Raw genomic sequence first — 55202 nt, 5'->3', positions numbered from 1 at the left:
TCTTCCGCTCCGACGAGGCGATGAAGAAATATATCTCCGGCGTCATCCTCTACGAAGAGACGCTGTTCCAGAAGGCTGCAGACGGCACGCCTTTCGTCGACATCATCCGCGCTGCCGGCTCCATTCCTGGCATCAAGGTCGATACTGGCGCCAAGCCGATGGCCAACTATCCTGGCGAAACCATCACCGAAGGCCTCGATGGGCTCGGCGAGCGCCTCGCCCGCTATTATGAGGCCGGCGCCCGTTTCGCCAAGTGGCGCGGCGTCATCGCCATCTCGTCGTCGCTGCCGACCCGCGGCTCCGTCCGCGCCAACGCTCAGGCGCTCGCCCGTTATGCCGCACTCTGCCAGGAGGCCAAGATCGTGCCGATCGTCGAGCCGGAATGCCTGATGGACGGCAAGCCGGGCGACCACACGATTGACCGCTGCGCCGAAGTCACCGAATCCACGCTCCGCATCGTTTTTGAGGAACTGGCCGATGCCCGCGTCAGCCTCGAAGGCATGATCCTGAAGCCGAACATGGTCATCGACGGCAAGAACGCCCGCAAGGCCTCGGTCGCGGAAGTGGCCGAGCGTACCGTGCAGGTGCTGAAGCGCACGGTTCCTTCAGCGGTTCCCGGCATCGCCTTCCTCTCCGGCGGCCAGTCGACCGAAGAGGCGAGCGCACACCTTTCCGCCATCAACGCAACCGCCGACTTGCCCTGGTTGGTCACCTTCTCCTACGGCCGCGCCCTGCAAGACAGCGCGCTCAAGGCCTGGAACGGCAAGCCTGAGAACGTCGCCGCCGGCCAGCGCGAATTCACCCACCGCGCCGAGATGAACAGCCTCGCCGCCAAGGGCAGCTGGAAGAAGGACCTAGAAAAGGCCGCCTGATTTTTGCGCTTAAGATTGCGCGGGGGCGGCAACCGCAACGTTGCGGCCCCTGCCCCACCCTCTCTTTCTCCCTTCCTGTGCTCGTCACGGGAATGGAGAGACGCCGCCCTTCCCATACGACGGATCGCCAGCAAGGGTACGCAAGAAATCAGCTCGACGCGAGATTGCCCCCTCATTGTCACGGCGACAAGAAACCGCTTCGTCCAGTCAAAAACCGTGATTATTCATAGCGGCAGCCGCAACAGGAGCCGCCATGGACACCCTCTCCTACGTCACCCTCGATGTCTTCACCTCCACCCGTTTCGAGGGCAACCCGCTTGCCGTGATCTCCGATGCGCGGGGTCTGAGCGATGCGGCGATGCAGAGGATCGCCACCGAGTTCAACTATTCCGAGGTGACCTTCGTCCTGCCGCCTGAAGACCCCGAGAACTCCGCCCGGGTGCGCATCTTCACCCCGACGATGGAAATACCCTTTGCCGGCCATCCGAATGTCGGCACCGCTTATGTGCTCGGCCAGCAGGCGGAGATCTTCGGCAAGCCGGTCGGCGAGAAGCTGCGCTTCGAGGAAGAAGCCGGAATCGTCGAGGTCAGCCTCAAACGCAGCGGCGGAAAGGTCGCGGCAACAGCCATCCGCGCGCCACAGCCGCTGGCGATCGGCGATGCCATTGCCGAGGAAACCATCGCCCGCTGCATTGGGCTCGAGCCCGGCGCCGTCGTTAAGACCAGCCACGTGCCGGTCTTTGCCTCGGTCGGCCTGAATTTCGCCATTGCCGAACTGAGCGGACTTGAAGCACTGGCCGCCGCCCGCCCGAACCTTGCCGGTTTCCAGGCGGCCGCCGGTCGGCAGACGACGAGCGGCCACGACTTCTCGCTCTTCCTCTATGTCAGGACACCCGAAGATCCCTGGGAGGTCCGCGCCCGCATGTTCGCGCCGCTCGACAACGTGCCCGAAGATCCAGCGACCGGCAGCGCTTCGGCCGCACTCGGCGCCTATCTCGTCTCGCTTGCGCCGGACTCCGACATGGACGTCCGCATCACCATCGAACAGGGCGTCGAAATGGGTCGCCGCAGCATCATCGCACTCGATGTCGCGAAATCTGGCGGCATCGTCACCGATGTCGTCATCTCGGGAAGCTGCGTTTCCGTCATGCGCGGAGAAATTATCTTGCAGGCCTGACGATTGCTCCTGCATCTAGGATTACATCAGGAAATCGCGCGATAGCAGCGCCAATGCCCAGACCGCGAAAGCGATCAGCGCGATCTTCCAGAAATCCATCCGCCGCCTGAGGCCGGGAAGCCCGAGCGGCTTGATCACCTGTATCGCCATGGCAAGGATGAGCAGCAAGGCTATCAGCTTTGTCATGCTTTATTTTTTCCGTTTTTCGGAATGTCACAGGACGGACATTTTTCCGCGCGAACAAGAGGATCTCGACACGCCGTAAAGAAATTCCGGGGCACAATCAATCATCTTGAGGCTGGGCCGACTGAGGTCGTGCCTTATGTCCATTGCAAATCGCTTAAGACCGAGTCTGGGGAAATGAAGAGAAATCTGCTGTCCGTCGCCGCGCTGCTGTTTGGCACACTCTTCCTTTTCATGGGCAATGGTCTGCAGGGCATCCTGCTTCCCGTGCGCGGCAATCTCGAAGGCTACGCCACGACGACGCTCGGCCTGCTCGGTACGTCCTGGGCGGGGGGCTTCGTCATCGGCTGCCTGGTGGCGCCGAAACTGGTGCGCCGCGTCGGCCACGTGCGCGCCTTCTCCGGCTTCATTTCGATCATCGCCATTATCGCGCTGGTCAGCGGCATTATCATCGATCCGATCTGGTGGGTGATCTTGCGCGCCGTCACCGGCTTCTCCACCGCCGGCACCTCGATGATCATCGAAAGCTGGCTGAACGAGCGCGCCAGTAACGAGAGCCGCGGCGCGATCTTCTCGCTCTACATCGGCATCACGCTGCTCGGTGTCGTCGGCGGCCAGATGATGATCCCGCTCGAGGATGTGCGCACGCCGGTGCTGTTCATGATCTGCGGCATTTTCTATTGCATCGCCATGCTGCCGACGACGCTTTCGACCGCCGCTTCGCCGCAGCCGCTGAAGGCGGTACGCCTCGACCTGCCGGCGCTTTACCGCAATTCGCCGGTCTCCTGCCTCGGCATCCTGCTCGTCGGCATCGCCAATGGCGCCTATGGTACGCTCGGCGCCGTCTTCGGCGCCGGCGCCGGCCTCTCCGACACCAGCATCGCCGTCATGATGAGCGCCACCATCTTCGCCGGCGCCATGATGCAGCTGCCCGCCGGCCGGCTTTCCGATCGCATCGACCGGCGCTATGTGCTCGCCGCGATGTCGGCGATCGCCGCCCTTGCCGGCTTGCTGATCTTTTTGCTCCACCCGACGTCGCCCGCCCTGCTGATTGGGCTCGTTGTCCTTTACGGCGCGGTGGCCAATACGCTCTATCCGATCGCTGTCGCCCACGCGAACGACTTCGCGGCGTCGGAAGATTTCGTGAAGGTCTCCGGCGGTCTGCTGCTGCTCTACGGCATCGGCACGGTGATCGGCCCGACGATCGGCGGCCCCGTCATGTCGGTGATCACCCCGCATGCGCTTTTCCTCGTCACTGCCATCTCCCACGTGCTGATCACCGTTTACGCCATCATCCGGAGCCGCATCCGCGCCGCCGTTCCGGCCAGCGACCGCGACGCCTATACGACGATTCCGACCGGCACCTCGCCGATGCTGACGCCGCAAAGCATGTCGCTTGCCGATCGCGGCCCCAAACCTCCCGAAACTGGCAAATCTCCTGAAACCGGGAAGTCTCCCGAAAGCGGCGATCCTGCTGTAAAGTTCGGCTAGCAGTTCCAGGAAAAGCGCGAAGGGTTTTCCCGGGAATTGCTCCAGACAGCAAACGGAGGACGAACCATGAGCTTTATCGATGACGACCGGCCGCAAAAGAAGACCGCCCACGAAATCGGCGCCGATCTCGCCATGCTTTCGGTGGACGAGCTGAAGGCTCGGGTGGAATTGCTGAAGACGGAGATCGCCCGTCTCGAAGCCGAGGCCACCCGCAAGGCCTCCGGACGGCAGGCGGCGGAAAATTTCTTCCGCTCGTGATCCGATAAACCCCAGAAAACGAGGCGATAGGCGGACAAAATCAGCCGGCCCTAAGTCTTACTTCGGCACAATGTTAATAATATATTAAGCTTTATAAGATATTACTGTACTCATCCAGATTTTCTCTGGATTTCAGACAGTTTTCCAAGCGGTGAATTGGTCTGATTTTTCTCCCTGTTTTACCTTGAGAGCCGCTTTTGCGGCTCTTCTTTTTCCCATGGCCGGCGCATTTCCACGAAACTGTGGAGATTAACCCTTTCTTAAGAAACGGCTTGCGCATTTGGGCTAATGATACCATCTTAAAGTCATAAAGACCGGCACAGGAAACTTTTCCGTCTGTGCCGGCGTTACCTGAATTATAAGTAGCTGCGTGCAACAGGGACTCTTGCGATGTCGGAAGTTGGATTGAACACGATCAGTTTTGCGGGCCGCGCCGCGGCATCCTCGCAGTTCAAGGCACTTTATGCGGAAGGCATGTCGCTGGTCGAAGAAACTGCCGCCTATCTCGACGGCCAGGGCCGCGCCGCTTCAAAGGTTCTGCCACGGATGGCCTCGGTTCTCTACGCCGCGGAATCGATGCGTCTCACCACTCGCTTGATGCAGATGGCCTCCTGGCTGCTGTTGCAGCGCGCCGTCAACAATGGCGAAATGTCTCGGGACCAGGTGCTGGCAGAGAAGAACAAGGTTCGCCTCGACGGCTTCAACGTTGACCGCGCCGCGCCCGGCTGGAGCGACTTGCCGGAATCCTTCCGCGACCTCGTCGAACGCTCGCTGCGTCTGCAGAACCGCATTGCTTTGCTCGACCGCGAGATCTACCGCCCGTCCGAAGCCGTGATCGTTCACGACAATCAGAACAGCGTCCAGGCCCAGCTTTCCCTGCTGCAGACTGCCTTCGGCAACAACTGACCGGATCTGCGAGAATTCCATACAAACCGGCTGCGTCCGACGCGGCCGGTTTTCTTTTGCCTGAACGCCGGCTTCCCGAACACGCAAAAAAGCCCGGCAAAACCGGGCTCTTTTCGAATTCCGTCAGCAGAAGCGATTAGAGGCCGAGGCCGCCGAAACGCTTGTTGAACTTGGAGACGCGGCCGCCGCGGTCCATGAGCTGCTGGTTGCCGCCGGTCCACGCCGGGTGCGACTTGGAATCGATTTCGAGGTTCATAACAGCGCCTTCCGAACCCCAAGTCGAGCGGGTTTCGTATTCGGTGCCATCGGTCATGACCACCTTGATCATGTGATAGTCGGGATGGATGCCTGCCTTCATAACAATCTTCCTGCGATACCGGAGTTCAATTTGCCGCATGCAGTTGCGGCCACCGAACCGATTGAATAAATGAAGCCGCAGTCGTGATGGCTACGGCTTCCCATTAGGATGGCGTGCCTATACATGAAGGGCGCCTAGATAACAAGAGCCAACAGCCCGCATTGCGCGGGTTCTGAAGGTGATCGGAGACGATTTGGCAGAGCAGCAGGCACAGGCTGAGGAAAACAAAAGGCGGTCGCTACGGCCGCTCGGCAGGCTGACGCCCTACGTCATGCGTTATCGCGGCCTGGTGGCCGGTGCGCTGACGTCGCTGGCGCTTGCCGCCATCACCTCGCTGGCGCTGCCGCTCGCCGTACGTCGTATGATCGATCACGGCTTCACCCAGTCCGACGGTCGCTTCATCAACAGCTACTTCGCCATGCTGATGATCATGGCTGTCGTTCTCGCGGTCGCAAGCGCACTGCGCTATTATTTCGTCATCACCATCGGCGAGCGCATTGTCGCCGATCTCCGCCGCGATGTCTTTTCTCATGTGACGCGGCTGTCGCCTTCGTTCTTCGACGTCAACCAGTCCGGCGAGATCGTCTCGCGCCTGACCGCCGATACGACGCAGATCAAATCCGCCGTCGGCGCCACGGCCTCGGTGGCGCTCAGAAACCTCATCCTCTGTATCGGCGCGATGGGCATGATGATCGTCACCTCGCCGAAGCTTTCGAGCCTCGTCATCGGGGCGATTCCGCTGATCGTCTTCCCGCTCGTCGCCTTCGGCCGCTCGGTACGCAAACGCTCCCGCGCCGCCCAGGACACGCTTGCCGATGCCTCCGCCTTTGCCAACGAGACGATCGCCGCGACCCGCACCGTCCAGGCCTTCAACGGCGAGGATGCCGCAGCTACGCGTTACGGTGCCGCCGTCGAATCCGCCTATGAAGCGGCCCGCGCCGCCATCCGCTCGCGCGCACTGCTAACCGGGATCGCCATCACGCTGATCTTCGGCAGCGTCGTCGCCGTGCTCTGGGTCGGCGCCCACAACGTGCTTGCCGGCACGCTTTCGGCTGGCACGCTCGGCCAGTTCCTGCTCTATGCGGTCATCTCAGCCGGTTCGCTGGGCGCGCTGTCGGAAGTCTGGGGTGAACTCTCGCAGGCCGCCGGTGCCGCCGACCGGCTAACCGAGCTTCTCGACGAAGTCTCGCCGATCGCTGCCCCCGCCCATCCGCAAGCTCTTCCTTCGCCCAGCCTTGGCCGTGTCGAATTTTCCAACGTGCATTTTGCCTATCCCTCGCGCCCCGGCAGGTCGGCGCTGCATGGCTTGAGCTTCGCTGTTGCACCGGGCGAGACCGTTGCCATCGTTGGGCCTTCCGGTGCCGGCAAGAGCACCGTTTTTTCGCTGCTGTTGCGCTTCTACGATCCGCAGCAGGGCAGCGTGACGATCGATGGTGTCGACGCGCAGATGACGACCCCCGACGAGTTGCGCCGTCGCATTGCCATCGTGCCGCAGGATGTCACCATCTTTGCCGCCTCGATCCACGACAACATCGCCTTCGGCCGTCCCGGAGCCTCGCGTGACGAGGTCCGTGCCGCAGCCCTTGCCGCCCAGGCCGACGAGTTCATCACCCGGCTGGATCAGGGTTATGAGACCGAGGTCGGCGAACGCGGCGTGACGCTCTCCGGCGGCCAGCGCCAACGCATCGCCATCGCTCGTGCCATCCTGAAGAACGCGCCCGTGCTGCTGCTCGACGAGGCAACCTCCGCGCTTGACGCCGAAAGCGAGACACTGGTGCAAAAGGCGCTCGACGGCCTTGTCGACGGCCGCACGACGCTCGTCATCGCCCATCGCCTCGCAACCGTGTTGAATGCTGACCGCATCCTCGTCATGGATCAGGGTCGCGTCGTTGAGGAGGGCACGCATCAGAGCCTGATCCGCCACGGCGGCATCTATGCACGGCTGGCGCGGCTGCAATTCGACGCCGCCAACGAGGATGTGCTCGCCGCGGCGAAATAGGCCGCCATGCGCTTCTCCGCCGATAGCGACTAAAGTCTGACCTCTCACGCGCCTGCCCGCGGTTGTCATTCGCGTCTCCTGCCCTACCCTCTTCATGCCCCGGGGTGGGGATATCGCTGTTGAAATTCTTGGGAGAAGATAGGAATGGCGCCTTTCGATATGACGCGACGTGCGGGCCTTGCGCTCGGGTTCGGTCTGCTTGCGGCCTTTGCATCAGGCGCGTCTGCCGCGGCTGCGGATTTTCCCGACCGGGCGATCACCATGGTCGTGCCCTTCGCGGCCGGCGGCTCGACCGATGTGGTTGCCCGCATCGTCGCACAGAAGATGTCGGAGGATCTCGGCCAGCAGGTGATCGTCCAGAACGTCGCCGGCGCCGGCGGCAATCTCGGCGCTGGCAACGTCGCCCGCGCAGAACCCGACGGCTACACCATTCTGATGGGCACCGTCGCGACCCACGCGCTCAATCCCCTGATCCTCAAATCGACTCCCTATGATCCCGAGAAGGATTTCGCGCCGGTCTCGCTGCTTGTCGTCGTGCCGAACGTGCTGGTCGTCAATCCGGAATTGCCGGCAAAGACCGTGCAGGAGCTGATCGCACTGCTGAAGGCCGAGCCCGACAAATACAGCTATGCCTCGTCGGGCAACGGCACGCCGCTGCATCTGTCCGGCGAACTGTTCAAGTCCATGGCTGGCGTCAGCATGCAGCATATTCCCTATAAGGGCGCCGGCCCGGCCTTGAACGACGTGATCGGCAATCAGGTGCCGATCATGTTCGACAACCTGCCCTCGTCATCGAGCCATATCAAGGCCGGCACTCTACGGGCGCTGGCGGTGACCACGGCCAAACGCGCGCCCTCCTTCCCCGATGTGCCGACGGTCGCCGAGTCAGGCATACCGGGTTATGAGACCTACACCTGGAATGCGCTTTTCGCCCCGGCCAAGACGCCGAACGAGGTTGTGACGCGCCTCAACGCCTCGGCCAAAAAGGCGCTCGCCGACCCCGCCGTTGCCGAACGGATGAAGGAATTCAGCGCCACCATCGTCGGCTCGACGCCGGATGAACTCGCCGCCCATGTCAAGGCCGAGCTCGCCAAATGGGGCCCAGTGGTCAAAGGCGCAAACATCCAGATGGAATGACGTCGGCGGCTGCAGAACGCTCTAAGCAGCCAATTCTAATTAAGGCAGTGGAAAAGCTCGCCATTTTGATCTAGCCTCCCTGACGCTGATGGTTGCAATTCAGCGTTTCGGGAGACATCCATGTATAAATTCGAAGTTTATAAGGATAAAGCCGGCGAGTTCCGCTTCCGCTTCAAGGCATCGAACGGGGAAACCATGTTCCTTTCCGAGGGCTACAAGGCGAAGGCGTCCGCCATGAGTGCCATCGAATCGATCAAGAAGAACACGCCCAGCGCCGACGTCGTCGACCAGACGAAGGCCGAAGCCTGAGCAGAAGCAGCGGCGGCGCAAAACGCCGCCCTGCCCCTCCGCGCGATAAGCCGGCGCCTCGAGCCCGGCCTGTTTGCCTGTGGCTCGCGCCATTTTTCTTTTTTGCAGAATTGTTGAAAACCATGTCGAAATGACCGCTGGTCTGGCCTCATTGTCTCGGAACGGCTGAACCGCTCCACCGGGCGTCACGACCTACGGGATATTCCCCTGTCGCGATGCCCGGATCAACGCCACAACGAGATCAGGAGTTTCCCATGCAATATGCTCTCATCATCCGCGAAGCCCCCGAAGATTTCGCCCGTCGCAACGATCCCGCCTATCGCGACGGCTGGGTCGCCTACAGCAAGGCGCTTGCCCAAGCAGGAATCATGACCGGCGGCGCTGGATTGACAGCGCCCGAGACCGGCACGGTCATACGCCGCAAAGGCGAGGATCACGACGTTCAGGACGGTCCCTATCCGGAAGGTAAGGAACAGCTCGGTGGCTTTTATCTGATCGACGTTCCCGACATCGACACCGCACTCGAATGGGCGACCCGCGTGCCGATCTCCGACAAGGGTTCGGTCGAAGTGCGCCCGCGCCTGCAGATGTGAGTCTGCGATGCCGCCCGATGCCGGACGCGCCGCCGAACAGGTGGCGCGTCAGTCCTACGGCAAGCTGATCGCCTTCCTTGCCGCCCACTCGCGTGATGTGCCGGCGGCGGAAGACGCATTGTCGGAAGCGCTGGCTTCGGCTCTTCGCGTCTGGCCCGAGCGGGGCGTACCCGACAAGCCGGAAGCCTGGCTGCTGGTGGCCGCACGTCGCAACCTGACTCAGGCGGCCCGTCACCGCACCGTCGCGGCCAACGCGCAAACGACGATAAGGGTCGCCTTCGAGGAGGCGGAGGAACGCATGAACGAGACCGGCCACGCCCTCTTTCCCGACGAGCGGCTGAAGCTGCTCTTCGTCTGCACTCATCCTGCCATCGACAGCTCCGTGCATACGGCGCTGATGCTGCAGACCGTTCTCGGTATCGAGGCGAAAACCATCGCACGAGCATTCGTTGTTTCACCGGAGGCGATGAGCCAGCGGCTGGTGCGGGCCAAAGTGAAGATCCGCGATGCCGGCATTCCCTTCGACGTTCCCGCTCGCCACGCCCTTCCGAAGCGGCTCGCTGCCGTACTTTCGGCGATCTACGCCGCCTACGGCCTCGGGTGGGACGGTCTCGACGGCGAGGAAGAGCGCCATTCGCTTGCCGGCGAAGCGATCTGGCTCGGCCGCGCGCTGCTGGCGGTGTTGCCCGATGAACCGGAAGCGATGGGCCTCCTGTCGCTGATGCTTCACTGCGAAGCTCGCCGCAGCGCCCGGCGCGACTTTAATGGCCGCTATGTACCGCTGGACGAGCAGGATACGGCGGCCTGGAACGTGAACATGATCACCGAGGCGGATGCACTGCTGCGAAAGGCCGGAGATTTCGACCGTTTCGGTCCTTTTCAGTGCCAGGCTGCGATCCAATCCGTGCATGCGGCGCGCCGGCTTTCGGGAACGACCGACTGGCAGGCGTTGACGACACTCTACGCGGCGCTGGTGACGATGAAACCCACGCTCGGCGCACGCGTCGCCCAAGCGGCAGTGCTCGGCAGGGCATTGAGCGCCTCCGCCGGCCTGGAGCAACTCGACAGGCTCGATCCGCGCGATACCGCGGCCTATCAACCCTATTGGGCCGTACGGGCCTTTCTTCTGGCACGAGCAGGAGACGATGCCGCAGCAGTCGACGCCTATTTGACCGCAATCGGTCTCAGTGACAGCTCCGCCGTGCGTGACTTTCTCACCGCCCGGCTGAACGAAGCGCGGCGAGCCACGCCGGGCTGATCATTTCTCGGTCAGCTTCAGCTCGATGCGGCGGTTGGTGGAGCGTGCATCCGGCGTGTCGCCGGGCGCAATCGGCTGGAACTCGCCGAAGCCGGCGGCAACCAGCCGGTCGGCTGGCACACCCTGTGCAATCAGGAACTTGACAACCGAAATCGCGCGCGCCGAGGAGAGTTCCCAATTGTCGCGATAGCGGCCGGTCCCGGCAAGCGGCACATTGTCGGTATGGCCGTCGACGCGCAGCACCCAGTTGATCTCCGGTGGAATCTCCTTGGAGAGATCGAGAAGGGCGGCCGCGAGTTTGCCCATTTCGGTCTGCCCCTCGGGGTTGAGATCAGCGCCGCCCGAGGGAAACAGCACTTCCGATTGGAAGACGAACCGGTCGCCGACGATGCGGATATTCTCGCGGTCCGAAAGGATCTCGCGCAGGCGGCCGAAGAAGTCGGAACGGTAACGGTTCAGCTCCTGCACGCGGGCGGCGAGCGCAACGTTGAGGCGGCTGCCGAGATCGGCGATCTTGGTCTGCGAGACCCGGTCTTTCTCCTCCGAAGCCTGAAGGGCTGCTTCGACGGCGGCGATCTGGCTGCGAAGTGCTGCAATCTGCTGGTTCAAGAGTTCGACCTGGCTCAGCGCCCGCTCGCTCACCTGCTTCTGCTCGTCGAGCTCCTGTGTCATCGAGCCGATCTTCTTCTGTGCTACGTCCTGGCCGCCGGACCCGGCATTCAGCAATGCTTGCAGCCGCGAACGATCGCCCTCGGCACTGGCGAGCGAAGCCTGCAGATTGGCAACCGAATCCTGGAGGTCCTGATTGCTGCCCTTTTCAAGCGCAAGAAGCTGCGTCAACTCGTTGATCTGGCTGTTGAGGCGACTGAGCACCTCATCACGTCCGGTGATCTCGCGGCTGAGGATGAACTGCCCGACGACGAAGACCGTCAGCACGAACATGATCGAGATGAGCAGCGTCGACAGCGCATCGACGAAGCCCGGCCAATAATCCACCGTGCGTTCACGGCGCCGGTTGCGGGCAAGAGCCATGGCTTACTTGCCCTCGCTCTTTTCTGCCTGGCTGGCGCGTTCGCGCATGCGCTCGCCCCGGTCGCTGGCGCGCTCCTGCGTGCCGATGCGTTCGGCAAGCCGGTCGAGCGTGCGGCGCATCGCCTTGGCCTCGTCCTGCTGTGCCTCGATCCAGTCGCGCAGCATCTGCTGCTCGTTGCGCATGTTCTTGACCAGGCCCTGAATACCTTCGGCAAGGCTGGCCATGGCGGCGACGGAGCGCTGGCTGCCGGCGCCGCCTTCTTCGGAGACCTTGCGCAGATGTTCGGAGAGAGCGCGCATGTCGTCCGAGGAAGCGCCTGCAACGGCGTCGAGGGCCGGCGCCAGATCGGACCCGACATCGGTGACCGAGGACAGCCAGTTTTCCAGCTCCATGTAGAAACGGTTCTGCGCGCGGCCGGCCTGAAGATCGAGGAAGCCGAGAATGAGCGAACCGGAAAGGCCGAGCAGCGAGGAGGAGAAAGCCTGACCCATGCCCGAAAGCGGCGTGGAAAGCCCTTCCTTCAGCGCTGAGAGCACATCCCCCGTCCCGTTCGAGCCGGCATCGAGCGACTGGATGACCATGCTGATCGAACCGATCGTGCCGATCAGGCCCCAGAAGGTACCGAGCAGACCGAGGAAGACAAGGAGACCGATGAGATAGCGCGAGACGTCGCGCGATTCGTCGAGGCGGCTGGCAACCGAATCGAGGATCGAGCGCAGCGCCGTCGTCGAAAGCGCGACCGAGGACTTGCGGCTGCCGATCAGCGCCCGCATCGGCGCGAGCAGCCGCGGATTGCGGTTGACCTTGTCGGCGCTGCCGGCGGCGCGGAACGAATTGAACCAGCGCACTTCGGGGCGAAGCGCCAGCACATGGCTGAAAACAAGAATGATTCCGACTGCGAGAACGCCGACGATCAGGCCGTTAAGGCCCGGATTGTGCATGAAGGCGGTTTGCGTCTGCCGGAAGAGGATGGCAGCGATAAAGCCGACGATGACGAGGAAAAGCAGCATCGTCCAGAGGAAGGGCATGGGGCTCGAAAGCCTGTAGGCATAACCGCCGGCCGTCTTTTCGGTGGAGCCGATCTCCGCCACATTCACATTTTCCATAGGGTCCGCTGCCTCCGGAGTCATTACGCGCGGAGACTAGAGCAACATTGTGCCGAATTGAAGTATGCCGAGGCGAAAACCGTGACTTTACAACAGCCGGATTTTCACTCGCCTATTTGGCGGGAATCGGTCGCTTGACGACTTCGATCAGCGCCTTGTGGATGGCTTCGTTGCCGGCGACGATCGCGCCGCTCTCCAGAATGGCCGTCCCGCCGTCCCAATCGGTGGCGAACCCGCCGGCTTCGCGGATGAGCAGGATGCCGGCTGCCATGTCCCACGGCGCAAGCTCGGCTTCCCAGAAACCGTCGAAACGTCCGGCGGCGACATAGGCGAGATCGAGCGTCGGCGATCCCAAGCGGCGGATGCCCGCCACCTCGCCCATCACGTGGCGAAGCTCGACCAGGAACTTGCCGTGATTGCGCTTGCCGAGCGCCGGCACGCCGCAGCCGATGACGCAATCCGAAAGCGCGCGGCGCGCGGCGACCCGCAGACGCCGGTCGTTGAGGAAGGCGCCGCCGCCGCGCTCGGCGGTATAGAGCTCATCGGTCGCCGGATTGAAGATGACGGCGGCAACAATTTCGCCATTGCGTTCGAGCGCGATCGAAACGGCGAAGGCCGGGATGCCGTGCAGGAAATTCGTCGTGCCGTCGAGCGGGTCGACGATCCAGCGATGCGCGCCGTCCGTGCCTTTGATCTCCTCGCTTTCCTCCCCGAGGAAGCCATAGGTCGGGCGCGCCTTGAGCAGCTCTTCCCTGACGATCTTTTCGGCCTTGCGGTCGGCGGTGGAAACGAAATCGCCCGGTCCCTTGACGGAAACCTGCAGGTTCTGCACTTCGCCGAAATCACGCCCCAGCGATTTTCCTGCCTTGAGGGCAGCCTGAACCATGACATTGAGAAGAGCTGAACGGGCCATCGGCGCAATTTTCCTTGGGACTGATACGAGGTGCGCGCTGCCAGGGGCGGGAAGTGTCCCTGAACATGCATGACAGGCAGCGCTGCATAGATTGGCGGCCTCAAGACCACAAAATCGGGTAAATTTCAAGGGGACGCGCGCATGGCTGCCCTGCAGCGCCGGAAACCGCCGGCAGCGGTGGGTTCCCGTGAAGCCGATCTTAGAACTTCTGCTGCGTCATCAGCACTTCGCGAGCGATCTGATCGAGCGGCAGGACGGTCGACGCCGCCCTTGGCGATCGCCTCCTTTAAAAGCAGTAGGTTAAGCACTATTCACCAGCTACGAGGTTCGGACGGCGCGCCATCCACATGTTTCGTTAATCACAACGCTGACGAGTCTGGCGCGTTTACCGGGCGTTTCCACCCTGCTCGTAGAAATAGAGTCTGATAAGCATGGGCTTTAAGAAAAGGTATAGATGTTGGCACACGCTCCGGTAACACCGACCGCTGCAGCCTACACATCCGGACGGGACATCAGCCTGACTCTGGAATCCGCCCGCAGCAAGGTCGAGGAACGTTTTCGCGAAGGCAGCACCGTGCTGCTTTCGATGATGGATGTTCTCAACCGCCTGTTGAATTCTCTCGAGAGCGTCAGCATGGCGCTCGACAATACGGAGTCGAGCGATACCAGCGCCGATCTCCGCGCCACGGTGGAAAGCCTGACGGCGATCACCGAGGCAAACCGCCAGCAGGCGCTCGTCTCGCTGGCGCAGACGGGCAGAGAGCTGCGCAAGCACGTCTCCGACATGCAGGAGACGATGCGTTATCTCAGAACCTTCGCCGTCACCGTGAAGATCACCGGCGCCGGTCTTGCCGAATTCGCCGGCTTCGCACAGGAGATCCTCGAGCGGATTTATTCCGGCACCGATGAGGTCAACCGGTTCGCCACGCATCTCGACAGCCTCGACAAGGAGGTCAAACTTGCCGCCTCCTTCGGCGCCAGCGTCTCCAAGGGTTACGCCGATACAGTTCCGGCCGTCGCCGCAGCCCTGCGCGACGATGCCGCCAAGATCGCCGAACACCGCAAAGATCTCGGCGTCATCGCCCGCGAGGTCGGCGCGATTGCCCGAGGCGTCCAGAGCAAGGTCGCCTCGACGCTGTCTGCCCTGCAGATCGGCGACATCACCCGTCAGCGCATCGAGCACGTGCAGGCCACCCTTGCGCAACTTGAGGATTTTTTCGCCGGCGAAGAGGGCGGGAAGTTCGATGCCAGCGCGCGCAAGCGCCTGCAGAATGTCGTGCACCATCTGACCGCGGCGCAGATGAGCGACATGTGCGCCAATTTCCACCGGGATTCAGAGAATGTCGTCAAGACGATCGCCAGTTTCGACCACGACATGCGGGAGATCCTCAAGCTGCGCGACCAGATGAGCGGTGAGAGCAGCGAAGCCGGCGGCAACTTCATGCGCGCGCTGGAATCCAGCGTCTCGGCCGCTCACGAAATCGTCAAGCAAGTCGACGTGGCAAGCCGGCAGGCCGACCAGGTGAGCCAGTCGACATCAGGCACGGCGGCTAAGCTCTCCGAGTCGATCGCCAACATCCGCGCCGTCAAGACCGACATCCATTATATGGCTTTGAATACCAACCTGCGCTGCAGCCGCCTTGGCGAGGAAGGCAGGTCGATCAACGTCGTCACCGCCGAGCTGCGCATCTTCGCGGGCAAGCTCGACGATTCCGCCGACGCCATCGTCAGCGGCCTCCCGGCGCTCGAAGCCGCAGCCGGGAACGTCGCCCCGGCCGCTGATACCGGGGCCGGCGGCCTTGGAGAGAGCCTGACGTCGGCCGTCGGCAACATCCGCTCCGCAGCCAATGTGATGGAAAACGAGCTCAAGATTCTCGCCGAAAACGGCCGCGAGGTCGCCACCAAGATCAGCCTGCTGATCGGCAAGCTCGACTTCCAGCGCGATCTCGGCGACGTCCTTGCCCGCTGCGCCGACCTGCTCGAAGCCGTTGCCGGCAGTGAGATCGCCGATATCTCCGATCTCACGGACGTGATCGCGCCGCTCGACCGCCAGATCTTCAAGCACTACACCATGGCCCAGGAGCGCAATATCCATCGCGACATCATTCCGGCGAGAGAAGAAAGCACCCCGGCGCCCGCCGAGACCGTCAAAGCCGAAAACGACGAGGATCTTTTCGCCGACGCGCTTTTCTAAAGCGCGTCGTATGAATCACGTTTTATGCGACGCGCTTTGGAGCAATTTCAGCAAATTTGCGCCCGCTATCGCCGGCGGAATTTGTTGGCAGCCTCGATCGCCGCTTTCTGCTGATCGTCTTCGATGCCGAGATAGAAATCCTCGAGCGACGGATCGGCGAGCCCCGCGCGGCGCGACAGGACGTACCACTTCGCCGCCTCGACCGGGTCGGGCGCCGTGCCGATGGCATTGATATAAAGGTGGGCGAGCTTGTTCTGTGCGACGACGTTGCCGCCATTGGCCGCAAGTTTCAGCCATTCGAAGCCCTTGACGTAATCCTTCGGCCCACCGACGCCGTTGACGAGCCAGATGCCGAGATCGAGCTGGGCCGTGTCGAAACCGGCGCGCGCCGCACGTGCCATCCATTCGCGGGCAAGCTGCTTCTTTTCTTCAGGCAGGTCCTTGAGCGTCGCATAGATCTGCGCCACGGCATATTGCGAATCGGCAATGCCTTGCTCGGCCGATTTCTCGTAGAATGGCAGCGCGAGCCTCAGTCCCTTTTCGCCGGGATTGTCGGCGATGAGAAGCTGCGCCCAGTTAAATTCCGCCGAAGGATTGCCGGCCTCGGCCGCCTTGCGCATGTAGTCGTCGGCCTTGGCCTTATCGCGCGGCACGCCCTGGCCTTCCATCAGGATCAGCGCATATTTAAACATTGCCACTGCATCGCCGCCTTCGGCCGCCTTGCCGTACCAGAAGGCAGCATTCTTCACGTCCTTCTTGACACCAAGCCCCTGCGAGAGGATTTCGCCGATCAGTGTCTGCGCCGCCGCATCGCCAAGCTGGGCACGCGGCAGCGCCTTGTCCATTGCCGTCAGGTAATAACCGCGCTGGAAGGCGCCGTAAGCCTCGTCGACAGGTCCCTTGTAGTCCTTCTCCGGCGGCAGGTCCGGCAGCTTCGCACCCATGCGATCGAACACGCCGACACCATCGGAGGGCCGCACATCAGGGCCGGAGGGCCGGTCGGTGCGGAAGGTCGAAGCCGGCGCCGAGCCCGGCTGGCTGATGACACTGTCGGTGGCCTGAGCCAAGACGACACCCGGCCCGGCCGCAGCGGAGGCGGCCATGCTGGCAAGGATCAATTTCAACAGGCGGGCGGTCAGGATCGGCATGAGCGCGATTTCAATCCTCAAACCGTGGCGCTTTTTCGTCAAGCAAGGCGTTGACTTCAGCAACGATAGACGGCGCCCGGCTGGGCTCGCCGAAGACCGCCAGCCGCAGCGCCACGAACTCCGCGCCGGTCTCGGCGACGGCAAGCGCCGAAGCCGGATCGGTGCCGCCCATGACGATGCAGGGAATCTCGATCATCGAGGCCCACCATTCGCCGAGCGCAAGGTTCTTCGGATGCGCCTCCGGCTTGATATCGCCGTCGAGCTTGCCGAAGAAGATATAGTCCGGCCTGGCTTCGCCGATCTCAAGAGCCTTGTGCCGGTCAGCTGCGTTGCCGCCACCGACGATCAGCTTCGGCGCATGTTTTTCGATTGCTTCCGAAAGTGCCTCGGCATTGCCGGAAAGGTGCAGGCCGTCGGCCTTTGCCCGTCCCGCCACGCGGCTGTCGCCCGCAATCAGCGCGGCGGCCCCGGCATCCTGGATTAGGGGCACCAGCTTCTCGGCATGTTTCTGGAAGGTGCCGTCGTCGAGGCCGTATTGCGGCACGATCACCGATGCGACATCGCCGCCCTTCAGCGCGTCGGCAACGATGCTTGCCCGTTCATCGGCATCGGCAATCTCGGGTGCGATGAGCACAAGGCGGCAGCGGTTTTCCGGTTCGGTCATGAGGTCTTTCCGTTTCCTGCGAATTCCCCTTCGAAAGGAGGGATGCGCACTCGTTTTGTGTGAGTAGTTCCGTTAGACGAGGCTGGCAAGAGGAGGATGCCGAAAGCATGCCGCAGGATTTGTCATTCTACTACGCCGCCGTGCCCGCCGTTCTGCTGGTGGGCCTCGCGAAGGGCGGCATGGGCGACGCTTTGTCGCTGATCGGCCTGCCCTTCCTCGCCCTCGTCGTCTCGCCTGTCGAGGCGGCGGCGATCCTGCTGCCGATCCTGGTCTTCATGGACATGATCTCGCTCGTCATTTGGCGCCGACATGGCGACGGGGCGACGCTGAAAATCATGCTGCCGGGCGCAGTCTTCGGCATCGCGCTCGGCTGGGCGACCGCCGCGCTCGTTCCGGGCAACATGCTGCGCATCGTCATCGGGGCTGTGACCATCCTCTTCTGCCTGCGCTATTTTTGGAACAATTACGGCCCGGGCGCCGGCAAGGTTGTCCCGCCGCGCGGCCAGCGGCCGAAGGTCGCCGGCCTTTGGAGTACATTTTCCGGCTACGGCAGCTTTGTCGCCCATGCAGGAGGCGCCCCCTTCCAGATCTATGCCCTGCCGCTCAAGCTGCAACCACGCGATTATACCGGCACCAGCGTGCGCTTTTTCGCGATTCTCAACGCCATCAAGCTCATCCCCTACTTCGCGCTCGGCCAGCTCGACACCCAGAATCTCGCGACCTCCGCGACGCTTCTACCCTTCGCCCCGCTCGCCACCCTTGCCGGCGCCTGGTGCGTGCGCCGCATGAAGCCGGCGGTCTTCTATCCCTTCATGTATGCGATGGCCCTGATCGCGGCCTTGCTGATCGTGCGCGAGGGTCTTGGCTGGTAAGGCCGCAGCAGTACGCTGCAATGCACAATTTCCTTGCTGGAACGCCCGGTTTGACGTAGCTTTCCCGTTATGTCGAACACGGACCCTTTCTCTGCGATTGCCGATCCGAACCGGCGTTTTCTGCTGGAGGAATTGCGTCGTGCGCCGCGGACCGTCAACGAACTGGCCGAGGGCCTGCCGATCAGCCGCCCCGCCGTGTCGCAACACCTGAAGGCGCTGCTCGACAGCAATCTCGTCTCGGTGACCTCGGACGGCACGAAACGCATCTACACGGTCAACAACCGCGGTTTCGACAAGCTCAATTTATGGCTGGATCAGTTCTGGGCTTGAAGCGGGCTCACATTTCAGCACCGCCCATCATATGCATGCGACTTGAAGCGCGGCACACGCAAAAGCGCCAGCCGCAATGCCGCTGGCATCGGGCTGGCGCAATTCTGGTGTAAAATCACCGGGTCTTGCTGATTTTAGGCGGAATGGATGGATTTACCTTTTCTTTCGCAAGATGATCGACCGGCGACCCTTGGGAAGATCAGTGGACGGACGACTTGAGACGCATAATCTCGTCCTTGATGCGCAGCTTGCGGCGCTTGCATTCGGCAATTTCCGTATCGGAGATAGAGGGAGCTGTTCTGAGCGCGTGCAACTCCTCCTCGAGAGCAACATGCTTTTTCTGGAGTGATTCAAGATGAGCTTGAACTGTCATTTGACCCTTCCTTCCTCTTACCCTCCCCGGCCAACATCGTCGGGGATCAAGGTGTCAACGCGGCGGACTGTGACATATTTTTGACGGCTTGTCGAAGGCCAAAAGATGAAGACAGGATGGCAATTTCATGATCAAGACTAACTAGCCGTTACCCGTATTTGGTGATAGGAGCTTGCGGAAATCATCGGCAGATCGGACAAGGTCCGAGGACGATAACGGGGAATGCATATGGCCGATCAGGAACAGGCGGAAATCAGGCTCACCGTGGCGCGGCTGCGCCAAGAGCACGAGGATTTCGACGCCGCGATCAACGCCATGATCCAGATCGGATGCGATGCTCTGCGGATTCAGCGCATGAAGAAGAAGAAGCTCGTCATCAAGGACAGGCTTTCGAAGCTGGAAGATCAGATCATCCCTGACATCATCGCCTGAGGGGATAGCAACAATGATGACAGACAGACCATCCGTCGCCATCATCATGGGCAGCCAGTCCGACTGGGAGACCATGAAGAACGCCGCCGACACGCTGGAGGCGCTGGAGATCCCGTATGATGCGCGCATCATTTCGGCGCATCGCACAGTCGACCGGCTGGTCAATTTTGCCAAGGGTGCGCGGGCGGAGGGCTTCAAGGTCATCATCGCCGGCGCCGGCGGCGCCGCCCACCTGCCGGGTATGACCGCATCGATGACACCGCTGCCGGTTTTTGGCGTGCCGGTCCAGTCCAAAACCATGTCCGGCCAGGACAGCCTTCTTTCCATCGTGCAGATGCCGGCCGGCATTCCAGTCGGAACGCTCGCCATCGGTAAGGCCGGCGCGGTCAACGCCGCCCTTCTCGCCGCCGCCGTCCTCGCCCTTTCCGACGAAGAAATCGCCGACCGGCTCGACGAGTGGCGCGAGCGCCAGAGTGCTGCCGTCGCCGAATACCCGATGGACGACCTATGACGGCAAAGACCATCGGCATCATCGGCGGCGGCCAGCTCGGCCGCATGCTGGCCATTGCTGCCGCCAGGTTGAACTTTCGCACGGTCATTCTCGAGCCGCAGGCGGACTGCCCGGCGGCCCAACTCGCCAACCGGCAGATTACCGCCGCCTATGACGACCCGATGGCCCTGGTCGAGCTGGCGGATATCTGCGATGTCGTCACCTACGAATTCGAGAACGTGCCCGTCACAGCCGCCGAGACGCTCGCGGCAAGCGTGCCGGTCTATCCGCCGCCGAAGGCGCTAGAGGCCGCCCAGGACCGCCTCGTCGAAAAGCGCTTTCTCAATGGCTGCGGCATATCAACCGCCCGCTTCCACGCGGTCGACAGCCAGGCCGATCTCGAACTGGCGCTTGAGGATTTCGGCGGCCAGGGCGTGCTGAAGACGCGCCGCCTCGGTTATGACGGCAAGGGCCAGAAGGTTTTCCGCTCAGTGGCCGACAGCGCTGATGGCGCCTATGCCGCGCTCGGCGCCGTGCCGCTCATCCTCGAAAGTTTTGTCGCCTTCGAGCGCGAGGTCTCGATCATCGCCGCCCGCGCCACCGACGGTACGGTCGTCTGCTTCGACCCCGCCGCGAATGTCCATCGCAACGGCATCCTCCACACCTCGACGGTTCCCGCCGCAATCTCCGCGCAGACAGCCGAAGCCGCACGCCGATCGGCCGAAACGATCCTCGCCGCATTGAACTATGTCGGCGTTATCGGCATCGAGTTTTTCGTGCTTGCCGATGGCAGCCTGATTGCCAACGAGATGGCGCCGCGTGTCCACAACTCCGGCCACTGGACGGAGGCCGCCTGCGTCGTCAGCCAGTTCGAGCAGCATATCCGTGCCGTCGCCGGCCTGTCGCTCGGCAATGCAGATCGCCATTCCGACTGCGTCCTGCAGAACCTGATCGGCGACGATATCCTGGCCGTTCCCGACTGGCTGCGGCGCCCGGATACGCTCGTTCATCTCTACGGCAAGACCGAATGGCGCCCCGGCCGGAAGATGGGCCATGTCACCACCTTGACGCCGAAATCGTCGATTTCCAACTGAGAAAACACCGCTGCGCCTTGGGAAAAACACCGTCATGCGGTTGACATGGTGGAGGTGACGGGGTATCTGCTCCCCCACCTAAAGAGCGCGCCCCGATGGCGCGCTTTTGATTGTTAAAGATACGGGCGAATGTGAATTCCCCCATAGAGATCGCGGATCAGAAAAATGAAGATCAAGAATTCGCTCAAGTCGCTCAAGGCTCGTCACCGTGACAACCGTCTGGTTCGCCGCAAGGGCCGCATCTACATCATCAACAAGCTGAACCCGCGCTTCAAGGCCCGTCAGGGCTGATTTCGCGCGTCCGGATCGCCTTGCCGCGCCATTTGCGCCGGCAGATATATCCGGGGGGTCGCTGCGGTGATCACGTCAAATTTGTTTGATCTTCGGCGTTGGCGGGCTAATATGTCCGCCATGCGCTTTTTTGCTTTGACGTCAGCGGCGCTGCCGCTCGCCCTCATCTTGTTCACTTCGACCTTTCCGGCCACTGCGGCGGAAAAGGACCGTATCGTCGAGCAGGCGGACGTCAACTCTTCACCGAAACAGCACCTCGACCAGCTCTTTGCCCAGCTGAAACGGGAGCGCGACCCCGACAAGGCCAGCGGCATCGCCAATGAGATCCGCATGGAATGGAACGATTCCGGCAGCGCCACCGTCAACCTGCTGATGCAGTGGGCCGACAAGGCGATCGAGGAAAAGCGCAATCCCGCCGCCCTCGATTTTCTCGACGAGGCGATTGCGCTGAAGCCGGATTATGCCGAAAGCTGGAACCGCCGCGCGACGCTGAACTTCGTCATGGGCAATTATCGCAAGTCGATGTCCGACATCGAACGTGTGCTCGATCTCGAGCCGCGCCATTTCGGCGCGCTCTCCGGGATGGCGGCGATCCTCAGCAACTCCGGCAACGACCAGCTGACCTTGAAGGCTTGGGAGCGTTTTCTCGACGTCTATCCCGCCGAGCGCACCGCGCAGGAACAGGCCAACACGCTTGCGGAAAGACTCGCCGGCAACCGCACTTGATCTCGGCGCGCCCGAGCTTGACGCTCCGCCGCACCGCGCAAATTTAGAGGAAAACGGCGCGGTTCTTCACCCGCCCCTCGTAAGAATCGCCACAACACGCCCATAAAGCTCATGCTTGCCGAAGTTTCCGCTCTTGTCGCCCCGCTCGCCGCCGCCATCGGATACACCTCCTACAAGGCGCGGCAATTCGAACAGACCTATCCGAATATCGGCGAACTGACGGATGTCGGCGGTTACCGCATGAACGCCGTCCACGTCGAGCGTCCGGAACAGGCCGACCTGCCGGCCCTCGTCTTCATTCACGGCGCCAGCGGCAATCTGCTCGACCAAGTGGTCGCCTTCCGCGCCGCGCTCGAAGGCCGGGCGGAAATGCTGTTCGTCGATCGTCCCGGCCACGGTTATTCCGAACGCGGTGGTGCTGACAACGCTGTTCCCTCCGGTCAGGCCGATGCGATCGCCAAGCTGATGGAAAAGCGCGGCATTGAAAAGGCTGTCATCGTCGGCCATTCCTTCGGCGGCGCGATCACTGCCGCTTTCGGCCTGCGCCATCCTGATAAGACCGCCGGCCTGCTCTTTCTCGCACCCGCCACCCACCCCTGGCCGGGCGGCATCGACTGGTACTATCATGTCGCCACCGTGCCGGTCCTCGGCTGGCTCTTCAACCACGCGATCGTCGTGCCGCTTGGGCTGAGCCGGCTGGAACGTGGGACGCGGAACGTTTTCTACCCCAATCCGCGCCCGGTCGATTACATCGAAAAGACCGGCCCGTCGCTGGTGCTGCGGCCGAACGCTTTCCATCACAACGCCGCCGATTTTAAGAGGCTGCTCGCCTATGTGAAGGAGCAGTCGCCGCTCTATGCGCAGATCACCGCGCCGACCGTCATCATAACAGGCGACAGCGACGAGATCGTCTGGGAGCACCTGCATTCGCGCGGCCTGGCCCGCGATATAACAGGTTCCGAGCTCGTCACCGTTCGCGGCGTCGGCCACAAGCCGGATTATCTCGCAACCGATGTCGCCATCGCCGCCATCGAGAAGATATCAGGCAAGCCGCGCGACCTTCAGGCAATCGCCCGCAGGGCCGAGGAGCGGCTCGCCGCAGGATTGCGTGACCGGACCGTCGCGACGGCGCCGTCGTTGAGGCCGGACGCCCTGCACGGCGCCTGACGCCCCCCGCTTGCGAACTCGGTACATTAAACCAAACCGTTGCATTGCCTCGCGCTACCGCAGCCCCATATGTTTTCCATCACTGTCCATAGGAGGGGAAAACATGGGCCGCCTGCATATCGGAACGATCTCCGTCATATCGGCACTGTCGCTGAGCCTGACTTCGGCCTTCGCTGCCTCGCCCGCCCCTGTCGAGGCCGAGCACGGCATGGTCGTCACCGCCCAGCACCTGGCGACCGATGTCGGCGTCGAGGTGCTGAAGGGCGGCGGCAATGCCGTCGATGCCGCCGTCGCTGTTGGGTATGCGCTGGCGGTCGTCTATCCCTCGGCCGGCAATCTCGGCGGCGGCGGTTTCATGACCATCCGCCTGAAGGACGGTACCAAGACCTTTCTCGATTTTCGCGAACGTGCACCGCTAGCCGCCACGAAGACCATGTATCTCGATGCCAAGGGTGATATCGTGCCGCGCGCCAGCCTCGACGGTTATCTCGCCGTCGGCGTTCCCGGCTCCGTCATGGGCTTTGAAACCGCCCGCGAGAAATACGGCACGAAGTCGCGCCAGGATCTGATCGGACCGGCGCTCCGCTTCGCTAGGGAAGGTTTCACACTGGAACAGGGCGACGCCGCAACCCTCTCCGGCAACGCCAAACGCCTCGCCAAGGACGAGGCGGCGGCGAAGATCTTCCTGAAATCCGATGGCAAACCCTATGCATCGGGCGAAAAGCTCCAGCAGCCCGACCTCGCTGCGGTCCTAGCAAGCATCTCCGAAAAAGGTCCCGACGCCTTCTACAAGGCCGCGCCGGCCGAGGCGATCGTCAAGGCGAGCCAAGCCAAGGGCGGCATCCTCGCCAAGGAGGATTTTGAGCAATATGCCGTGCGCGAGTTGAAGCCGGTCGAGTGCAACTACCGTGGTTACGACATCATTTCCTCACCGCCGCCTTCCTCCGGCGGTGTCATCATCTGCGAGATCCTCAACGTCCTGGAGGGCTACCCGCTCTCCTATCTCGGCTACAACTCGGCCGACACCGTGCACATCATGGTGGAGGCGATGCGCTACGCTTATGTCGACCGCAATGCTGCGCTCGGCGATCCCGATTTCGTCGAGAACCCGGTCGCAAAGCTCATCGACAAGAGCTACGCCAAAGAGATCGCAGCCAAGATCGATCCCTACAAGGCCGGCGCGTCGGCCAACCTGAAACCGCTCGGCGGCAAGGAAAGCACCGAGACGACGCATTATTCGATCATCGACGACGAGGGCAATGCGGTTGCCGTCACCTACACGCTGAACGGCTCTTTCGGCGCCGCCGTCGTGGCGCCGGGCACCGGTGTCCTGCTCAACAACGAGATGGACGATTTCACCTCCAAAACCGGCGTGCCGAACCTCTACGGCCTCGTCCAGGGCGAGGCGAATGCCATCGCTCCGAAGAAGACACCGCTCTCCTCGATGAGCCCCACGATCGTCACCCGCGACGGCAAGCCCTTCATGGTGATCGGCAGCCCCGGCGGCTCGCGCATCATTACCATCACGCTGGAGGCGATCCTCAACGTCGTCGATTTCGGCATGGATATTAGCCAGGCGGTGAACGCGCCGCGTATCCACCATCAATGGCAGCCCGACAAAATATATCTCGAACCCTATGCCATTTCGCCCGATACGGAAAAGACCCTCGCGGCCATGGGCTACAGCTTCGATGGCGGCAATGACGCACCGGTCTGGGGCCAGGCCGCCGGCATCCTCGTCGGCGGCAAAAGCCTCGCCGCCATCGAAAAGGGCGGCGGCGCCCGATACAACGGCGCCATGGACAGCCGGTCGGCGGAGGGCTCGGCCAACGGTTATTGACGGTTGGCTGAGTCCAGGCGGCAATCGCAATCTCTATTCATGTCACGGTGACAAAGTCGCCGTTCACAATTGGCTTGCCGCCCCCTATGCATGAGCGAACCCCGCAAGCAGGACGATTCCCGAATGGCCAGCATTGAAATGATTGTCGCCGCCCGTGCCCGTCTGCGCGGTTACGCGAGGCGCACACCGCTTCTCTCCTCCCCCTTCCTCAACGAGATCGCCGGTCGGCGGCTGTTGGTGAAGGCCGAATGCCTGCAGCATTCCGGCTCGTTCAAGTTTCGCGGCGGCTGGTCGGCCGTTTCCGGCCTTGATCCGGCGGTGCGCTCAAAAGGCGTTATCGCCTTCTCCTCCGGCAACCACGCCCAGGGCGTCGCGCTGGCCGCCAAGCTGCACAATATCCCCTCCGTCATCATCATGCCGAGCGATGCGCCGAAGCTGAAGATCGCCAACACCCGCGCCTTCGGTGCCGAAGTGGTGCTCTACGACCGTGTCAACGAAGACCGCGACGCGATCGGTGCGCGACTTTCGGCCGAGCGCGGCCTGACGCTGATCAAACCTTTCGATGAACCGCTTGTCATCGCCGGTCAGGGCACGACCGGCCTCGAAATCTCCGAGCAGGCGGAAGAAGAAGGCGTGACCTCAGCCGAAGTCCTCGTTCCCTGTGGCGGTGGCGGATTGACCTCCGGCATTGCGCTCGCCCTTGAAGCCAGCGCTCCCGGCTTTCGCGTCCGCCCCTGCGAGCCCAAGGATTTCGACGACACCACCCGCTCGCTCGCCTCCGGCAGGATCGAGCGCAACGTCTCGGTATCGGGCTCGATCTGCGATGCGATCGTCACCCCGCAGCCCGGAAACATCACCTTCCCGATCCTGAAGCGCCTCGCTGGCCCCGGCATCGTCGTTACCGATGAGGAGGCGCTGCGCGCCATGGCGCTCGCTTTCGTCAGGCTGAAGATCGTCGTCGAGCCCGGCGGCGCGGTGGCGCTGGCCGCCGCCCTCTTCCACGGCGAGATGCTGGAAAGCGAAACGGTCGTTGCCGTCACTTCGGGCGGCAACGTCGATGCCGATATCTTCGCCATGGCGCTCGAACGCTACGGCTGAGCGAAAGAGGACTCCTCGGCGCTATCGCCGCAGCATCATCCCGCCGCAAACGCGGTGGTGAATGCACCCGGCCTGTGACGGCCGGATGCATCCTGTTCCTGCTATCGCTCCTGAAGCGCCCGGCGGATCGCGATCTCGACCGGCGAATAGGCGCCGTCTTCCCGTTTGAGCCGGAGAGGTTCGGAAGGCGCAAGCCCGGGCTGCGCCATGAAGCGCGGCTCTTTGCCGCGATGCATCTGCGCGGCATGGATAAGGAAGGGATGGCACAGATAGACCGTGCCTGCCGCCCCCGTCGCCGAAGCAAGCGGCCGGTCTTCGCCAACGTGCTCCAGCCACAGATGCGCCATTCCAGGCTCGCCTGCCGGCGCCAGAAGGCGGGCGATATCCTTGTGCGAACCGACACGGATGCGGGTCGGCGCATCGTCCTCCCCAACATCCGAGAACAGGAAGAGCATCAGCAGCGCCCGCCCGCGTGAAGTGATGTTCACCCGCCAGGCAGAAAAATCCCGTTGCTCGTTCGGATCGGAATCCTCGCCGGGAAAACTCAGATCGACATGCCAGCCGGCGTCGCCTGGGTCATCGAGATGAGGAAAGCGGACCGGGAAACTGCCAAGCCCGGTGCGTGGTTCCCAGCGCCCTCTGCCGACAAGCTGGTCGAACGCCGAATGCAATACCGGTGTGTTGACGGCTTTCTCGAACGGGCCCCCGCCATAACCGGCAAGCCGTATGACTGGCTGCGTCCATGTCCTTGGATCATCCGCATCGAAGAGAATATCGCGCCACATGATGGCACGAGCCTCCTCGGCCAATTCGCAGGGAAAAGCCTCGTCGATCCGAGTAAAGCCGTCCTCGATGAATTGCTCGATTTGCCCGGCGCTCAGCGCCGGCGGGTAAACATTTGATGTCATGAAATATCTCTCTATCGCCAATCCTGCTGGCTCTTTTATTGGCCAGATGCAGGTGGTTGCCGTCCACGGCAACGCGCCAGCCGCGAAGGCTGGGATGCAGCCGCATCTTCCAATGCCTGCCCCAGGCAATGCCATTACCGGCTCAAGAAGAAGACCGAAGCGATATTGAGAGTGAGCATCTTCATAATGGTTCGAGACTAAAGCCATGCACCCCGCGTGGTCAATGCGGAGATATCAACTTATCCGCGCAGGGCTCCATGCACAGATTGCAGCACCAGTTCGGCAAGCCGCGCCGCAGCCGGCTGCGGTTCGGCTTCGGCCCGATGCAGGACCAGACCGAGCTTTGGCAAATCAGGCAAGCCGACCGCCTCGGGCACCAGCGGCCTGACCTTCGCCGGCAGGCCGACCGGCGTGCGGATGGTCAGGCCGAGGCCTGCCGCCGTCGCTGCCCAGAGACCGCCGAGGCTGGGGCTGACGAAGGCGAGCCGCCAGGAAATGCCGGCTTCGTCAAGCGCCCGGGTCGCCGCATTGCGCAGCAGGCACGGCGCCTCCAGCGAGGCGAGCGGCATCGGCTCGCCACTTGCCGCATGCCAGCCAGGCGATCCCTCGGCAGGTCCGATCCAGCACATCTGCACCTCGCCAATCCGCTCGCAATGCGCCGTCAGCTGACCATCGCTCCAGGCGAGCGCCAGATCGAGCTTGCCCGAGGTGACACGATCGATCAGTTCGGCATTGCGCACCACCCGCGCTTCGATGCGAACCTTCGGATGCGCCCGCGCAAAGCGGCCGAGCACCTCCGGCAGCAGGGTCTCGCCAAAATCCTCCTGCAGCCCCAGCCGCACCCAGCCTTCCAGCTCGATGCTGTGCACGGCCGCAGCCGCCTCGTCGTTGAGTTCCAGCAGCCGCCTGGCATAGGCAAGCATCGTCTCGCCGGCATCGGTGAGCGCCAGCCCGCGCCCGGCCTTGCGGAAGATTGCTGTACCCGCCTGCTGCTCCAGCTTCTTCAACTGCGCGCTCACCGCCGAGGTCGAGCGCCCGAGCTTTTCGGCCGCCTTGGCGAAATTGCCGAGCTCCATGCCGGTTGAAAAGGTGCGAAGCACATCGAGATCGAAGATCGTCCGTCGCATCACACAATCCTATTTTTCAGGATCATTGATCCATAAAATTCTCATTTTTAGTATGATCGTGCCGTGCGATAGTTCTGCTGTCAAGGCCGGCAAACGGCCTGAACCATGGAGATCCCGATGCCCTTTGTTCGTATTTCCCTTCGCAAAGGCAAGTCGCCGGAGTATCTTGCGGCACTCGCCGACACCATCCAGCGCGCCCTAGTCGAAACCTTCGACGTGCCGGAAAACGACCGCTTTCAAGCCATCCATCAGCACGATGAGAACGAGCTGATCTTCGACAGCAGCTATCTCGCCGGGCCGCGCTCCGGCGATTTCGTCTATATCTCGATCACCATCGGTCGGCCCCGCACGGCCGAGATGAAGGCCACGCTCTATCGCCGCCTGGCCGATCTCCTGGTGCAGTCGCCGGGCCTCCGGCCCGAGGATGTCATGGTCGTCATCAGCACAAGCGCCCCGGAAGACTGGTCCTTCGGCGACGGCATCGCCCAGATGACGAATCCTGATTGGCGGCTGCGGGCGGCCGGAGGCCAGCAATGACCGCTTCGAACCCGAAGACGATGACCGTCAGGCGTCCCGGAAAGGCGGTCCACTCGCCCGAGGGTGCCGCAACAGCACCTTTCTGGGTGGAGATGCTGCTCGAAGGCAGCGCCGACGGCGAAAATACTGCCATGCGCGCCACGCTTGATCCCGGCACCATCACCCGCTGGCACACGCACCCCAGAGGCCAGTTGCTCTATGTGCTATCGGGCCATGGGTTGACGCAGAACGAAGGCGGTCCGATCGAGTCATTGCGTGCCGGCGACGCGGTCTGGTTCGCGCCCGGCGAGCGCCACTGGCATGGCGCATCCGATGACAGCCCTTTCAGCTATCTCAGCATCCAGGCGTCGGAAAACGGCAGCGTCGTCGAATGGTTGCATCAGGTGGAGCGACGATCATGATCGCCATGCAATACAGCTTCACCCTGCCCGGTGATTACGACATGTCGATTATCGACCGGCGCATCCGCGACAAGGGTCCGCTGCTCGACGGCTTTCCCAATCTTGGTTTCAAAGCCTATCTCAGCGTGGGGAAGGGAGAGTTCGGCAGCCGCGACAATCTCTATGCACCCTTCTACCTCTGGCAAAAGCCGGAAGGGATAAGCGACTTCCTCTGCAGTCCCGGATTTGAGGCCTTGACCGGCGCCTTCGGCTGGCCGCAGGTGAGAACCTGGATCGTCTGGCAGGCAGAAGTCTCGGACGATATCGCCGCGGCTCGATTTGCCACACGCGATATCCTGCAAATGAAGCCTTACGCGCCGCTTGACGATATCCGTCGCGCCGACGGCGCGCAGACGGACGCGGAGATTGCGACGGGCGATGCACTCGCCTCCGTTTCCGGTTTCGAGCCGACGACATGGACGCGGGTTCGCTTCAGGCTATGGCGAGAGATCCCCGTGAGGGGTGAGCATATGCAGGCCTATCGCGTCGGCCACCTATCCCTGCCTCGAGCCTGAACTCAAACGGTTGTCCGGCGGTAGAAGGCGAGCGAGCCGGCAAGCGCCAGCAGCGCACCGCCGCAGGCGCGCTCCAGCCATAAGGCGCCCGAGGTTTTCAGGAAACGCACCGCCTGCGAGCCGAAGAAGGCGTAGCCGAACATGATGAGGAAATCGAGCGTGGCAAAGGTGAGCGCGAGCAGCACATATTGCGGCGCCTGCGGCAGCGTCGGATCGATGAACTGCGGCAGGAAGGCCGAGAAGAACAGGTAGCCCTTCGGATTGGTCGCCGCGACCATGAAGCTCTTCAGACCGATCGAGAAGGTCGACGTCACGCCGGCCGGCGCACCTGTTTTCAGCGCCGCATCGATCCCACCTTTCGAACGCAGCAGCATGATGCCGAGAAAGGCGAGATAGGCAGCACCTGCCCATTTCAGCATCGAGAACCAGAATTCCGAAGCCGCCAGCAGCGCGCCGAGCCCCACCGCCACGGCGCCGATCAGCACGAAATCGGAGAGTACCGCACCGATCATGCCGGCAATTGCTCGGCGCAGTCCATGCCGCGAACCGTTGGTCAGCGCCAGCAGCACCGTCGGCCCCGGCGTTGCGATACCGACAAAGGAAACGGCTGCAAAAGCCAGTAGCGTAACGATGTCCATGACGATCCCTCCGAACTAAGCGCTGTAGGAGAGGAAACTTGCATGCACCGCAGCCTTTGGCAATGCCCGGCGATCGGCGAATAAACCCGCTGCCTCTATTGAGGTGGCGGGCTTTCGAAGGGATGCAATCGGATCAGATACCGCTCTGGCCGTCGGAGCCGATATAGGCGATGCGGATCATATTGGTGGCGCCGGGCGTACCGAGCGGCACGCCGGCCGAGATGATGATGCGGTCGCCCGGCTTGCCAAAACCTTCGTCTGCGACGATGCGGCAGGCGCGGTTGACCATGTCGTCGAGATCGGTCGCGTCATGGGTAACGACGCAATGCAGGCCCCAGACGATCGCCAGACGGCGTGCCGTCTTGATGATCGGCGACAGCGCCAGGATCGGCACCTGCGGACGCTCGCGCGAGGCGCGAAGGCCTGTCGTGCCCGACGAGGTGTAGCAGACGATCGCCGACAGCTTCAGCGTTTCGGCGATCTGTCGGGCGGCCAGCGATATCGCGTCGGCACCGGTCGCTTCCGGCTGGGCGCGCTGGGCATAGATGATGCCGGGATAATGCGGCTCGCGCTCAATGGCGCTGGCAATCGATGCCATGGTCGAGACGGCTTCGACCGGATAGTCGCCCGAGGCCGATTCGGCCGAGAGCATGACGGCATCAGCACCTTCGAAGACGGCGGTTGCGACGTCTGAAACTTCAGCGCGTGTCGGCACGGGTGCTGAGATCATCGATTCCAGCATCTGCGTGGCGACGACCACCGGTTTGCCCGAACGGCGGCAGGCGCGGATCAACTGCTTCTGGATACCGGGAACCGCTTCGAGCGGCATTTCGACGCCGAGATCGCCGCGGGCAACCATCAAGGCGTCGGAAAGCTCGATGATTTCCTCGATACGCTCGAGAGCCTGCGGCTTTTCGATCTTCGACATCAGGCCGACACGACCACGGGCGATCTTGCGCACTTCGGCAAGGTCGTCGGGACGCTGGACGAAGGACAGCGCCACCCAGTCGACATCGTCGGTTGCAAGCACCGCGTCGAGATCGGCGCGGTCCTTATCAGTCAGCGCGCCGACGCCGAGCAGCGTGTCGGGAAGGCTGACGCCCTTGCGGTCGGAGATGCGCGTGCCCGAAATAACCGTGGTGACGATGCTCTTGCCGTCGCATTTTTCGGCGCGCAGCGCCAGCTTGCCGTCGTCGATCAGCAGGCGGTGGCCGGGCTGCACCGATTCCAGAATCTCGGGGTGCGGCAAATAGACACGGTTCTGGTCGCCGAGCGCTTCGTTGTTGTCGAGCGTGAAGGTCTGGCCGGGTTTCAGGTCGACCTTGCTGTCGACGAATTTGCCGACTCGGAGTTTCGGTCCCTGCAGGTCGGCGAGAATGCCGATCGGCCGGCCGGAGCGCGTCTCGACCGAGCGAATGCGCTGGATGAGCGTACGCATCAGGTCGTGGCTCGCATGGCTCATATTGATGCGGAAGACATCGGCACCGGCCTGGTGCAGCTTCTCGATCATCGATTCCTCGGCGGAGGCTGGCCCGAGGGTGGCGAGGATTTTAATTTTGCGATTACGCTTCATCAATTCTGGCTTTCTTGCGTCCCTGGGGTGTCGGAGAGTTGGACCATCCAGCTGCCCTGGCGGCCCGTGTCATATTCCTTGAAGCCCATCTTCTGGTAACCGCGGGCATAACAATCCTGCACACCCGAGATCTTGAATTCATTTTCCGCCACGCACATCTGCACGTCACCCGTCCATCGTCCTCCCCGGGCAGCGTCCTCTGCGTAGAGGTAGTAATAACGCGACTGCAATTCTCCCTCGATCAACGTGGCGCAGGTCGTTGCCGGCACCTGCCACCAGCCTTCCGTCATCCAGCCATCCTTGGCCCGATAACCGATCGCCACGCCGACGAGATTTTGCGTTCCGTTGCAGACGCGAAAATCGGCGCGCGCGGCATCTGCGATGAAAAACGGCATAAAAGCTGCAAGAGCAAACAGAGCGAGACGGACCAGCGGTCCGGACCGCGTGAGGAAACTTGGCGCGGCTTGGATCAACACGGCTCCCAAATAGCTCCACGGTTATTCGTATCCGTGTCTTCTTGCGCCGCCGTCAAGCGAAAGTCAACGCAATGCTAATCGATTATATTTCCTTTCACAAACCGCCTTCGAGGTCCGGCTCAACCGCTATCCGCCTGCGGCGCTTGAACCCGCCGCAGCCGCATGCGATCACTGCACCCGACTGCGCAATGACAAACGGCAATTCCTGATGGACGACTTCCAATCCTTCGAAATCCTATCCGGCAAACATGACAAAGGCATGGTGATCCTCGCAGACCACGCGATGAACCGCCTTCCCGCGCGATATGACCGGCTCGGCCTGCCGGACGCCGCCTTCGCCCGTCACATTGCCTATGACATCGGCATCGAGGGGCTGACGCGGAAGCTTTCGGCGAGACTCAGCGTGCCGGCGGTGCTCGGCGGCTTCTCACGCCTGCTGATCGACCCTAACCGCGGGGAAGACGATCCGACGCTGATCATGAAAATATCAGACGGCGCCGTCATATCAGGCAATCATCCGATCACGCCGCAGGAGTGGGAAAACCGCATCGAAACCTTCCACCGCCCCTATCACGATGCGGTGGCCACGACGATCGACAGGGTGGCGAACGCCACCGGCAAAGCGCCGCTGGTGCTGTCGCTGCACTCCTTCACACCCGCCTGGAAAGGTGTCCCCCGCCCCTGGCACGCCGCCGTGCTTTGGGACAGCGACCGTCGCGCCGTCGGCCCGCTGCTTGACATGCTGCGCGCAGATCCCGATCTCGTCGTCGGTGACAATGAGCCCTATGACGGCGCGCTGAAGGGCGATACCATGTACCGCCACTGCATGATGACAGGCATTCCGCATGCGCTGCTCGAAGTACGGCAGGACCTGATCGAAGACGAGAGCGGCATATCGGCATGGGCCGAACGCCTGGCGCCGATATTTGCAGCGATGAACGCCGATCCCGCCTTGCACGGATACGACGTCCATCTCTCGCGCACCGGTCCCTATTGAGGGATGGACCCTGTTGAATGAAAGGAAGCGAGATGACCGCGCTCAGCAAAGAACAGCAGACCGAATTCGAGGCAGCCGCCTTCCGCCGCCTTGTCGCGCATCTTCGTGAACGCAGTGAAGTGCAGAACATCGACCTGATGAATCTGGCCGGCTTTTGCCGCAACTGCCTGTCGAACTGGTACCGCGAAGCCGCCGAGGCCGAAGGAGTCCCGGTTACCAGGGACGAATCGCGCGAGATGGTCTATGGCATGCCTTATGAAGACTGGAAGAAACTCCACCAAAACGAGGCCTCGCCTGTGCAAAAGGCTGCTTTTGAACTGCACAACCCACACAAATAGCTCGGGCGGCCGACAACAGCCTTGACCGTGACGCCGCTTCGCGGCAGTCACGTGCCTTCAAAATTGATCATCCCCAACCAGGAGAACACGATGTCTGATGCTCATGGCGTCGCCCGCGACCAGCTCCGCGCTTTCATCGAGCGCATTGAACGGCTGGAAGAAGAAAAGAAGACCATCGCCGACGACATCAAGGACGTCTATGGCGAAGCCAAGGGAATGGGCTTCGATACCAAGATCCTGAAGAAGGTCGTGGCGCTGCGCAAGAAGGACGAGCAGGAGCGCATGGAAGAGGAAGCCATCCTCGACACTTACCTGCACGCACTCGGCATGATCGAGTCGCCGCCGGAAGGCTGATCGCCCCTCATTGCTGATATGCCGATAAGCCGCCGGACCACCCGGCGGCTTATCTTTTGGGTAGACTACACAAGCCATAACGACCGCCCCGCCGGTCGGAGCAGCCAAAAAGAAAAACCGCCGGATCGCTCCGACGGTTTTGATGTTCAGGTATCGGCCGGCTCAGTTCGTGTTGAACTTGCGCACTTCCATGAAGTTCACAGCCGTGCCGCTGAAGCGGGCCGGGTCGACCGAAGCGGTCTTGACGTTGAAGCCCTCGGCATACACGGCGGTCGGCTGGGCGCGCATCGTCCGGCTGACGAAGCGTGGCGCCTTCACCTGCTTGGAGGCCATTTCCAGACGGGCATTGGTCAGCGCCCACTGCGAAATCATCTTCTGCGTCAGCTTCGGCTCGGTGCGAACAGTCGCGCGGCTGGCGTCCGCCGCGGCGGCTTCCTTGTGTGTCGGGCGGCCGCCCTTGGTGGGCAGAGCCTGCGACACGGCGTTTTCGGCGGCCGGTTCATCAAAGCCGTCGCCGAAGCTTGCCGATTTTGTCATCGGCGCCAAGGCTGCGAGCTCGAGCGGCGGCTTTGCGGCGGGCGCCTTCTGCGTCATCGCGGCGTTGATTGCCTGCTCGACCGTCATCTCAGGCGCATGCGCGGCAACCTGGTTTTCCTCACCCTTGTTCTGCTGGTCGAGCGCATCGGCGACGGCAGGAGACAGTCCGCCGTCCTGATCCGCCTCGTCGGCCTCTGCTTCCGGATCGGCATTGGCCGCAGCCAGAAGGTTCTCGGCAACGGCGGGGCGTTCGACCGGGGTCGGAACCGGCATTCCGGTCAGCATGGCAGGATCGGTCGATGCGACCTCAGCGTCGCCGGGCGCGCGGCGCTGGCCAAGAAGCAAGGGAACCGGGATGCTGTAGGCGCTGAGATCGGCGAATTGCTGCGGCTGGGCCTGATCGGCCGGAAGCGCTGCGGCAAGGGCCTGCTGGGCGGCATTACCCGAAGACGGTGCGACGAGCGCGCTCGCCACGTCGCTGCCGGCCGGCTGGTTGCTGAAGGCCGGGCGAACCTGCGGCACCGGTGCGTTCAGATCGGCGACTTCGGTCTGCTGCGGCTCGGCAGGCGCGGGCTCGGCCTTCGGCGGCGTCGCCTTGGCGACGGCGACAGGCGTCGAATCGTCGTTCTCGTCTTCCTGCTCGTCAGCCCCGCCGCCAAAGAGTGCTTCGAACAGCGTCTTATGCTTCGGCGCCGATTCGGAAGCGCTGGCGATTTCGATCTGCGTACCGCTGACTCGGCGCTTGTAGTCAGCCATCGCTTGCTGATAACCCGGCAGCGGCTTGCCGTCGGCCGGAATATGGATGGTGTTGCCGTTCGGGAAGAGCCGGACAAGCTCGTCGCGGCTCATGCGCGGCCAGGCGCGCACGCCGCCAACATCCATGTGCACAAAGGGCGAGCCCGATTTCGGATAGAAGCCGACGCCGCCGACCTGCATCTTCATGCCGATCCCGCGCAATGTCGCAAGCTTAACGTCCGGAATGAAGAAGTCCATCGCCTTGCCGAGCATGTGCTGGCTCTTTTCGGCGACGCCCGAATTGCGCGAGCGACCACGCAGCATCTCGTTTGTACCCGGCGAACGGAAACCGCAGACGACGTTGATATAATCCCTGGAACCGCTCTGGCGATAAACTTCCCAGATCAGGTCGAAAAGGCGCGGGTCCATCTTCGTCGGCTGGTTCTTGCGCCAGTCGCGCAGGAAGCGGTTCAGCTGCTCCAGACCCTTCGGGTCGAACTTGCCGTTGCGCTTGTAGGTGATGACTGCTTTTTCGCCGGTATGGATGAAATAGAGCTTGAGGCTGCGGGTGTCACCCGCTGCCTCAGAAGGCGTACTGACGAATACCGGTGAGGAAACCGCGAGCGCAAGAAGGGCGGCTGCTACCGTCCTTATTGCCTTTCCGCAGATGTCGGCGCACAACAAGCGCCAGCTCAAGCGCGAAGGCTTGGAATTCCCATTCAGATTCGGCAACTCGATCCCCGTCAGACAGACAATGTCCCGTACTGTCTCAGATGACTGTCAAATGCGGTCACACGATGGCAAAAATGCCACACATGATCAACCTTTTCTTTACATAGTGAACGAGCCACTAACAAGTGGTTTATGATCAGTAACAAATCGTGGTTGCCTTAGTCTTAACAAAAAGCCTTAAGCCGCATCTTTCTGGGGATTATCGGGGTCTATGCCGTAATCTTTGAGCTTGCGATAAAGTGTGGACCGGCCGATGCCAAGTTTGCGCGCTACTTGACTCATCTGCCCGCGATAAAATTTGAGCGCGAATCGGATGAGTTCCTCCTCGACATCCGCAAGCCTGCGCACGTCGCCTGAGGGATTGACGCTGGCGATTGCGTTTTCGGAGGCTTCCGACAGACGGTGGTGCACCTCTCCCGAGATCGATGCCCTGAACTCCTCACCATAACTGTCGTCGGGATCGAGGCCGGTATTGTCGGCAACGAGGGCCAGGTGATCCACGACTTCGTATTCCGGAAGCTGGGCGGCGATCTGCGGGAAGTCCCCTTCCGTCAGCTCCGGCCCTTCGGCCAGAACGACCGCGCGGAAGATCGCATTTTCGAGCTGGCGGATATTGCCCGGCCAGTCATAGGCGGTCAGCAGCGCCAGCGCGCCTGAGTTGACCGTCATGCGGCGACCGTTCTTCTGCTCGCTGGAGAAGCGGTCGGCAAAGACGCGCACCAGATGCGGAATATCTTCCTTGCGCTTGCGTAGCGCCGGGATGGTGATCGGGAAGACGTTGAGGCGATAGTAGAGATCCTCGCGGAAATGGCCGTTCTTGACCTCCTCGATCAGATCCTTGTTGGTTGCCGAGATCAGCCGGACATTGACCTTGTGTGCGGTGCGCGCACCGACGGTTTCGATCTCGCCCTGCTGCACGGCGCGCAACAGCTTCACCTGCACCTCGAGCGGCAGGTCGCCGATCTCGTCGAGGAAGATGGTGCCGCCGTCGGCTTCCATGAATTTGCCGATATGGCGCTCGGTCGCGCCGGTGAATGCGCCCTTCTCGTGACCGAAGAGAATGCTCTCGACGAGATTGTGCGGGATCGCCCCGCAATTGACCGTGACGAACGGCTTGTTCGAGCGGTCGCCCCCGGACTGGATGGCGCGCGCCACCAGCTCCTTGCCGACGCCGGATTCGCCTTCGAGCACGACCGGAATGTTGGACTGCGCTGCTCGTTGGGCAAGATCGATGACGCGAAGCATCGCTGGGCTTGCCGAGACGATGTCGTCGAAACCGACCGCGCCTGAGCGCGACCGGCGTCCGGCCCGCGCCTTCACCTCGCGCTGATCAAGCTTCATCGCATTCGAGATCGACGTGGCGATGCGTTCAGGCGAGACCGGCTTGACGACGAAATCGAAGGCGCCGGCGCGCATTGCCTGCACCACGGTCTCGATGCCGCCCTGCCCCGTCTGCACGATCACCGGGATCTGCGTACCGAATTCGTGAAGCGCGTCGAGGAATTCGAGGCCGGTCATCTCCGGCATCATCAGGTCGAGCACGATGACGTTGAAAAGGCCGCTGTCACGCTTGACCATTTCCAAGCCGATGCGGCCGTTTTCCGCCTGGTGCACGACATGGCCGTGACGCTCGATTGCGTTTTTGAGCAGGCGGCGCTGCACCGGGTCGTCCTCGACCACGAGGATTTGCCCTGCTCCCTTGAGCTCATTGTAACCGGTCATTGTCGCTCCACTTCATGCGAAACCATGAAGCCACTCTGGCAGAAAGGCTTGAACATCCAGTTTTGAGAAATAATTGCATTTTAACGATCGGAACGGGTCATTTTCGTGCCGAAGCGAGGCCTTTCATGCGCCGAAAGGCCCTTGATACGCGGCCTTCTCACGCTTATTCAAACAGACTGTTATGAAAGTGGAGAGGAATTGCGCCCATGAAAATCAAGCTCCCGCACGCCCGCCTTCTCTTGTCGGCAGCAGCGCCGGGTGGGGCCGCCGATCCCGCGCTCGGCGCTCTGCCGGTCTGGAAGCTGCAGGATCTTTATCCCTCCGCCACCTCGACCGCCTTCGTTGCCGACATGGAAAAGGCCGGCAAAGCCGCAATCGCCTTTGAAGAAAAGTGGAAGGGCAAACTCGCCGAGGCGGCAACCAAGTCCGGGGCCGAAGGCATCGGCGCGGCGCTGAAGGAATATGAGGCGCTGGACGATATCATGGGCCGCCTCGGCTCCTTCGCCGGCCTCACCTATTTCTCCGACACCACCGACCCGGCAAACGGTAAGCTCTACGGCGACGTGCAGACCAAGATCACCGAATTTTCCGGGCACCTGCTGTTCTTCGCGCTCGAACTCAACCGCATCGACGACGCGGTGATCGATGCCAGCATGATCCATGACCCCGCCGCCGGCCACTATCGCCCCTGGCTGGTCGACCTCCGGAAAGACAAACCCTACCAGCTCGACGATCGGCTGGAACAGCTCTTCCTCGAAAAGTCGATGACATCGGCCGCCGCCTTCAATCGCCTCTTCGACGAAACCATGGCGGAACTGCGCTATGAAATCGACGGCCAAAAAGTGCCGCTCGAAGTGGCGCTGAACATGCTGCAGGAGAAAGATCCCGAGGTGCGCCGCAAGGCCGCCATGGCGCTTGCCGAAACCTTCAAGGCGAATATCCGCATCTTCACCCTGATCACCAATACGCTCGCCAAGGACAAGGATATTTCCGACCGCTGGCGCGGCTTCGAGGACATCGCCGACTCCAGGCATCTGGCTAACCGTGTCGAGCGCGAGGTCGTCGATGCGCTCGCCGCAGCCGTCCGTGAAGCCTATCCCCGCCTTTCGCATCGCTATTACAAGATGAAAGCGAAATGGCTCGGCATGGAGCAGATGAATTTCTGGGACCGCAACGCGCCCCTGCCGGAAACCTCCAGTGCGGTCATCTCCTGGCCTGAGGCCAAGGATACGGTGCTTTCGGCCTACGGCAATTTCGCCCCCGAGATGGCGGATATCGCAAGGCGCTTCTTCGACGAACAATGGATCGATGCCCCGGTCCGCCCCGGCAAGGCGCCCGGCGCCTTCGCCCATCCGACGGTTCCGTCTGCCCACCCCTATGTGCTCATCAATTATATGGGCAAGCCGCGCGACGTGATGACGCTTGCCCATGAACTCGGGCACGGCGTGCACCAGGTTCTCGCCGGCGCGCAAGGGGCGCTGATGTGCCAGACGCCGCTGACGCTTGCCGAAACCGCTTCCGTCTTCGGCGAGATGCTGACCTTCCGCGCCCTGCTGGAAAAGACCAGCGACAAACGCGAGCGCAAGGCGATGCTCGCCCAGAAGGTCGAGGACATGATCAACACGGTCGTCCGCCAGATCGCCTTCTACGAATTCGAGCGTAAGCTCCACACCGCCCGCAAAGCAGGCGAACTCACCGCCGACGACATCGGCGAGCTCTGGCTCTCGGTCCAGTCGGAAAGCCTCGGGCCGGCGATCAACATTTCTGAAGGCTACGAGACCTATTGGGCCTATATCCCCCACTTCATCCACTCGCCCTTTTATGTCTACGCCTATGCTTTCGGCGATTGCCTGGTGAATTCGCTCTATGCCGTCTACCAGAAGGCCGAAACGGGCTTCCAGGAAAAGTATTTCGAACTGCTGAAGGCCGGCGGCACCAAGCATCACTCGGAGCTTTTGAAGCCATTCGGCCTCGACGCCACCGATCCGTCGTTCTGGAGCCAGGGCCTGTCGATGATCGAAGGGCTGATTGATGAGTTGGAAGCGCTAGATAGGACGTAAGTCTCGATTGAGGCCAGAAAGAGCGAATCTCATGGTGGGCTGTTGATCCGCCAGCAGCATTCTGCAACGTCCAAGAGGAATCATGACGGCAGCTCCCTCTCCCTCATTCCTGTGGCCTCAGGGCCTTGCCCGAGGGATGTCACAGGAATCCAGCGCGCCCAAGTCCTTGGGCACGGGAGACTCTGGGCCTATCGTAAATAAGTCATTCACGGCGCAGACGCGCCGTGGCTGGATTCCTGTGACATCCCTCGGGTCAAGCCCTAGGACAGGAATGAGGGAGGTGGGTATTACTACGGTCTCGGCCAACCGCCGCGAAACCACGAACTTCACGTCGTCCGGCATCGCAGAGAACAAAGCCGTCGCCAGCGTCGGATAACCAAGCAAGATGCGGCGCAACCATGTCTGATCCCTGTATCCTCTTCCGCGACGACACATCAGGCCAGGTGATGTTTTTCGCCGAGCCGGCTGAGATCATCATCGCGCGGACGCGCGCCGAATTCTTCGCCGGCCTTATCAGAATGGAGCAGGCCCAGGCCGAGGGCAAATGGCTCGCCGGCTATATGGCCTACGAGGCCGGATATCTCTTCGAGGAAAAACTCGCGGCCTTCGCTAACGAAAACCGCGAAACGCCGCTGCTCTGTTTCGGCGTCTTCGACGCGCCGCAGCCGGACACACACCCGCTCGCCCAGCCAAAACAGCGCCTCGAAAACGAGGAATTCCTCACCGCTCCGAAAGCCGCCTGGGATTTCCCCATATATAAAGAGCGCTTCGACCGTCTTCACAATCATCTGCGGCTCGGAGACGCCTATCAGGCCAACCTCACCATGCCAGTCGAGGCCAGCTGGAACGGCGATCCGCTTACGGCTTTCTGGTCGCTGATCGAACGCCAGCCGGTCAAATACGGCGCACTTGTCGATCTCGGCGGCCCGATCATCCTATCGCGGTCACCCGAACTCTTCTTCCGCACCGATGAAGAGGGCTGGATCGAGACCCATCCGATGAAGGGCACGGCAAAACGCGGCGCTACGCCGGCCGAGGACGCCGAAATCGTCGAGGCCATGCGCAGCGATATCAAAACGCAGGCCGAAAACCGCATGATCGTCGATCTGCTGCGCAACGACATTTCCCGGATCACCGAGGTCGGCACGCTCGACGTCCCGAAACTCTTCGACATCGAGACCTATCCGACCGTCCACCAGATGGTGAGCCACGTCCAGGCCCGACTGCGCCCGGGCCTTGCGATCCGCGACATCTTTGCCGCCCTCTTTCCTTGCGGCTCGATCACCGGCGCGCCGAAGATCAGGGCAATGGAAATCCTCCACGCGCTCGAGGATGTCCCGCGCGACGCCTATTGCGGCGCAATCGGCATGATCTCGCCGACCGGCGCCATGCGCTTTTCCGTCGCCATCCGCACCATCACGCTTTTTGACGGCGGCCGGGCAATCTTCAATGTCGGCGGCGGCATCGTCTTCGATTCCACCGCCGAGGCCGAATATGAGGAATGCCTGCTCAAGGCCCGCTTCGCCGTCGGCGAGCAATGGATCGCACGATGATCGATTTTTCGCTGATCGAGACACTGCGCTGGCAGCCCGGCGACGGTTTTATCCGCCTGCGTCTGCATCTCGCCCGGCTTTCCCGCTCCGCCCGCCGTCTCGGCTTCCCGCAGCCGATCGACGCCGTGGCGAGACTGGACGAAGCCGTTGCGGGCGCTCGCGGCCCGCTGCGGATCCGGCTGACCTTCGACGCCCAAGGCCGCATCGAGGTGACGAGCGCCGCCTTCGCGCCTCTTGCGCCCGATGCCACCTGGACCGTGCGCATCGCCGAGACCCGCCTTGATTCCGCCGATAAGCTGCTGCGCGTCAAAACCACGCGCCGCGCCGTCTACGAGGCCGCACGCGCCGAATATGCCTTGGCACAGGCCGATGAAGTCATCCTGTTGAACGAGCGCGGCGAGGTCTGCGAGGGCACCATCACCTCAATCTTCCTGGATGATGGAACCGGCATTCTGCGCACTCCGCCGATCTCCTGCGGCCTGCTTGCCGGCGTGCTGCGCACCGAGCTCATCTGCGCGCGCAAGGCCCGCGTCAGCCGGCTGACGCTTGCCGATCTCGATGCCGGCGCGCTGTATATCGGCAACTCGCTGCGCGGCCTAATCCGCGCCAACCTTATCAGGAACTGAGCATGTTCATCCTCTCCCTCACCTATCTCAAATCCAATGACGAAGCCGACCGGCACATGGAGCCGCACATGGCCTGGGTGAATGAAGGTTATGCCAAGGGCTGGTTCCTCGCCTCCGGCCGCAAGGTGCCGCGCACCGGCGGCGCGATCTTCGCGATCGGCGACCGCACCACCATCGAGGCCTATGTCGCCGCCGATCCCTTCACCATCCACGGCGTCGCCGCTTACGACATCACCGAGCTTGCGGTGACGACGACGGTAGAAGGACTGGAAATCCTGAAGCGCTGAAATTTTTGCAGCAGGCCGGGCAGATTCTCGCCGCCATCTCGCCCGCCCGATATTTGAGCTTTCCCCCTCAACACTCTTTATTGTGACGCCGATTTGTGGTTAGAGCCGGTCACCTCGCAATTTCTGCGGCAATTTCAAACGAATTCTTCGGGCTCTACGCCTTCGTCCCCTTCCACAGGAGAAAAGAATGACGGAACAGAACTATCCGGTATATGCCGAAATCACCGGTCCGATCGTGATGATCGGCTTTGGCTCCATCGGCCGCGGCACCCTGCCCCTGATCGAGCGCCATTTCAAATTCGACAAGAGCCGGATGGTCGTCATCGACCCGCGCGAAGAGCCCTCCGACATGGAGATCCTGAAGAAGCACGGCGTTCGCCACATCAAGGAATATGTCACCAAGGAAAATTACAAGGAACTGCTGAAGCCGCTGCTGACGGAAGGCGAGGGCCAGGGCTTCTGCGTCAACCTCTCGGTCGACACCTCCTCGCTCGACATTATCAAGCTCTGCCGCAAGCATGACGTACTCTACGTCGACACCGTCGTCGAACCCTGGCTCGGCTTCTATTTCGACAAAGGCATGAGCAATGCCGACCGCACCAACTATGCGCTGCGCGAAACCGTGCGCAAGGAAAAGGCGAAGAACCCAGGCGGCGCTACTGCCGTTTCCACCTGCGGCGCCAATCCGGGCATGGTCTCCTGGTTCGTCAAGCAGGCACTCGTCAACCTTGCCAACGACACCGGCCTGAAGTTCGAGGAACCGGACCAGCACGATCGCGAAGGCTGGGCCAAGCTGATGAAGAAGCTCGGCGTCAAGGGCGTCCACATCGCCGAGCGCGACACCCAGCGCACGAAGCATCCGAAGCCGCTCAACGTCTTCTGGAACACCTGGTCCGTCGAAGGCTTCATTTCCGAAGGCCTGCAGCCGGCCGAACTCGGCTGGGGCACGCATGAAGAGTGGATGCCGAAGAACGCCAAGAAGCACAAGAAGGGCAACAAGGCGGCGATCTACCTGGAACAGCCGGGCGCCAACACCCGCGTGCGCACATGGTGCCCGACGCCCGGCCCGCAATATGGCTTCCTCGTCACCCACAACGAGTCGATCTCGATCGCCGATTACTTCACGGTTCGCGACAAGGACGGCGAAGTGACCTTCCGCCCGACCTGCCATTATGCTTACCATCCGGCCAATGACGCCGTGCTCTCGCTGCATGAGATGTTCGGCAACGGCGGCACGGCCCAGCCGGTCCATCACGTTCTCGACGAGGACGAGCTGGAGGACGGCATCGACGAACTCGGCGTCCTGCTCTACGGCCATGAGAAGAACGCCTACTGGTATGGCTCGCGCCTGTCGCTCGAAGAAACGCGCCGCATCGCGCCCTACCAGAACGCCACCGGCCTGCAGGTGACTTCGGCCGTTCTCGCCGGCATGGTCTGGGCACTGGAAAACCCGAATGCCGGCATCGTCGAAGCCGACGAGATCGATTACAAGCGCTGCCTCGAAGTGCAGATGCCTTATCTCGGCCCGGTCGAGGGACATTACACCGACTGGACGCCGCTCGATGGCCGCCCGGGCCTCTTCCCGGAAGAGATCGACACCAAGGATCCGTGGCAGTTCAAGAACATTCTTGTTCGCTAAGATCGCTGACGCAACCCTGAAGATGCCCGCCGCAAGGCGGGCATTTTTGTAACGCCGGCTGTCTAAATGCCGCCCGGCGCCGCTCCAAGGCTTGCCTTCGCGGCGGGCGCGCGCCATGTTTTGCCCGAACTTGGCGGGTGTCCGCCGCGCCGATTCGCCGGGAGAAGCCTTATGAAAATCAGAACTGGTCTCGTTCTTGTCGGTGCAGCGGCCACTCTTGCCGCTTGCGTTTCATCAGGACCGCAACAGCGACCGATCGCGGTCGCGCCGCCTGCAACAAATTCTGTTGAAGGCGAATGGACGGATGCCAACGGCTTGACCTCCGCTTTCACGAATGGACAATTTGTAACCCGCACCAGCGACGGAACGAACACGCAGATGGCGTCGGGAACATATACAACAACCCCCGACGGGATCATTCAGATAAACCTTTACTCGAATGTTAAGCGGACGACTTCCCTGGTTAATTGCGCCATGAGCGGCACGAGCCAGCTGAATTGTACGACTGCAGCGAATTCGCAGTTCACGCTTACACGTCGTTTGTGATGCTTCAATATGGCCCTGCAAAAGCTCCCACTCGGGAGCTTTTTGTTTTGCGGGCTCTTGGAAAGCGCAGCAGCAAACCCAGCTTCCCCCTTGCGACTATGCGTCGTTTGTTGAAACATCGGCACGCGGGAAACCGCCTGACACCACGATAGGGATCGGCGAGGATCAGGGGGATCTTTCGCCTCAATCAGGAGAACAGGGATGACGAAGTCTTTCAGCTTCGGTCTTTTGACCGCGTCCATGCTGGCGCTGAGCGCGGGCGCCGCCTTTGCGGATTACGAACTCAATATTCTTCATATCAACGATTTCCATTCGCGCATCGAATCGATCAACAAGTTCGACTCCACCTGCTCGGCCGAAGAGGAAGGCAAGAATGAATGCTTCGGCGGTGCTGCCCGCCTGAAGACCGCGATCGACCAGCGCCGTCAGGCGCTATCCGGCAAGAACGTTCTCCTGCTGAATGCCGGCGACAATTTCCAGGGCTCGCTGTTCTACACGACCTACAAGGGCGCTGCCGAAGCCGAATTCCTGAACCTGATGAAGTTCGACGCCATGACCGTCGGCAACCATGAATTCGACGACAGCGAGGACGGGCTTGCGACCTTCCTCGACAAGGTGCAATTCCCCGTCGTGACGGCAAACGTCAAGGCAACGGCCGCCTCCAAGCTCGGCGACCGCATCAAGCCGTCGCTGGTGCTGAATGTTGGCGGCCAGAAGATCGGCATCGTCGGCGCCGTGACCAACGATACGGCGGAACTTTCCTCCCCCGGCCCGAACGTCACGATCGCTGATGACGTCCAGGCAATTACGTCAGCCGTTCAGGATCTGAAGGGCCAGGGCGTCAACAAGATCATCGCGCTCACTCATGTCGGTTATCCCCGCGATCTCGCTCTGATCGCCAAGATTCCGGACGTCGATGTCGTCGTCGGCGGCCACTCCCATAGCCTGCTCTCCAACACCGATCCGAAGGCAGAAGGCCCGTATCCGACGATGGTCGACAATCCCGGCGGCTACAAGGTGCCGGTCGTCCAGGCCGCCTCCTACAGCAAATATCTCGGCGATCTCACCGTCAATTTCGACGATAACGGCGTCGTCAAGGATGCCAAGGGCGATCCCATCCTGATCGATTCCACCTTCACGCCCGATCCGGCTGTCATTGCCCGCATCGCCGAACTGGCTAAACCGATCGAGGAACTGCGCAAGAAGGTCATCGGCAGCTCCGAAACCCCGATCGAGGGCGACCGCAAGGTCTGCCGCGTCAAGGAATGTTCGATGGGCAATCTGGTGGCGGACGCTATGCTCGATCGCACCAAGAACCAGGGCGTTACCATCGCCGTCCAGAACGGCGGCGGCCTGCGCGCCTCGATCGACGGCGGCGAGGTCACCCAGGGCGAGGTCATCACCGTCCTGCCTTTCCAGAACACGCTCGCAACGTTCGAGCTGACCGGTGCCGATGTCGTCAAGGCGCTCGAAAACGGCGTCAGCCAGATCGACCAGGGCGCCGGCCGCTTCCCGCAGGTCGCCGGCCTCAAATTTTCCTTCGATCAGTCCAAGCCTGTCGGCAGCCGCGTGACCGATGTCCAAGTGAAGGATGGCGACAACTTCGTTCCGATCGCTCCGGCCAAGAGCTATAAGATCGCCACCAACAACTTCATGCGCTCAGGCGGCGACGGCTACTCGATCTTCAAGGAAGGCCAGAACGCCTATGACTTCGGCCCGGATCTTGCCGATGTGACCGCCGGATATCTGGCCGCCCATTCGCCCTACAAGCCCTATACCGATGGCCGCGTCACAGAAATCGGTGCAACCGTAGCACAGGCGCCCGCTGCCGAACCGGCTGCTCCTGCGCCGTCAGCACGCGCACCGACAAGCGAAGTTGCTCCCGCTCCTGCGGCACCAGCCGCTCCCGCACCGGCCGCCGAGCCTGCCCCTGCCCCGGCCTCGCCGGCAGCACCCGCGCCTGCTGCGGAGCCGACACCGGCGCCGGCAGCTTCCGCCCCTGCCGCAACGACGCCTTCCACCCACGTCATCGCCGCTGGCGACACCTTCTGGGATCTCGCCGTGACCTTCTATGGCGACGGCACGTTATGGCGGAAGCTTTCGGAGGCCAACGGCAGCCCGAACCCGCGTCACCTGACGGTCGGCAAGGAGATCGAGGTCCCCGCCAAGTAAGACGATTTGTCCCGATGCCACTCGCCGGTCCGGGCTTTCCCGGGCCGGCTTTTCTTTCTATAGGGTGAACCACGATCTCCAAGCTGCGTATGAGCCGACGAGACAGAAGAGCGTTGGGGCCAGAATGACAGCAGATATTTCACTTCGCCCGGCAGACCATCCGGCCGTCAAGTCAGGCAAGGTCGGCGTCCTGCTGGTCAATCTCGGCACGCCCGATGGCACCGACTACACGTCGATGCGCCGCTATCTCCGGGAATTCCTGACCGATCGCCGCGTCATCGAATGGTCGCCGTGGAAGTGGTATCCGATCCTGTTCGGCATCGTGCTCAACACCCGCCCACAGAAGGTCGGCAAGGCCTACGAGCTGATCTGGAACAAGGAGAAGAACGAGAGTTACCTCCGCACCTACACCCGCAACCAGTCGGAGCGGATGGCCGAACGCCTGAGCGATCTTGATCACGTCAAGGTCGACTGGGCAATGCGCTACGGCACGCCGTCGATCGCCTCGCGCATCGAGGCGCTGAAGCAAGAGGGCTGCGATCGTATCGTTCTCTTCCCGCTCTATCCGCAATATGCGGCAGCAACGACCGCCACCGTCAACGACAAGGCCTTCCAGAAGCTGCTCTCGATGCGCTGGCAGCCGGCGCTACGCACCGTACCCGACTATCATGACGACGAGGCCTATATCGAGGCTCTCGCAAAGTCCGTCGAGAAGCATCTTGCGACGCTCGACTGGCAGCCGGAAATGCTGCTCGCCTCCTTCCACGGCATTCCGATGTCGTACTTCAAGCAGGGCGATCCCTACTACTGTCAGTGCCAGAAGACCGGCCGGCTGCTGCGCGAGCGGCTGGGGCTCACCAAGGAAAACTTCATGGTCACCTTCCAGTCCCGCTTCGGGCCCGAGGAATGGCTGCAGCCCTACACCGACAAGACGGTGGAAAGCCTCGCCAAGAACGGCATCAAGCGCATTGCCGTCATCAATCCCGGTTTCGTCTCCGACTGTCTGGAAACGCTGGAAGAGATCGCCGAACAGGCGGCCCATTCCTTCCACGAGAATGGCGGCGAGAAGTTCGCCCATATCCCCTGCCTCAACGACGGCGAGGACGGCATGAAGGTGCTGGAAAAGGTCGTTCGCCGCGAATTGCAGGGCTGGATCTGAGGGCCCTTCCCGGAAACGGCGCCCACCGGGTCTCCCGAAAAATCCTACGGACACCCAACCATTCATTCACTTGGAGGTTGTGCATCCGGAGGTCATTTCTTCCTCGCCAATAACATGCTAACTCACCACATCAGTGTATAGGCGCATGCGCCGTTGGGAGGGGTTTTTCATGCTGTTCGGCGGCTTCGACATTGTCGTAATCGTGCTGGTTATCTTCGTCATCCTGGTGCTCTTTGCCGGCATCAAGACCGTGCCGCAGGGCTATCGCTATACGATCGAGCGCTTCGGCCGTTATACCCGCACGCTGGAGCCTGGCCTTAATCTCATCACCCCCTTCATCGAGCGCGTCGGCGCCCGGTTGAACGTGATGGAGCAGGTGCTGAACGTCCCCACCCAGGAGGTGATCACCAAGGACAATGCCTCGGTTTCGGCCGATGCCGTCGCCTTCTATCAGGTGTTGAACGCCGCCCAATCCGCCTATCAGGTTGCCAACCTCGAAAACGCCATCCTCAATCTGACCATGACCAATATCCGCTCGGTCATGGGCTCGATGGATCTCGACGAACTGCTCTCCAACCGCGATGCGATCAACGACCGGCTGCTGCGCGTCGTTGACGAAGCCGTGCAGCCCTGGGGCATCAAGGTCACCCGCGTCGAAATCAAGGACATCCAGCCGCCGCGCGATCTCGTCGATGCGATGGCCCGGCAGATGAAGGCCGAGCGCGAGAAACGCGCCCAGGTGCTGGAGGCCGAAGGCTCGCGCAACGCGCAGATTCTCAGGGCCGAAGGCGCCAAGCAATCCGCCATCCTGCAGGCCGAAGGCCAGCGCGAGGCCGCCTTCCGCAATGCCGAAGCCCGCGAGCGCCTGGCCGAGGCCGAAGCCAAGGCGACGAAGATGGTTTCCGAAGCGATTGCCGCCGGCGACATTCAGGCGATCAACTATTTCGTCGCCCAGAAATACACCGAGGCACTGACCTCGATCGGTTCGGCATCCAATTCCAAGATCGTGCTGATGCCGATGGAAGCCTCTTCCATCCTGAGCTCGCTCGGCGGCATCGGCGCCATTGCCCGCGAAGTGTTCGGCGATGCCGGCAACGGTCCAACCCCTCCGCCGCTGCCACCGCGTCCCCGCCCCGCCCCGGTCCGGACGACGCCGCCGATCAATCCGCCGAACCCCAACCCCTTCAACCCTGATCCGGAGCGGTAAGCCATGCTGGCGAAGATCGTTGCCGAACTCGGTCCGTGGAGCTGGTGGGTCGCAGGCTTGGTGTTGCTCGCCGCCGAAATGATCGTGCCCGGCTTCTTCCTGGTCTGGATCGGCCTTGCCGCCCTGATTGTCGGAGCGCTGTCACTCATCTTCTGGGACAACGCCTTCTGGGTCTGGGAATTGCAGGCGATCCTTTTTGCGCTGCTCGCCGTCGCCACGACCTTCGCCGGTCGCCGGCTGACGCTGCGCAATTCGACGACCGACGAGCCCTTCCTCAATCAGCGCGGTGCGAGCCTCGTCGGCCGCACGGCGACGCTGCACGAGCCGATCCGCGAGGGCCGCGGCCGCATCCGCCTCGACGATACGCTATGGCAGGTGATGGGACCCGACCTGCCGGCGGGAACCCAGGTGAAGGTGGTGTCGAGCAACGGCCGCGACCTGACAGTCGAGCCCGTCTGATCAAATGACTCTGATCAGGCGACGCCGATCCGCAGCAGATCGTGGAAATGCACCAGCCCGACCGGCCTGTTGTCGTCGTCGATGACGATCAGCGCGCCGATGTGATGCTGGTTAAGTAGCGCCAGCGCGGCGGTCGCCAGCACCGTCGGCTTCACCGTCTTCGGCGTCTTGGTCATGATATCGTCGACGGCAAGCACGGCAAGATTGCGCGACAGATTGCGCGCCATATCGCCTTCGGTGACGATACCGCAGAGCCGCCCATCCTCATCGAGCACGCCGACGCAGCCGAAATGTTTGCGCGACAGCACCGTGACCGCCTCCGGCATCGGTGTGCCCTTGGCAACGAGCGGCAGCTTCTCACCGGTATGCATGATATCGGCGACATGCATCAGGCTCGCGCCGAGTTTTCCACCGGGATGGAAGACGTGGAAATCGGTGGCGGAAAAGCCCCGCGCTTCGAGCAGCGCCACTGCCAGCGCGTCGCCGATCGCAAGCTGCATAATAGCCGAGGTTGTAGGCGCCAAGCCGTGCGGGCAAGCTTCCGTTTCCTTTGGCAGCTTCAATACGATATCGGCAGCTAGGCCGAGGCTCGATTCCTCAGCATAGGTAATAGCGATCAGGGGAATGGAAAAGCGCCTCGAATAGGAGAGGATCGCCTTCAGTTCTTGCGCCTGCCCGCTCCAGGAAACGGCGATGATTGCATCACCTTGGCCGATCATGCCGAGATCGCCGTGATTAGCCTCGGCCGCATGCACGAAGAATGCGGGCGTGCCCGTTGAAGCAAGGGTTGCGGCAATCTTAACGCCGATGTGCCCGCTTTTACCGACTCCGGTGACGATGACACGCCCAGTGATGTCGCCTATGACTTCGACAGCGCGGGTGAAGGCACCGGCCAATCCATTATCGAAGGCCTGTTCGAGCGCTTCAAGACCGCGTCTTTCGATCTCTATCGTGCGTTTTGCCGATTCGAGCACGCTGTTTTCGACGAGGTTTATCGCTCTTCTGTTCATGAAAATGCGTTAGACCTTTTCACTTTCCAAGTCCACCCCGCACTCTTTCCGAAATGTGAATGGCGCCCGCCGTCGGCAACGAATGATTAACCACGAGGCTTTACCTTTGGGTAAGAACCGAAAGCATGTCAGGCGCGAATTGCATGGGCCAACCAAAACAGACGAGCAGTGTGACGCCGCTCCGCGCCATGAGCTGTGCCGTCTCTTTTGCTGCGTTCAGTTGCGTGCTTCTCGGCCAGACACCAGCCTTCGCTCAGTCCGTTTCCCAGCCGGCAACGACGGCAAACGGCCGCTCTGCCGCGTCCCAGGACAATCGCACGACGAACAATCCCGCCGCTTTCGACGCCGAGACGGACGACCCCGCCATTCCCGGGACAAACGGCACGACCGCGAGTGCGGACGATGCCCAACGGCCGGCCATACCGGACGCGCAAACCGGCGACGATATTACCGGCTCCATCCTCGACGAGGACATCCGCCGGCTGAACACCCGTGAAGCGCCGGTCGACGAGACGCTGCCGCGCCGCAGAGCTGCCGAAAGCGCCTCGACGGCGGAAACACCGGGGATTCCGATCGGCACTTTCGTGCTCCGCCCGAGCGTGACCCAAAGCATCAACACCGAGACCACCAAGGACGGGAATACCCGGCAGCAGCGCGCCTTCCTCGAAACCGATGCAGCCGCGACGCTGACCTCCGACTGGGGCCGGCACCAGCTGACCGTCACCTCGGAAGGCGCCTGGCAGAAGAATATCAGCGGCGAAGGAGAGGAGCAGCCTTCCCTGAAGATCAACGGCGACCTCAGGCTGGACCTTTCCAACGATACGGTCGCCCACCTCACCGCCGGTTATAATTTCTATCGGGAAGATACGGATGATCCCGACGCCATCGCCGACGCCACACAGCAGTCTGATGTACAGGAATTTACCGCCGGCGCGTCCGTCCAACACGATTTCGGTATCCTGCGCGGCACGACGGCACTGGCGCTGACCCGTTCGATCTATTCCGATGCCACGCTTTCGAACGGCACGACCGTGACCTTGAGCGACCGCGACCAGACGACGGGCACGCTGCGCGGCCGCGTCGGCTATGAACTGTCCCCCGCGCTCATCCCATTCATCGAAGCCACGATCGGCCGTACCCTCTATGACGAAACGCGCGACTCCGCCGGTTACGAACGTTCGGGCCATAGCTATGGCGCCAAAGCGGGCGTCGAGGTCGATCTTGGCGAAAAGCTGAAGGGCGAAGTCGGCGTCGGCTACGAGATGGCGAATTTCGAAGACAGCCGCCTATCCTCGATCGATACCGCGACACTCGATGCGAGCCTGCTCTGGTCGCCGATCCGCGGCACCGACGTCAATTTCGACCTGCAGACGAGCATCCAACCCTCGACCACGGCGGGCGAGAGCGGCTATGTCTCGCACGCGCTGACGACGACGGTCACCCACCAGCTGCGCGACAATCTGGTGGGCACAATGATCGGCGGCGTCATATGGCGCGATTATCCGACTGACAGCACCATCAACGACGAGCTCGTCTATACCGCGGCGACCGGCCTGACCTGGAACATCAACCGTTATCTCGATCTGACCAGCACGCTCGGCTACGAGCTGACCACTCGCAAGGACGGCGACGACTCGCAGCAATTCCGCGCCGGTGTCGGCCTCAAGCTGAAACGCTAGATCGCCGCGCATCCGGGAGGATACGCGGCGATCTGTCATTGCATGCTTTTTGGAAATCTTACCTCAGGCTGGCAAGCAATTCCTTGAAGCCGCCTTCAACGGTCGGGCGGATATCGGCGCGTTCAAGGGCGTAGGCGACATTCGCCAGAATGAAGCCGTCCTTGGCGCCGCAGTCATAGGTCGTGCCGCGGAAGTGATACCCAGCGAAATCCTGTTCTTTCAGCAGCTTCAGCATGCCGTCGGTGAGCTGGATCTCGTTGCCGGCGCCGCGTTCCTGGGTTTCGAGAATCCCGAAAATCTCCGGCTGCAGGATGTAGCGGCCGTTGATGAAGAAATTGGAAGGCGCCGTCCCCTTGGCGGGTTTTTCCACCATGCCGGTGATGCGGAAACCCTCGCCGATCGCCTCGCCGACGCCGACGATGCCGTATTTATGCGCTTGGTCGGGCGCACATTCCTCGACGGCGATGATATTACCGCCGCTCTGGCCGTAAAGATCGATCATGCCCTTCATGCAGCCCTGGTCGCCCTTCATGATCATATCCGGCAGCAGCAGCGCGAAGGGCTCGTCGCCGACGATCTCGCGCGCGCACCAGACAGCATGACCGAGGCCGAGCGGCTCCTGCTGGCGGGTGAAGCTCACTGTACCGGCCTTCGGCAGCTGCTGGGCGAGAAGGGTGATCTCAGCCTTCTTGGCTCGCTCGCGCAGTGTCTGCTCCAGCTCGAAATGAATATCGAAATAATCTTCGATGACGTGCTTGTTGCGTCCGGTGACGAAGACCAGATGTTCGATCCCTGCTTCGATCGCCTCATCGACGACATATTGAATGATCGGCTTGTCGACGACGGTCAACATTTCCTTCGGAACAGCCTTTGTTGCCGGCAGGAACCGCGTCCCCAACCCGGCCACCGGAAATACTGCTTTACGAACTTTGTTGTGTTGAGCCACACCGGCCTCCTGCTTCGACATATCGCTTTGGAAATAGGGCTTTTTACCCTTAACTAGTATAGAATTGCTACTGTTTTGCAATGGTGACCGCAGCCGATCACCATGGTAAAGAATTTGTTGACTCCGTTCCTGTAGTCTTGGTTCTGGCGCGGACATGATGCCTCGCTGTCCCGAAAACTGAAGATGACGGATACGACTGTCGATGACCCAGAATCACAAAAACTCCCTTCGTGGTCTTGCTCTCGCCCTCGTTGTCGCCGTCCAGGTTGGACTGGTCCCCGACAACGCGAGAGCTGATTCCCGGTTCCAGAAATGGATCGCGGATTTTTACCAAACAGCCGCTCAGAGTGGCATCAGTAAGGCAACCTATCAAAAGGCCTTTTCCGGGGTGACCGAGCCCGATCCCACCGTGCTCGAAAAAGCGGCCTATCAGCCGGAATTCACCTCGAAGATCTGGGACTACGTCGATTCGCGCGTCAATCCCTATACAGTGAAGATCGGCCGCGAGATGGCCGTCAAGCACGCAAGGACGCTCGCTGCGATCGAGCAGCGATTCGGCGTCGACAAGACCATTCTGCTCGCCATCTGGTCGATGGAATCGAATTACGGAGCGATCCTCGACAAGGATGACCGGCTGCACTACGTGCCGCGCGCGCTGGCAACGCTTGGCTATGCCGATCCGAGCCGCGCCAAGTTCGCCAAGAAGCAGCTGGTCGCCGCGCTGAAAATCCTGCAGAACGGCGACGTGCCGGCACGCGAGATGACCGGCTCCTGGGCCGGCGCCATGGGCCACACCCAGTTCATTCCGACAAGCTACCTGCTTTATGCCGTCGATGCCGACGGCAACGGCCATCGCGACATCTGGAACTCGGTGCCCGATGCGCTGGCGACCTCGGCCAATCTCCTGATGAAGAACGGCTGGGATACCGGCAAGACCTGGGGCTACGAGGTTGTCGTTCCCGCTGCAGCAGCCAAGCAGGTCGGCAAGACCCATACCCTCGCCCAATGGGCAGCCCTTGGCCTGACCCGCCCGAACGGCAAAGCCTTCCGCGAGAGCGGTACCAAGGCCGTGCTGAAGATGCCAGCCGGGTCCAGTGGCCCGGGTTTCCTGATGACCGCCAACTTCTTCACCATCAAGAACTACAATGCGTCGGACAGTTATGCACTTGCAGTCGGCCTGCTTGCCGATCAGATCGCCGGCTACGGCGGCATGCAGCAGCGCTGGCCGCGCCCGGATGGCGCCCTCGACATCACCGAGAAATTCGAGCTGCAGACTCGTCTGAAAACGCTCGGCTACTACAATGGCGAGGTCGACGGCAATTTCGGCTCGGGTTCGAAGGCGGCAATATCAGCGGTGCAGTCGCGCATCGGCATGCAGCCGGACGGAGAGCCCTCATTGCCGCTTCTGAACGCACTTCGTCGCTAGCACATCGGCCCGAATATTGAATCGATTTTCTCAAAGAATGATGCGTATATTCAAAGTGTTAGAGGGCCGTTTGTCTGGAAGAACTCACGGCGCTCCGGCCAAAACCAAGCTCTGATTGGAAGCGGCAGAACCGTGACCTACATAGTAGCGGGAGTGGACGCTGGCCTACCCCGCGTGCAAGATGCCGGCAGATGCGGAACTGCCCATGACGAAGAAAACAGATCGGACCTCAATCCGTTGGCTTGTGCTCGCCCTGGCGGCGGCTTCGCTATGCTTCGGCGCTGTCGCGCCGGTGCATATCGCCGAAGCTCAGGAGCAGCGCTACCAGCGCCGTTCGATCCTCGATTTCTTCCTCGGCCGACGCTACCTCGATGATAGTCCTCAGACTCCCGACGCACCGCAGCCGAGGCGTCAGCAGCGCAAGAAACCGCCCGCGCCGAAAGCCGTGGTCAATACCCGCACCGCGCCACCGCTTCGCGCGCCCGTGCAGGA

At 61.9% G+C, this 55202-nt stretch carries 57 protein-coding genes (2 of these 57 running past the window's edge); 40 read left to right on the top strand and 17 right to left on the bottom strand.

Translation table 11 applies throughout. From position 1 onward, the window contains the following. Positions 1 to 872 carry the 3' portion of a class I fructose-bisphosphate aldolase gene (locus tag FFM81_RS03450; protein WP_138385347.1) on the top strand. The gene continues 154 nt to the left of window position 1, outside the view, so the window shows 872 of its 1026 coding nt (coding positions 155–1026); its start codon lies beyond the left edge, outside the window; it ends in the stop codon at positions 870 to 872. Between the two features lie 253 nt (positions 873 to 1125). Then, positions 1126 to 2049 carry a PhzF family phenazine biosynthesis protein gene (locus FFM81_RS03445; protein ID WP_003566403.1) on the top strand — a complete coding sequence of 308 codons (924 nt, stop codon included), beginning with the start codon at positions 1126 to 1128 and terminating at the stop codon, positions 2047 to 2049. A gap of 21 nt (positions 2050 to 2070) precedes the next feature. Here FFM81_RS03445 and FFM81_RS03440 read toward each other — a convergent pair whose 3' ends face one another. Next, positions 2071 to 2235 carry a hypothetical protein gene (locus tag FFM81_RS03440; protein ID WP_003566405.1) on the bottom strand — a complete coding sequence of 55 codons (165 nt, stop codon included), beginning with the start codon at positions 2233 to 2235 and terminating at the stop codon, positions 2071 to 2073. Positions 2236 to 2409: 174 nt separating this feature from the next. Here FFM81_RS03440 and FFM81_RS03435 point away from each other — a divergent pair, with 174 nt between their 5' ends. From FFM81_RS03435 to rcdA, 3 genes are all read left to right on the top strand, one after another. After that, on the top strand, positions 2410 to 3723 hold the full coding sequence (locus FFM81_RS03435; RefSeq protein ID WP_003566407.1) for an MFS transporter: 1314 nt from the start codon (positions 2410 to 2412) through the stop codon (positions 3721 to 3723). A 66-nt stretch (positions 3724 to 3789) separates the two neighbouring features. Then, positions 3790 to 3981: a DUF1192 domain-containing protein gene (locus FFM81_RS03430; RefSeq protein ID WP_003566409.1), complete on the top strand. Its 192-nt coding sequence runs from the start codon at positions 3790 to 3792 to the stop codon at positions 3979 to 3981. 390 nt (positions 3982 to 4371) lie between these two features. Then, positions 4372 to 4887, top strand: a complete 516-nt coding sequence (rcdA, locus tag FFM81_RS03425) for a protease adaptor protein RcdA (protein ID WP_003566411.1) — start codon at positions 4372 to 4374, stop codon at positions 4885 to 4887. A 136-nt stretch (positions 4888 to 5023) separates the two neighbouring features. Here rcdA and rpmE read toward each other — a convergent pair whose 3' ends face one another. Next, positions 5024 to 5245, bottom strand: coding sequence for a 50S ribosomal protein L31 (gene rpmE / locus FFM81_RS03420; protein ID WP_003566413.1), 222 nt, complete (start codon positions 5243 to 5245; stop codon positions 5024 to 5026). Positions 5246 to 5516: 271 nt separating this feature from the next. Between rpmE and FFM81_RS03415 the strand changes: the two genes are divergently transcribed. The 5 genes from FFM81_RS03415 (at position 5517) to FFM81_RS03395 (ending at position 10541) form a co-directional block, all read left to right on the top strand. Continuing rightward, entirely contained in the window at positions 5517 to 7244 is a 1728-nt protein-coding gene (locus FFM81_RS03415; protein WP_246401192.1) for an ABC transporter transmembrane domain-containing protein, read from the top strand. A gap of 144 nt (positions 7245 to 7388) precedes the next feature. Further along, the gene (locus FFM81_RS03410) at positions 7389 to 8381 is read left to right on the top strand and encodes a Bug family tripartite tricarboxylate transporter substrate binding protein (RefSeq protein WP_003566417.1); all 993 of its coding nucleotides are present in this window, start codon (positions 7389 to 7391) and stop codon (positions 8379 to 8381) included. Positions 8382 to 8501: 120 nt separating this feature from the next. Further along, positions 8502 to 8690, top strand: coding sequence for a YegP family protein (locus FFM81_RS03405; protein ID WP_003566419.1), 189 nt, complete (start codon positions 8502 to 8504; stop codon positions 8688 to 8690). Positions 8691 to 8944: 254 nt separating this feature from the next. Beyond that, complete coding sequence (locus FFM81_RS03400; RefSeq protein ID WP_003566421.1) at positions 8945 to 9283, top strand: YciI family protein; 339 nt, start codon at positions 8945 to 8947, stop codon at positions 9281 to 9283. Between the two features lie 7 nt (positions 9284 to 9290). Next, positions 9291 to 10541 (top strand): RNA polymerase sigma factor, encoded by a 1251-nt coding sequence (locus tag FFM81_RS03395; RefSeq protein ID WP_025417014.1) that lies wholly within the window; start codon positions 9291 to 9293, stop codon positions 10539 to 10541. Here the strand turns inward: FFM81_RS03395 and FFM81_RS03390 are convergent, their stop codons facing one another. The 3 genes from FFM81_RS03390 to FFM81_RS03380 all read right to left on the bottom strand — a co-directional run bounded on the left by FFM81_RS03390 (position 10542) and on the right by FFM81_RS03380 (position 13593). Further along, on the bottom strand, positions 10542 to 11573 hold the full coding sequence (locus FFM81_RS03390) for a peptidoglycan -binding protein (protein ID WP_003566425.1): 1032 nt from the start codon (positions 11571 to 11573) through the stop codon (positions 10542 to 10544). It lies immediately after the preceding gene. Between the two features lie 3 nt (positions 11574 to 11576). Further along, a complete protein-coding gene (locus FFM81_RS03385) occupies positions 11577 to 12680 on the bottom strand; it encodes a MotA/TolQ/ExbB proton channel family protein (RefSeq protein WP_003566427.1) in 1104 nt (367 codons plus the stop codon). Positions 12681 to 12792: 112 nt separating this feature from the next. Next, the gene (locus FFM81_RS03380; protein ID WP_003566429.1) at positions 12793 to 13593 is read right to left on the bottom strand and encodes an inositol monophosphatase family protein; all 801 of its coding nucleotides are present in this window, start codon (positions 13591 to 13593) and stop codon (positions 12793 to 12795) included. A 457-nt stretch (positions 13594 to 14050) separates the two neighbouring features. Here FFM81_RS03380 and FFM81_RS03375 point away from each other — a divergent pair, with 457 nt between their 5' ends. Further along, positions 14051 to 15787, top strand: coding sequence for a chemotaxis protein (locus FFM81_RS03375; protein WP_173883812.1), 1737 nt, complete (start codon positions 14051 to 14053; stop codon positions 15785 to 15787). 65 nt (positions 15788 to 15852) lie between these two features. Here the strand turns inward: FFM81_RS03375 and FFM81_RS03370 are convergent, their stop codons facing one another. Then, positions 15853 to 16935, bottom strand: a complete 1083-nt coding sequence (locus tag FFM81_RS03370) for a tetratricopeptide repeat protein (RefSeq protein WP_003566433.1) — start codon at positions 16933 to 16935, stop codon at positions 15853 to 15855. A gap of 10 nt (positions 16936 to 16945) precedes the next feature. Next, the gene (locus tag FFM81_RS03365) at positions 16946 to 17599 is read right to left on the bottom strand and encodes a thiamine phosphate synthase (protein WP_003566435.1); all 654 of its coding nucleotides are present in this window, start codon (positions 17597 to 17599) and stop codon (positions 16946 to 16948) included. Between the two features lie 107 nt (positions 17600 to 17706). Here FFM81_RS03365 and FFM81_RS03360 point away from each other — a divergent pair, with 107 nt between their 5' ends. Both FFM81_RS03360 and FFM81_RS03355 read left to right on the top strand, forming a co-directional pair. Beyond that, positions 17707 to 18471, top strand: a complete 765-nt coding sequence (locus FFM81_RS03360; RefSeq protein WP_003566437.1) for a sulfite exporter TauE/SafE family protein — start codon at positions 17707 to 17709, stop codon at positions 18469 to 18471. Positions 18472 to 18540: 69 nt separating this feature from the next. Then, positions 18541 to 18801, top strand: coding sequence for an ArsR/SmtB family transcription factor (locus FFM81_RS03355; RefSeq protein ID WP_003566439.1), 261 nt, complete (start codon positions 18541 to 18543; stop codon positions 18799 to 18801). 199 nt (positions 18802 to 19000) lie between these two features. Here the strand turns inward: FFM81_RS03355 and FFM81_RS03350 are convergent, their stop codons facing one another. Then, on the bottom strand, positions 19001 to 19174 hold the full coding sequence (locus FFM81_RS03350; protein ID WP_003566443.1) for a YdcH family protein: 174 nt from the start codon (positions 19172 to 19174) through the stop codon (positions 19001 to 19003). Between the two features lie 228 nt (positions 19175 to 19402). Here FFM81_RS03350 and FFM81_RS03345 point away from each other — a divergent pair, with 228 nt between their 5' ends. The 8 genes from FFM81_RS03345 (at position 19403) to FFM81_RS03310 (ending at position 26312) form a co-directional block, all read left to right on the top strand. Then, complete coding sequence (locus FFM81_RS03345; protein ID WP_003566445.1) at positions 19403 to 19606, top strand: YdcH family protein; 204 nt, start codon at positions 19403 to 19405, stop codon at positions 19604 to 19606. Positions 19607 to 19622: 16 nt separating this feature from the next. Further along, entirely contained in the window at positions 19623 to 20117 is a 495-nt protein-coding gene (gene purE, locus FFM81_RS03340) for a 5-(carboxyamino)imidazole ribonucleotide mutase (RefSeq protein WP_025417017.1), read from the top strand. Beyond that, on the top strand, positions 20114 to 21190 hold the full coding sequence (locus FFM81_RS03335; protein ID WP_097533154.1) for a 5-(carboxyamino)imidazole ribonucleotide synthase: 1077 nt from the start codon (positions 20114 to 20116) through the stop codon (positions 21188 to 21190). The genes purE and FFM81_RS03335 overlap by 4 nt, the downstream gene beginning before the upstream one ends. A 165-nt stretch (positions 21191 to 21355) precedes the next feature. After that, positions 21356 to 21481: a type B 50S ribosomal protein L36 gene (gene ykgO / locus FFM81_RS03330; RefSeq protein WP_003566454.1), complete on the top strand. Its 126-nt coding sequence runs from the start codon at positions 21356 to 21358 to the stop codon at positions 21479 to 21481. Between the two features lie 111 nt (positions 21482 to 21592). Continuing rightward, entirely contained in the window at positions 21593 to 22207 is a 615-nt protein-coding gene (locus FFM81_RS03325; RefSeq protein WP_003566456.1) for a tetratricopeptide repeat protein, read from the top strand. Between the two features lie 111 nt (positions 22208 to 22318). Beyond that, positions 22319 to 23374 carry an alpha/beta fold hydrolase gene (locus FFM81_RS03320; RefSeq protein ID WP_097533153.1) on the top strand — a complete coding sequence of 352 codons (1056 nt, stop codon included), beginning with the start codon at positions 22319 to 22321 and terminating at the stop codon, positions 23372 to 23374. 103 nt (positions 23375 to 23477) lie between these two features. After that, complete coding sequence (gene ggt, locus FFM81_RS03315; RefSeq protein ID WP_097533152.1) at positions 23478 to 25214, top strand: gamma-glutamyltransferase; 1737 nt, start codon at positions 23478 to 23480, stop codon at positions 25212 to 25214. Between the two features lie 123 nt (positions 25215 to 25337). Next, positions 25338 to 26312, top strand: a complete 975-nt coding sequence (locus tag FFM81_RS03310; protein WP_097533151.1) for a threonine ammonia-lyase — start codon at positions 25338 to 25340, stop codon at positions 26310 to 26312. 101 nt (positions 26313 to 26413) lie between these two features. On the opposite strand, the gene FFM81_RS03305 is transcribed toward FFM81_RS03310, so the two are convergent. Together FFM81_RS03305 and FFM81_RS03300 are read right to left on the bottom strand one after the other, a co-directional pair. After that, positions 26414 to 27220 carry a phytanoyl-CoA dioxygenase family protein gene (locus FFM81_RS03305; protein ID WP_138385344.1) on the bottom strand — a complete coding sequence of 269 codons (807 nt, stop codon included), beginning with the start codon at positions 27218 to 27220 and terminating at the stop codon, positions 26414 to 26416. A 239-nt stretch (positions 27221 to 27459) separates the two neighbouring features. Beyond that, positions 27460 to 28347: a LysR substrate-binding domain-containing protein gene (locus FFM81_RS03300; RefSeq protein ID WP_128398509.1), complete on the bottom strand. Its 888-nt coding sequence runs from the start codon at positions 28345 to 28347 to the stop codon at positions 27460 to 27462. A gap of 117 nt (positions 28348 to 28464) precedes the next feature. Between FFM81_RS03300 and FFM81_RS03295 the strand changes: the two genes are divergently transcribed. From FFM81_RS03295 to FFM81_RS03285, 3 genes are read left to right on the top strand one after another with little or no spacing between them, the layout of a single operon-like run. Then, on the top strand, positions 28465 to 28884 hold the full coding sequence (locus FFM81_RS03295) for a tautomerase family protein (RefSeq protein WP_025417024.1): 420 nt from the start codon (positions 28465 to 28467) through the stop codon (positions 28882 to 28884). Beyond that, positions 28881 to 29285, top strand: coding sequence for a cupin domain-containing protein (locus FFM81_RS03290; protein ID WP_025417025.1), 405 nt, complete (start codon positions 28881 to 28883; stop codon positions 29283 to 29285). Before FFM81_RS03295 ends, FFM81_RS03290 begins: the two co-directional genes overlap by 4 nt. Next, entirely contained in the window at positions 29282 to 29839 is a 558-nt protein-coding gene (locus tag FFM81_RS03285; RefSeq protein ID WP_025417026.1) for a DUF4865 family protein, read from the top strand. Before FFM81_RS03290 ends, FFM81_RS03285 begins: the two co-directional genes overlap by 4 nt. 2 nt (positions 29840 to 29841) lie before the next feature. Here FFM81_RS03285 and FFM81_RS03280 read toward each other — a convergent pair whose 3' ends face one another. The 3 genes from FFM81_RS03280 to FFM81_RS03270 all read right to left on the bottom strand — a co-directional run bounded on the left by FFM81_RS03280 (position 29842) and on the right by FFM81_RS03270 (position 32535). Next, the gene (locus tag FFM81_RS03280; protein ID WP_003566476.1) at positions 29842 to 30477 is read right to left on the bottom strand and encodes a LysE family translocator; all 636 of its coding nucleotides are present in this window, start codon (positions 30475 to 30477) and stop codon (positions 29842 to 29844) included. 133 nt (positions 30478 to 30610) lie between these two features. Further along, positions 30611 to 32050 (bottom strand): pyruvate kinase, encoded by a 1440-nt coding sequence (gene pyk, locus FFM81_RS03275; RefSeq protein ID WP_003566478.1) that lies wholly within the window; start codon positions 32048 to 32050, stop codon positions 30611 to 30613. Then, positions 32050 to 32535, bottom strand: a complete 486-nt coding sequence (locus FFM81_RS03270; protein WP_025417027.1) for a DUF1036 domain-containing protein — start codon at positions 32533 to 32535, stop codon at positions 32050 to 32052. The genes pyk and FFM81_RS03270 overlap by 1 nt, the downstream gene beginning before the upstream one ends. Before the next feature lie 199 nt (positions 32536 to 32734). On the opposite strand from FFM81_RS03270, the gene FFM81_RS03265 reads away from it, so the two are divergent. From FFM81_RS03265 to FFM81_RS03255, 3 genes are all read left to right on the top strand, one after another. Next, on the top strand, positions 32735 to 33523 hold the full coding sequence (locus FFM81_RS03265) for an N-formylglutamate amidohydrolase (RefSeq protein ID WP_003566481.1): 789 nt from the start codon (positions 32735 to 32737) through the stop codon (positions 33521 to 33523). A gap of 32 nt (positions 33524 to 33555) precedes the next feature. Beyond that, on the top strand, positions 33556 to 33861 hold the full coding sequence (locus tag FFM81_RS03260) for a DUF1244 domain-containing protein (RefSeq protein ID WP_003566483.1): 306 nt from the start codon (positions 33556 to 33558) through the stop codon (positions 33859 to 33861). A gap of 90 nt (positions 33862 to 33951) precedes the next feature. Continuing rightward, positions 33952 to 34215, top strand: a complete 264-nt coding sequence (locus FFM81_RS03255; protein WP_003585771.1) for a DUF2312 domain-containing protein — start codon at positions 33952 to 33954, stop codon at positions 34213 to 34215. Positions 34216 to 34377: 162 nt separating this feature from the next. Here FFM81_RS03255 and FFM81_RS03250 read toward each other — a convergent pair whose 3' ends face one another. Beyond that, positions 34378 to 36219: a peptidoglycan L,D-endopeptidase MepK gene (locus tag FFM81_RS03250; protein ID WP_037091550.1), complete on the bottom strand. Its 1842-nt coding sequence runs from the start codon at positions 36217 to 36219 to the stop codon at positions 34378 to 34380. Positions 36220 to 36396: 177 nt separating this feature from the next. After that, positions 36397 to 37941: a sigma-54-dependent transcriptional regulator gene (locus tag FFM81_RS03245; protein WP_003566488.1), complete on the bottom strand. Its 1545-nt coding sequence runs from the start codon at positions 37939 to 37941 to the stop codon at positions 36397 to 36399. A gap of 206 nt (positions 37942 to 38147) precedes the next feature. Here FFM81_RS03245 and FFM81_RS03240 point away from each other — a divergent pair, with 206 nt between their 5' ends. The 10 genes from FFM81_RS03240 to FFM81_RS03195 all read left to right on the top strand — a co-directional run bounded on the left by FFM81_RS03240 (position 38148) and on the right by FFM81_RS03195 (position 49649). Then, positions 38148 to 40001: a M3 family oligoendopeptidase gene (locus FFM81_RS03240; protein WP_138385343.1), complete on the top strand. Its 1854-nt coding sequence runs from the start codon at positions 38148 to 38150 to the stop codon at positions 39999 to 40001. 398 nt (positions 40002 to 40399) lie between these two features. Then, positions 40400 to 41554: an aminodeoxychorismate synthase component I gene (locus FFM81_RS03235; RefSeq protein ID WP_138385341.1), complete on the top strand. Its 1155-nt coding sequence runs from the start codon at positions 40400 to 40402 to the stop codon at positions 41552 to 41554. Continuing rightward, positions 41551 to 42180: an aminotransferase class IV family protein gene (locus FFM81_RS03230; protein ID WP_138385340.1), complete on the top strand. Its 630-nt coding sequence runs from the start codon at positions 41551 to 41553 to the stop codon at positions 42178 to 42180. The genes FFM81_RS03235 and FFM81_RS03230 overlap by 4 nt, the downstream gene beginning before the upstream one ends. 2 nt (positions 42181 to 42182) lie before the next feature. Further along, positions 42183 to 42467: a YciI family protein gene (locus FFM81_RS03225; protein ID WP_138385339.1), complete on the top strand. Its 285-nt coding sequence runs from the start codon at positions 42183 to 42185 to the stop codon at positions 42465 to 42467. Positions 42468 to 42654: 187 nt separating this feature from the next. Further along, positions 42655 to 44106 carry a homospermidine synthase gene (locus tag FFM81_RS03220; RefSeq protein WP_025417032.1) on the top strand — a complete coding sequence of 484 codons (1452 nt, stop codon included), beginning with the start codon at positions 42655 to 42657 and terminating at the stop codon, positions 44104 to 44106. 171 nt (positions 44107 to 44277) lie between these two features. Beyond that, a complete protein-coding gene (omp10, locus tag FFM81_RS03215) occupies positions 44278 to 44652 on the top strand; it encodes an outer membrane lipoprotein Omp10 (RefSeq protein WP_138385338.1) in 375 nt (124 codons plus the stop codon). 201 nt (positions 44653 to 44853) lie between these two features. After that, positions 44854 to 46824 carry a bifunctional metallophosphatase/5'-nucleotidase gene (locus tag FFM81_RS03210; protein WP_138385337.1) on the top strand — a complete coding sequence of 657 codons (1971 nt, stop codon included), beginning with the start codon at positions 44854 to 44856 and terminating at the stop codon, positions 46822 to 46824. A 124-nt stretch (positions 46825 to 46948) separates the two neighbouring features. Further along, positions 46949 to 47983, top strand: a complete 1035-nt coding sequence (gene hemH / locus FFM81_RS03205; RefSeq protein ID WP_097533144.1) for a ferrochelatase — start codon at positions 46949 to 46951, stop codon at positions 47981 to 47983. Positions 47984 to 48152: 169 nt separating this feature from the next. Beyond that, positions 48153 to 49190 (top strand): SPFH domain-containing protein, encoded by a 1038-nt coding sequence (locus FFM81_RS03200; RefSeq protein ID WP_003566510.1) that lies wholly within the window; start codon positions 48153 to 48155, stop codon positions 49188 to 49190. Positions 49191 to 49193: 3 nt separating this feature from the next. After that, a complete protein-coding gene (locus tag FFM81_RS03195) occupies positions 49194 to 49649 on the top strand; it encodes an NfeD family protein (RefSeq protein ID WP_138385336.1) in 456 nt (151 codons plus the stop codon). A gap of 14 nt (positions 49650 to 49663) precedes the next feature. On the opposite strand, the gene FFM81_RS03190 is transcribed toward FFM81_RS03195, so the two are convergent. Beyond that, positions 49664 to 50659 (bottom strand): KpsF/GutQ family sugar-phosphate isomerase, encoded by a 996-nt coding sequence (locus FFM81_RS03190; RefSeq protein ID WP_003566513.1) that lies wholly within the window; start codon positions 50657 to 50659, stop codon positions 49664 to 49666. A gap of 143 nt (positions 50660 to 50802) precedes the next feature. Here FFM81_RS03190 and FFM81_RS03185 point away from each other — a divergent pair, with 143 nt between their 5' ends. Beyond that, positions 50803 to 52338, top strand: coding sequence for an outer membrane beta-barrel protein (locus FFM81_RS03185; RefSeq protein ID WP_128399000.1), 1536 nt, complete (start codon positions 50803 to 50805; stop codon positions 52336 to 52338). A 58-nt stretch (positions 52339 to 52396) separates the two neighbouring features. Here the strand turns inward: FFM81_RS03185 and galU are convergent, their stop codons facing one another. Then, on the bottom strand, positions 52397 to 53284 hold the full coding sequence (galU, locus tag FFM81_RS03180) for a UTP--glucose-1-phosphate uridylyltransferase GalU (RefSeq protein WP_003566516.1): 888 nt from the start codon (positions 53282 to 53284) through the stop codon (positions 52397 to 52399). A 202-nt stretch (positions 53285 to 53486) separates the two neighbouring features. On the opposite strand from galU, the gene FFM81_RS03175 reads away from it, so the two are divergent. Both FFM81_RS03175 and FFM81_RS03170 read left to right on the top strand, forming a co-directional pair. Then, positions 53487 to 54710, top strand: a complete 1224-nt coding sequence (locus FFM81_RS03175) for a lytic murein transglycosylase (protein WP_025417037.1) — start codon at positions 53487 to 53489, stop codon at positions 54708 to 54710. A 181-nt stretch (positions 54711 to 54891) separates the two neighbouring features. Then, on the top strand, positions 54892 to 55202 hold the start of the coding sequence (locus FFM81_RS03170; RefSeq protein ID WP_173883756.1) for an SGNH/GDSL hydrolase family protein. 925 nt of this gene lie beyond the right edge of the window; only the first 311 of its 1236 coding nucleotides appear in the window; its start codon is at positions 54892 to 54894; its stop codon lies beyond the right edge, outside the window.

The sequence above is a fragment of the Rhizobium hidalgonense genome (assembly GCF_005862185.2).
Taxonomy (GTDB): Bacteria; Pseudomonadota; Alphaproteobacteria; order Rhizobiales; family Rhizobiaceae; genus Rhizobium; species Rhizobium hidalgonense.
Note: the sequence above shows the minus strand (reverse complement) of the source record. Positions and strands in the feature narration are given on the sequence as shown.

Excerpts from the sequence above, each read along its gene's own strand:
- FFM81_RS03445 (WP_003566403.1), top strand. The coding sequence starts at position 1,126 with ATGGACACCCTCTCCTACGTCACCCTCGATGTCTTCACCTCCACCCGT.
- FFM81_RS03440 (WP_003566405.1), bottom strand. The coding sequence starts at position 2,235 with ATGACAAAGCTGATAGCCTTGCTGCTCATCCTTGCCATGGCGATACAG.
- FFM81_RS03435 (WP_003566407.1), top strand. The coding sequence starts at position 2,410 with ATGAAGAGAAATCTGCTGTCCGTCGCCGCGCTGCTGTTTGGCACACTC.
- FFM81_RS03430 (WP_003566409.1), top strand. The coding sequence starts at position 3,790 with ATGAGCTTTATCGATGACGACCGGCCGCAAAAGAAGACCGCCCACGAA.
- rcdA (WP_003566411.1), top strand. The coding sequence starts at position 4,372 with ATGTCGGAAGTTGGATTGAACACGATCAGTTTTGCGGGCCGCGCCGCG.
- rpmE (WP_003566413.1), bottom strand. The coding sequence starts at position 5,245 with ATGAAGGCAGGCATCCATCCCGACTATCACATGATCAAGGTGGTCATG.
- FFM81_RS03415 (WP_246401192.1), top strand. The coding sequence starts at position 5,517 with ATGCGTTATCGCGGCCTGGTGGCCGGTGCGCTGACGTCGCTGGCGCTT.
- FFM81_RS03410 (WP_003566417.1), top strand. The coding sequence starts at position 7,389 with ATGGCGCCTTTCGATATGACGCGACGTGCGGGCCTTGCGCTCGGGTTC.
- FFM81_RS03405 (WP_003566419.1), top strand. The coding sequence starts at position 8,502 with ATGTATAAATTCGAAGTTTATAAGGATAAAGCCGGCGAGTTCCGCTTC.
- FFM81_RS03400 (WP_003566421.1), top strand. The coding sequence starts at position 8,945 with ATGCAATATGCTCTCATCATCCGCGAAGCCCCCGAAGATTTCGCCCGT.
- FFM81_RS03395 (WP_025417014.1), top strand. The coding sequence starts at position 9,291 with ATGCCGCCCGATGCCGGACGCGCCGCCGAACAGGTGGCGCGTCAGTCC.
- FFM81_RS03390 (WP_003566425.1), bottom strand. The coding sequence starts at position 11,573 with ATGGCTCTTGCCCGCAACCGGCGCCGTGAACGCACGGTGGATTATTGG.
- FFM81_RS03385 (WP_003566427.1), bottom strand. The coding sequence starts at position 12,680 with ATGGAAAATGTGAATGTGGCGGAGATCGGCTCCACCGAAAAGACGGCC.
- FFM81_RS03380 (WP_003566429.1), bottom strand. The coding sequence starts at position 13,593 with ATGGCCCGTTCAGCTCTTCTCAATGTCATGGTTCAGGCTGCCCTCAAG.
- FFM81_RS03370 (WP_003566433.1), bottom strand. The coding sequence starts at position 16,935 with ATGCCGATCCTGACCGCCCGCCTGTTGAAATTGATCCTTGCCAGCATG.
- FFM81_RS03365 (WP_003566435.1), bottom strand. The coding sequence starts at position 17,599 with ATGACCGAACCGGAAAACCGCTGCCGCCTTGTGCTCATCGCACCCGAG.
- FFM81_RS03360 (WP_003566437.1), top strand. The coding sequence starts at position 17,707 with ATGCCGCAGGATTTGTCATTCTACTACGCCGCCGTGCCCGCCGTTCTG.
- FFM81_RS03355 (WP_003566439.1), top strand. The coding sequence starts at position 18,541 with ATGTCGAACACGGACCCTTTCTCTGCGATTGCCGATCCGAACCGGCGT.
- FFM81_RS03350 (WP_003566443.1), bottom strand. The coding sequence starts at position 19,174 with ATGACAGTTCAAGCTCATCTTGAATCACTCCAGAAAAAGCATGTTGCT.
- FFM81_RS03345 (WP_003566445.1), top strand. The coding sequence starts at position 19,403 with ATGGCCGATCAGGAACAGGCGGAAATCAGGCTCACCGTGGCGCGGCTG.
- purE (WP_025417017.1), top strand. The coding sequence starts at position 19,623 with ATGACAGACAGACCATCCGTCGCCATCATCATGGGCAGCCAGTCCGAC.
- FFM81_RS03335 (WP_097533154.1), top strand. The coding sequence starts at position 20,114 with ATGACGGCAAAGACCATCGGCATCATCGGCGGCGGCCAGCTCGGCCGC.
- ykgO (WP_003566454.1), top strand. The coding sequence starts at position 21,356 with ATGAAGATCAAGAATTCGCTCAAGTCGCTCAAGGCTCGTCACCGTGAC.
- FFM81_RS03325 (WP_003566456.1), top strand. The coding sequence starts at position 21,593 with ATGTCCGCCATGCGCTTTTTTGCTTTGACGTCAGCGGCGCTGCCGCTC.
- FFM81_RS03320 (WP_097533153.1), top strand. The coding sequence starts at position 22,319 with ATGCTTGCCGAAGTTTCCGCTCTTGTCGCCCCGCTCGCCGCCGCCATC.
- ggt (WP_097533152.1), top strand. The coding sequence starts at position 23,478 with ATGGGCCGCCTGCATATCGGAACGATCTCCGTCATATCGGCACTGTCG.
- FFM81_RS03310 (WP_097533151.1), top strand. The coding sequence starts at position 25,338 with ATGGCCAGCATTGAAATGATTGTCGCCGCCCGTGCCCGTCTGCGCGGT.
- FFM81_RS03305 (WP_138385344.1), bottom strand. The coding sequence starts at position 27,220 with ATGACATCAAATGTTTACCCGCCGGCGCTGAGCGCCGGGCAAATCGAG.
- FFM81_RS03300 (WP_128398509.1), bottom strand. The coding sequence starts at position 28,347 with ATGCGACGGACGATCTTCGATCTCGATGTGCTTCGCACCTTTTCAACC.
- FFM81_RS03295 (WP_025417024.1), top strand. The coding sequence starts at position 28,465 with ATGCCCTTTGTTCGTATTTCCCTTCGCAAAGGCAAGTCGCCGGAGTAT.
- FFM81_RS03290 (WP_025417025.1), top strand. The coding sequence starts at position 28,881 with ATGACCGCTTCGAACCCGAAGACGATGACCGTCAGGCGTCCCGGAAAG.
- FFM81_RS03285 (WP_025417026.1), top strand. The coding sequence starts at position 29,282 with ATGATCGCCATGCAATACAGCTTCACCCTGCCCGGTGATTACGACATG.
- FFM81_RS03280 (WP_003566476.1), bottom strand. The coding sequence starts at position 30,477 with ATGGACATCGTTACGCTACTGGCTTTTGCAGCCGTTTCCTTTGTCGGT.
- pyk (WP_003566478.1), bottom strand. The coding sequence starts at position 32,050 with ATGAAGCGTAATCGCAAAATTAAAATCCTCGCCACCCTCGGGCCAGCC.
- FFM81_RS03265 (WP_003566481.1), top strand. The coding sequence starts at position 32,735 with ATGGACGACTTCCAATCCTTCGAAATCCTATCCGGCAAACATGACAAA.
- FFM81_RS03260 (WP_003566483.1), top strand. The coding sequence starts at position 33,556 with ATGACCGCGCTCAGCAAAGAACAGCAGACCGAATTCGAGGCAGCCGCC.
- FFM81_RS03255 (WP_003585771.1), top strand. The coding sequence starts at position 33,952 with ATGTCTGATGCTCATGGCGTCGCCCGCGACCAGCTCCGCGCTTTCATC.
- FFM81_RS03245 (WP_003566488.1), bottom strand. The coding sequence starts at position 37,941 with ATGACCGGTTACAATGAGCTCAAGGGAGCAGGGCAAATCCTCGTGGTC.
- FFM81_RS03240 (WP_138385343.1), top strand. The coding sequence starts at position 38,148 with ATGAAAATCAAGCTCCCGCACGCCCGCCTTCTCTTGTCGGCAGCAGCG.
- FFM81_RS03235 (WP_138385341.1), top strand. The coding sequence starts at position 40,400 with ATGTCTGATCCCTGTATCCTCTTCCGCGACGACACATCAGGCCAGGTG.
- FFM81_RS03230 (WP_138385340.1), top strand. The coding sequence starts at position 41,551 with ATGATCGATTTTTCGCTGATCGAGACACTGCGCTGGCAGCCCGGCGAC.
- FFM81_RS03225 (WP_138385339.1), top strand. The coding sequence starts at position 42,183 with ATGTTCATCCTCTCCCTCACCTATCTCAAATCCAATGACGAAGCCGAC.
- FFM81_RS03220 (WP_025417032.1), top strand. The coding sequence starts at position 42,655 with ATGACGGAACAGAACTATCCGGTATATGCCGAAATCACCGGTCCGATC.
- omp10 (WP_138385338.1), top strand. The coding sequence starts at position 44,278 with ATGAAAATCAGAACTGGTCTCGTTCTTGTCGGTGCAGCGGCCACTCTT.
- FFM81_RS03210 (WP_138385337.1), top strand. The coding sequence starts at position 44,854 with ATGACGAAGTCTTTCAGCTTCGGTCTTTTGACCGCGTCCATGCTGGCG.
- hemH (WP_097533144.1), top strand. The coding sequence starts at position 46,949 with ATGACAGCAGATATTTCACTTCGCCCGGCAGACCATCCGGCCGTCAAG.
- FFM81_RS03200 (WP_003566510.1), top strand. The coding sequence starts at position 48,153 with ATGCTGTTCGGCGGCTTCGACATTGTCGTAATCGTGCTGGTTATCTTC.
- FFM81_RS03195 (WP_138385336.1), top strand. The coding sequence starts at position 49,194 with ATGCTGGCGAAGATCGTTGCCGAACTCGGTCCGTGGAGCTGGTGGGTC.
- FFM81_RS03190 (WP_003566513.1), bottom strand. The coding sequence starts at position 50,659 with ATGAACAGAAGAGCGATAAACCTCGTCGAAAACAGCGTGCTCGAATCG.
- FFM81_RS03185 (WP_128399000.1), top strand. The coding sequence starts at position 50,803 with ATGGGCCAACCAAAACAGACGAGCAGTGTGACGCCGCTCCGCGCCATG.
- FFM81_RS03175 (WP_025417037.1), top strand. The coding sequence starts at position 53,487 with ATGACCCAGAATCACAAAAACTCCCTTCGTGGTCTTGCTCTCGCCCTC.